This is a genomic window from Bifidobacterium leontopitheci, from assembly GCF_009193355.1.
GTDB lineage: Bacteria > Actinomycetota > Actinomycetes > Actinomycetales > Bifidobacteriaceae > Bifidobacterium > Bifidobacterium leontopitheci.
This window is the reverse complement of record NZ_WBVT01000012.1, coordinates 1-57671: the sequence shown is the minus strand read 5'-3', so window position 1 is coordinate 57671 and position 57671 is coordinate 1. Positions and strand designations below refer to the sequence as shown.

Here is a 57671-nt window from a genome sequence, read left to right as displayed (position 1 = left end):
GGCCGAACACGCGCTCGTCTGGGACGACTCGTACCTCGCCGGCCACTCGCTCGGCGAATATACGGCGCTGTCCGTCGTCGGTCACGCCTTCTCGCTGGAGACCGTCATCGACATGGTCTACCTGCGCGGCAACACCATGTACGAGCTGGTCGACCGCGACGAGACCGGCCGGTCCAACTACGGCATGGGCGCGCTGCGCCCCGTCCAGTTCGGCATCAGCGACGACGACGAAGTGGACGCGTACGTGCGCGGCCTGTCCGAACGCTACGGCGAGTTCCTGCAGATCGTCAACTACAACGTCTCCGGCTCCCAGTACGCGGTCGTCGGCACGCTGCGCGGCCTCGAGATCCTCAAGAAGGACGCCGAACGCCGCGCCCGCGAATACGGCGGCAAGCCTCCGTACATGCCGATCCCCGGCATCGACGTGCCGTTCCACTCGCGGATGATGCGCCCCGGCGTGCCGAAATACCGAGAAAAGCTCGAGGCGATGATCCCCGAGGACCAGGACTGCCAGGGACTCGTCGGCCGCTACATCCCGAACCTCGTCGCCCGCCCGTTCGCGCTCACCCGCGAATTCGCCGAAGCGATCCTCGAAGTCGCCCCCTCGCGCACGGTCAAGGAGGCGCTCGCCACCGACGAATCATGGTCCTGGTGGCAGAAGCGTCCGCAGCAGCTGTCGCGCATGCTGTTCATCGAACTGCTCGCCTGGCAGTTCGCCTCCCCGGTGCGCTGGATCGAAACGCAGCGGCTGCTGTTCACACCCAAGAACCGCGGCGGCCTCGGCGTCGGCCGGTTCGTGGAGATCGGCCTCGCCGCCGCCCCCGTGCTCGCCAACATGGCCGCCAAGACGCTCAAACTGCCCGAATTCGCCGACGCGCACGTGCAGGTGTTGAACGCGGAACGCGACGGCGACCGTCTGCTCGGCAACGACACCGACCCCGCGCCCGGCGTGCAGGAGGATGCGCCGGCGGCAGCTGACGTTGCTGAGGATAACGTTGCTGTTGCCGGCGGCGACGCGGCTGCCGCGGCGGCTCCAGCGGCCCCGACCGCCGCAGTGCCGGCAGCGTCCGCACCGGCCGCTCCGGTGACCGCCGCGCCTGCCGGCCCCGCGCCCGACCTGCCGTTCACCGCGGCCGACGCCGTGAAGGTCCTGCTCACGCTCGAAAACAAGATCCTGCCCGATCAGATCGGCGCATCCGACACGTTGGAGACCCTCACGAACGGCGTCTCCTCCAAGCGCAACCAGCAGCTCGTCGACATCGCCGCCGAGATCTCCGTGCCCTCGCTCGAAGGCGCGGCCGAAGCCGACATGGCCACGCTGGTCGGCATGGTCAACCATGCGGCCGGCGGCTACAAGCCGTTCGGCTCCGTGCTGCAGGAAGCCACGACCAGCGGCGTGCACGAACTGTTCGGCGCCGCGCACGTGCCGCTCGTCCACGTCGGCGAACGACTCAAGGCCCACTGGGGGCTCGACGGCGGCTGGACGTTCTGGACGCTCGCCGAACTGCTGCTCGGCAGCCGCGACGGCTCGTCGCTACGCGGCGGCGAACTGCGCACGCTCACGGGCATTCCGGCCAAGACGGCCGCCGCCGTCGACGCACTGATTGATGAGGCCGTGCAGGCCGTCGCCAAGGCGCACGACATCGCCATCGCCCCCGTCGCCGGAACCGCGGCGGCAGGCGGCGGCATGGTCGACTCCGCCGCGCTCGACGCCTACAAGGCGAGCGTCACCGGACCGGACGGCGTGCTCGCCACCGCCGCCCGCGACGTGCTGCACCGACTCGGCCTCAACGAACCGGCCACGCCGGCCGACGACGACGAGGCTCGCGCCAACGCCGCCGTGGTCGCACTCGTGGAGAAGGAACTCGGCTCCGACTGGTTCAAGCGCACCAAGCCGTCGTTCGACGCGCGCAAGGCCGTGCTGTTCGACGACCGCTGGGCGTCCGCGCGCGAGGATCTCGCCCGGTTGCGCGAGACCGCAGGGACGGACGCGGACGAGGTCGCCGGCAGCTTCGTCGGCGCCGGCAAGCCGGTCGCCGACCAGGCTCGCTGGTGGGCCGCCAAGAGCGAGCACGAAGGTCTGACCGACCTCGCCGCGCGATACCGCCGCATCGCAGTCGACGCCGAAAATGACGCCGCGACGCTGCCATACGACGGCAAGGTCGCGCTCATCACCGGCGCCACGCCGCGCTCCATCGCCGGCGCGGTCGCCGCACGGTTCCTCTCCGGCGGCGCCACGGTGATTATCACCGCCTCTCACATCGACTGGAAGCGCCTGCAGTTCGCGCGCGACGTGTACCGCACTCATGCGGCAGGCGACGCGAGACTGTGGCTCGTGCCCGCCAACCTCTCGTCCTATCAGGACGTCGACGCGCTCGTCGAGTGGGTGACCAGCGAACAGAAGCGCAGCATCGGCGCCGACAGCATCCTCCTCAAGCCGGCGCTCATGCCCGACTTCTTCATCCCGTTCGCCGCACCGCACGTCTCCGGCATGCTCGATCAGGTCGGCCCCGCCGCCGAACAGCAGATGCGACTGCTGCTGTGGAGCGTGGAGCGCGGCATCGCCGACCTCGCCCACGCCCGTGAGGACGTGGACGTGGCGCACCGCACGATGGTCGTGCTCCCCGGCTCCGGCAACCGCGGCGTGTTCGGCGGCGACGGCGCGTACGGCGAGGCGAAGAACGCCTTCGACGCCATCGAACGCAAGTGGAAGAGCGAACCGACCTGGCATGGCCGCATCCTGCTCGCGCAGCCGACCATCGGTTGGGTGCGCGGCACTGGACTCATGGCCCAGAACGATCCGCTCGTCAAGGCCGTGGAAGCCAAGGGCGTGCGCACGTACTCCACCGACGAGATCGCCGAAGAGCTCATGAAACTGACCACGCCCGAGTCGTTTGCGGCCGCGGCGAAGTCGCCCATCCACGCCAACCTGACCGGCGGCGTGGGCGAGGTGGACGTCGATCTCGCGCAGGTCACCAGCCAGTTCATCGAGGACTTCCGCAAGCAGCAGCAGGAAGCGAAGGCCGCCGCGGCCGCCGCTGCCGCCGAGGCCGAAGCCGACGGCAAGCCGGCCACGCTCAAGGCGCTGCCCGCGCCGGCAACCGCCGAAGTCGCGGCCAAGTCCGCTGCCGACCGCGTTGCGGCGGCCGAGGCTTGGGACGATGTTCGCACCGATCTGGACGATATGGTCGTGATCGTCGGCACCGGACTGATCGGGCCGTGGGGATCCGGCCGCACCGCCGCCGAAGCCGAACTGGGCATCCGCTACGACGGCACCGCCGACATGACCACGAACGGCGTCATCGAACTCGCCTGGTCCATGGGACTCATCACCTGGCAGGACAAGCCGAAGGCCGGCTGGGTGGACGCCAACGGCGACCTGATCGACGAGACGGACATCTACGAGCGCTTCCATGATGAGGTCGTCGCCCGCTGCGGCGTGCGCGAACTCGTCAAGGACGCCGAAATCGACCCCTCCGGCGACGAGACGCTGCCCGTCGTGTACCTCGACAAGGACGTGAACTTCAACGTGCCCGACCGCGAGCAGGCGGAAGCCTACCTGCGGTACGACCCGGAGAACACGGTCATTTTGCCCGACGAGACGACCGGCGAATGGACCGTCATCCGCAAGGCCGGCAGCAAGGTGCGCGTGCCGCGACGCCGCGCGCTCCTGCGCCACGTGGGCGCGCAGATCCCCGACGGCTTCGACCCGTCGCGCTGGGGCCTGCCCGCCGACATGATGGAAAGCCTCGACGAGGTCTCCCTGTGGAGCCTGTTCACCGCGGTCGACGCGTTCCTCGCCTCCGGCTTCACACCGGCCGAGATCCTGCAGACCATCCACCCGGCCGACTTCGCGTCCACGCAGAGCACCGGCATCGGCGGCGCACGCTCGCAGATGACCATGTTCGAAGAGACGCTCGGCGGCCACGACATCCCGCCGGATCTGTTCGCCGAAATCATGCCGAACATCATCGGCGGCCACGTCATGCAGTCGTATCTCGGCGGCTACGGCGAGATCAACACGCCGATCGGCGCGTGCGCCACCGCCGCGGTCAGCCTCGAGGAGGGCGTCGACAAGATCGCCCTGCACAAGGCCGACTTCGTGGTCACCGGCGGCTCCGACGACATCTCACGCGGCTCCGTCTACGGTTTCGGCAACATGAGCGCGACCGCTGACGACGCCGAACTCGCCGCAGCCGGCGTCGACACGCGGTTCATGTCGCGTCCGGACGACCGCCGACGCGCCGGGTTCATCGAATCGCAGGGCGGCGGCACCGTGCTCATCGCCCGCGCTTCGCTCGCGTTGCGGCTCGGTCTGCCGGTGCTCGGCGTGGTCGGCTACGCGCGCACGTTCGCCGACGGTGCGCACGCATCCATTCCCGCACCCGGCATGGGTGCGCTCGCGGCGGCGCGCGGTGGCCGCAAGTCGCAGCTGGTCCGCCAGCTCGCCGACCTGGGCCTTACCGCCGACGACATCACCGTCGTGTGCAAGCATGACACGTCCACCAACGCGAACGACGCGAACGAGTCGGAGATTCACCGCCGCATCGCCCATGCCATTGGCCGCACGACCGGCAACCCGCTGTTCGTGTTCTCGCCGAAGGCGCTCACCGGCCATGCGAAGGGCGGCTCCTTCGTGTTCCAGACCGCGGACATCATGCGCATGTTCCGCACCGGCTTGGTGCCGGCCAACATGTCGCTTGACTGCGTGGATCCGACCATGAGCCGTGACGACGAGCTCGTCTGGGTGCGCAACAAGCCGCTTGACCTTGCGGCGGCCGGCATTCCGGTGCGTTCGGTGATCGCCACGTCGCTCGGCTTCGGTCATGTCTCGTCGGTCGTCGTGTTCGTGAGCCCCGTCGCGTTCGAGGCGGCCGTGCTGCAGTCCGGGGATGACGCGGATGCCGGACGTGCGCTGCTCGACACATGGCTGGAACGCTCCGCGGCGCGTCTGGTCGCCGGCGCGAGGCGTCTCGACGCCGGCCGTCACGGCCACGCGCCGCTCTACGAGCCGATTGAGAACCGCCACTTCGCCAAGAAGGCTGATGGGGTTGGTGCTGCGGGTGTTGCGGGTGCTGGCGTAGCGGGTGCCGCTGCCGATCCGCACGAGACGGAAGCCGCCATGCTGCTCGACCCCGACGCCCGCCTCGGCGCCGACGGCCTCTACCACTGAGACTCGGGCTCCGGTAGAGGGGCCCATTCTCGGCCCCTCGGTGGAGGGTTAAGGACTGTCCTGCTCCTCGGCCCCCTCGGTGGAATGCTGGAGGAGTGACCGGCCCCTCGGTGGAGGGCTAAGGACTGTCCTGCTCCTCGGCCCCCTCGGTGGAGGGGGCTGGCACGGCCAAAGGCCGTGACTGGGGGAGCGTCACCCGTTTGCGGACCACCCCCAGTCAGCTTCGCTGACAGCCCCCGCCAGCGGGGTAGGGAACGGGACTCGCTCCCGCTGGCGGGAGCTGGCGAGCGTAGCGAGTCTGAGGGTGGTCACCCGCAGACAACAAGCACACATCCTCTCAAGGAACATCCATGGGAACAACGAACACGAAACGAACGAACAAGAAGCAGTCCAGCGACGGCAGCATCAACATCCGCGCGGTCCTCGCGGTGCTGGTAATCATCTATCATTCGTCGATGATTTACACCTACCCTGGGCGCGCATACGTCACGCATCGGCATCTCGCCATCGGCGGCCCCGGCACCCCGGTTGCCGCGGTGATCGGCGTGAGCTTTGTCTCCATGATGCCGCTGTTCTTCGCGCTCGCCGGCTCCAGCATGGTGTACACGCTGCGCAAGTCCACCAGCTACGCTGTGCTGTTGCGCAAGAAGTTCTACCGGCTTGTCATCCCGTGGCTGTTCATCGGACTGTGCTGGTCGATTCCGCTGCGGTTCGCCGCGCATCACCCGCAGTTCAAGGGGGTTTCGTTCGGACGAATCCTGTGGGAGACGTTCATCACCGGCAACTTCTCCGACAACCTGTGGTTCCTGCAGGTCCTGTTTCTTATGTACGTGGTGATGGGACTGCCGTACCATCTTTTCAAGCTCACCGACCGCGGCGACATTGCGGCCGTGGTATGGGCCGTGATTGTGTTCGCAGCGGCCGTTCTCGGCGGTCATGCGCTCGAGGCGCATAACGCGACGAGCAAAGCGGTGTCGTCGTTCATCGCCTACCTGCCGTTCTTCGTAGCCGGACTCCTGCTGCACCGGCAGCAGGACCGGCTCCGCGAGGCTTGGGTATCGTTGAGGGTGCGGATTGCCATCATTGTCGTGTTAGCGGTCGTGTACGCGGCGACGGTCGTCATCGCGCTGCGCGGTGCCGACGGTCTGACAATCATGTATGCGCGGTCAATCGCCTGCATGCCGGTGCCGATCGCCATCGCCATGCTCATCCCCAAGCGCACCAACTGGCTGCTCAAGACCATCGGCAAGAACCTCATGGCTCTGTACTTGATGCATTTGCCGCTCGCGTATCTGTCGTTCGCCTACTGGCCGGACATCAACCCCGCGCTCATGCTCGCCATCAACATCGTCGGATTCGCGACCGTGGTGATGCTGATCGCCGAACTGCTGCGACGGCTCGGACTCGGCGTACTGCTTGGTGAGAAAGGCTACAACTGGAAAACCTTGCTCGGTGGCGCAGATTCCGCTGCATCAGGCACCGCAGGCGCCGGTTCCGCCACGGGTGAGGCTCCCGCCACGGACGAGATTCCCACTGCGGGCGAGGTCCCCGCTGCAGGTGAGCCCCCCACTGCAGGTGAGGCCCCCGACCCCACCCAACGCCCCTAACCGTCACTCTGCTCGCCCTTGCACGGTGACGCGCGCCTGAAACCCCAGTGTTTCCAAGGGGTTCGGGAGGTGCGTCACTCTGATCGGGCGAGCAGAGTGACGTTAGTCGTTGAAGGTTGTCCGGCATTCTACACCGGCCGGTATCGTGCTTCGGGGCGCCGACGTACTAGGATGGGCGTAGACGCCGCAACGCCTGATGGCTCTATCGAAGGGACGATCATGACACTTCACCAATCCGGAGCCACCGATTCGGTAGATTCCACCGCGTCGCCGCAACCGCTCAGCCGCCGCCGTCCGTCGGTATTGGCCGGCATACTGGCCGCCGCCGCGCTCCTGCTGCCCGCAATCCCGCCGGCCCACGCGGCCGACACCGCAACGACATCATCCCAGCCCATCGACGTCATCATCGGCGACAGCAGCGCCACGAACTTCGCGCAGGGTGTCGCCGCCGAACAGCGCTGGACCAAGCTGTTCGCCGATGCGGACGGCGCTCGCGAGCTCAACGTGGCCGTCGGCGGCACCGGTTTCGTGGTCGGGGGAGCGAACACGTTCGACAAGCAGCTCGACCGTGTGCTCGACCAGCTGGACGCCGAGCACATCGGTCACGACCGTGTACGCCGCGTCTTCGTGGTCGGCGGCGGCAACGATGTCGCACGAAATCCCGACATCACCCGGCTCATCACGGCGTCCAGTGCGCTCACTGGTCGTGTGAAAGCCGAATTCCCCAAGGCGCAACGGCTCTACATCCCCGACGCCTCGCCGGCCACCAAGCTGATGCTCGCCGCATACGGCAGGGTCAAACCGTTCATGCCGTACATGTTCCTCAACATGCAAGCGCGCGGGTTCCAATACGAGAAGAACTGGTACGCGTGGCTGCCGAACGCCGAATCCCATGGCTACGCGGTCGCCGACAACACGCATCTCAGCGTCGCCGGGCACAACGAGATGGCTCACATGGTCGCCGGTTGGGTGAACTCGCTCGACGGCCCCAAAGTGAGCGGCGACATTCCGGAATACGAGACTGCCGAGACTGCCGACGACGTGTCCGTACGCTTCCAGGCGGACGGCGGTACCGGCATGATCGACCGGCTGACCGACAGCGCCGGCGATACGGTCACGCTGCCGTCCGGCGGTTTCACGCAGTCCCGGCAGCGCATCGTCGCGTGGAACACGGCCGCCGATGGGTCCGGCACGTCGTACCGTCCGGGGGCGTCAGTGACGTTGCCGTCGCATTCGCTGATGCTGTACGCGCAGTGGGGCACGGACAAGGCGGCAGCGACCCGTGCCGCGAAGGCCGCAGAGACGAGCTCCCGGCCGCTGCATCTGGCTGCCATCGGCGGTGTCGCCGTATTGGCGGCCACTGCGACCGTGTTGGTGACGGTCCACCGCCGTCGTGGACGCCGTGTCTCGTCGCAATCCCTCTGATCCCGGTTTTCTCCCATCTGAGGTGGATGGAAACGGGCCAACCTCGGGAGTCCTGACAGCCAACTCCCGGTTTTCTCCCGTTTCCAGTCTTTCGGATGGGAGAAAACCGGGAGTAGGCCGGAATCGGATATACCTACTCCCGGATTCCTCCCATCCGAAGGGTTAGAAATGGGAAGAATCTAGGAGTATGAGTCGGCACGGGACGTCCTACTCCTTGATTTCTCCCATTTCGGGTCTTCTGAATGGGAGAAATCAAGGAGTAGCGGCCGTATCGCCGCGGTCACTCTCGCCGGCCGCCACCCCATCATCGGCCGTCGCCCATACGAACAGCGGCAGCGCAAGGAACGCGTACGCTTCGAACTGCGCGTACAGATACACCAGCAACAGCAGCCAGCACACCGTCAACCAGCTCCACGCATGATGCCGCGTCACATGCCAGACCAGCAGCGCCACGGCCGCCACAAACAGCACCAATCCGAACTCGGTGACGAACGAGCTGTAGGCGTTCATCGTGAACGCGTTGCCCGCACGGTTCGTGGTCGGCCCGAGCGGATCGGCCAGCTCGCGCAGCTCGTCGGTCATCGTGCCGCCATGCCCCTGGTACCAAGCCAGCGTGCCCGCATAGCCGCGCCGCATCGCCTCGCCCAAGTTGCCGGCACCGAAGCCGAACAGCAGATGCCACACGTCGTTCGCTCCCGCCTCCAGCGGCGCGAGCGAACGGAACATGCGCGCCGACATCGACGCATCCCCGGCAAACAGTCCAGACGACAGCAGCGACTGCAACCGCGGCTGCGTCACGAACGCCGCCACGCCGCCGCCCACGCCCACGCACGCAAACCCGGCCGTGACGGCCATCAGCCGCCGGTCATGCAGCAGCCGCCCCCACGGGAACGCGGCGACGAACCACAGCACCGCGGCCGCCGCCGTGTCGATCACGATGCGCACGCCCGCCCCCATCACCAGCGAACCGGCCGCGAACACGCCGATCAGCACCGGCAGCCGACGGTCGCGCGTCAGCCAGTACACAGGCAGCAGCACGCCGTACAGGTGCATGCCGATGTAGCTCGGCTCGGCGAACAGGAACTGCGGCCGCGACACGAAATACTGCCGCAGATACAGCTGCATGAGCGGATCGCGCCACCGCGAGATGTTCAGGTGCCCAGGCTGGCAGACCCACGTGAACACGCCGAACAGGAACGCCACTCCATAGGCGGCGGCCAGGGCAGTCACCATCGCGCGCGGACTCAGCCGTTTTGCATCCAGCGCGATGCCCAGCGAGGCGAGCGTCGCCACCGCGAACAGCAGCGCGAGCACCGTGCGCGTCAGGTACACGCCGTTGACACCGATGGTCAGCCAGCCGAACACGCTGACCAGCAGCATCGCGCCGACCAGCGGCAGCACCGCCGGATGCCGCTGGAACATGAGCGGGAGCCGCCGCGCGTTGCACACCGCGTACAGCAGGAACAAAACCGGCGCGATCGGCGACCAGTACGGCATCTGCACGCCGAATACCGTGCCGTCGACCGGCATGAGGGCGAGCGCCGCGTACCAGAGCACGTCCGTGAGGTCGCGCATGGTCGGGGCGTGCGGGGTGGATGTTGCGAGAAGCGGCGCACCGGCTGCCGGTCGTGCGGTGAGACGGCCATCGTGACGGCCGTCTCGACTGGGGTCACTATCGTTGCGCTTGTGACGGATACGACGGTTCAGGTTTCGGCTGGTAAGGCTGTGAGCGGCGTGCATCACCAAAACAGCGTCCTTTTCTTTTTGACGGTTCCGGTATCGTTCGCATGCTTGGCGGTGCCGCGTACGTTGGCGGCGGACTGGCTGTCCGCGGAGTCGTCGGCCTGCGGGGTGAGCGTGATTGTCGGGATGGCCAGCGGCGGCAGGTCTGGGATCACAGGGACTTGCGGTTCGCTCGGGTTCGGTGGGAATGCTGAGTCTGCTGGCGTCAATCCGGTCGGTGCCGGGTCTTGGTCGGTATGACGGTGACGGCCGTGCGGCGGCTGGGGTGGCGTCGGAATCGTCGGCCACGGCTGGTGCGAAGTCGTCATGAATTGTGCCGGTGCCGACTGGGTGGCTGCCGTAGGCTGGGCGTCCGCATCTGGACCAAGCGAGATGTCGGGGATTAGCCGGCCATGCGGGGAGCCGTCAGCGTCAGCAGCGGCAGTACCATCATCGCCGATGTCCGGCAGGGAGGGGATGTCGACGAACGTGACGGAACCGGCGAACGCGTGCGTGGCGTCCGCGGCCGGTTCGGCGGCGTTGCTGGCTGGGTTGGCGGCGGCCATGATGCGTTCGACCGCCTGCGCGATGGCCAGGTAGGCGTCGACGTACGCCGACTGCTCCTGATGGTATGGGTCTGCGATTTCGTCGGCTTCCGGCAGCGTCGGCCTCAGCAGGGGTGCATCGGCGATGACCGAGGCGAGGCGTTCGGATGCGGTGCGTCCTTCCGGGCCGCCCTGCGCGACATCGGCGTCGCACATGTTCGCGAAATCGGTGATCAGGAACGTGCGCTGGATGGCGGTCGGATTGTCCTGAAGGATGTCCGCCATCAGCCCATGGGTGAAGCACAGCACCAGGTCGGCGTTGCCGATGATGTCGCGCGAACATATGGTGGAGTGGAATCCCGAGGCGTCGATGCCATGCCGTTCGAGCAGGCCGTTACACGTCTGGTCGATGGTGCGTTCGGGGAGGCGCAGCGTGCCGGCGCTGGAAACGGTGATGTCGGTCAGATGCCGTTGGCCGGCCTCATGACGGATCAGGTATTCCGCCATCGGCGAACGACAGATATTGCCGGCGCAGACAGTGACGATATGCATGGCATCAAGTCCTTTCCATCAAGAGGTCCCAACCGCTTCGCCCATCATAATACCGGTATTTGCCGGGTTGTGACGCCGCGTCACCGTGCGTGGGAGGGGAAGGATGGGCAACGTTCCTGCACAATGTGTCACGCTGCTTGCCCTTGCACAGTGACGCGCGCCTCGCATCCCTTGGAAACACTGGGGTTGTGATGCTGCGTCACTGTGCAAGGGCGAGCAGAGTCACAGTGGATATCCCACATGGTGACGCGCCACCGTGCGAGCGTGTGGGCGGGCGCGGTGACGCAGGGCATAAAAAAGGCAGGGCCGAAACCCTGCCTCTTCATTATCGGCCGAAGCCGACAATCAGCTCAGCTCAGTGACGCTGCTGCTTGCGGACCACCAGCATGGCGACTGCGGCGAAGGCCAGCAGCACCGCGGCGATGCCGTACGCGAACACGGAAGCACCGGTCTTGGCGGTGCCTTCGGTCTTGGCGCCCGTGGTGGTGCCGGCGGTCTGGCAGGAGCCAGTGGCCGGGACGTTCACGGAGCCGCTGTACTGCGGCAACACCGGGGACAGGTCGGCGGAAGCGACCTGCGCGTCGGTCAGCTCGCCGTTGTTGGCGCCGCTGACCTGGTTCTTGCCGAGGTGCACGTTGTAGTTCAGCACGGTGGCCTTGCAGGTCGCGTCCTGCTTCAGCTTGATCGTGAAGTTCACGACCGGGGCTTCCTTGGTGACGTGACCGGCGTAGTAGTACTCGGCGTTCTCGATGGACGCGGCCGGCACGACCTGCGCGACCAGCTCGGAGTCCGCCTCGATGTAGACGTACTCGCCGTACTTCTCAATATCCTGCGGATCAAACGTGATGGTACCGGTGGCGGTGGTGCCGCTCACAGTGACCTTGGCACCGTACGAATCATCGGCCATGGCATTGGCCGTACCGAAACCGACGAACGCGACAAGGGCAGTGAGCGCGGCGAACAGCGCGACTACTTTCTTCTCCAGCTCTTTCATCTTTCCTCCAAACTCGGATGAGTCAACTGAAAATCAACCCGAAGTCATTCTGGAATAGGGTAGGTGTTCCTTCCCGTTACAACTGCTCACTATACACCTCGAGGTGACTTTTCCAAGGGATGAGACGGCTTTATGAACAATGGTGACGGTTCCGGCGGAAAGTACGTTGCCGGCGGCCGGACGTTGTGAACGTGAACACGACGAATCCGTTGCGTTGCAACGGTTCCGACGGATTCGGCGATGTTCGCCGGCGTATCGTCAGGCCGTAGTTGGCCTGACCGTCGCCGTCGGTCCGCCGGCCGCATCCCCGCAATCCTTGGCGAAGCGGTAACAATGGCGACACATTGCAGTCGTTTTCCGCGCGGTCGGAGCCGGTCCGTAGGCCGAAACGTCACCGGGAATTCATGTTGCGTACGCTTCGGCATAACGTTGCGCGCGGACGTGCACTTCCCGCAGGACGGTCCGTTGTTGAATATGGCGGGGAACCGTCCATAATAGAGTATGTTCAGTGACCGCTGTCGCCGCAGCGGACGGAAACCACGATTGTTGATGAAGCAGGGGCGGATGATGAGCGAACATGATGATTGGATCACCGGCGGCACCCACGCCGTGAACGGCGCCGACCGATCCGGTTCCCAGACCGAGGGCGAGTCAGGCGGCCAGACCGGCGGGGCGAGCCAGGATTATCTGGGCGGACCCGCATGGGACATCCCCGACCTGACGTTCCCTTCGCTGAGCGGCGGCTCCGACCATTCCAGCGATGATGTGCCGGTGTTCAGCCTCAAAGGCTCGTCCGATTCGCTTGAAACCAGCCGTCCGGCGCACACGACCGCGGCCGATCCGCTCGGACTCGAGGACGTTGCCGATCCGACCGCCGAAGAGGAGAAGGCGAAGGCCGAACGCGACGCCCGCACGGTCGAGGCGACGGCGGCCAACCAGCCGAAGGGCAACAACGACGTGACGATGGTGCTCCAGCCAATCGTCGAGCCGATTCCGTCGCCCCAGCCGGTCAGCCTCAACGCGGCCGGCGAAACCGTGCCGCTGCCACCGCATGACGCCGCCCGGCCGCAGTCGGACGCACAGCCAGCGGACGCCGCGGCGTCCGGCAAGGGCAAGAAGGGCGGGCCGCACGGCAAGCGTCCGCTCATCATCGGCGGCGTCGTGGTCGTCGTGGCCGCCGTGGCGATCGCCGGCGGCGTGCTGTGGTGGCGTCACCAGCAGAGCCAGCAGCAGACCGCGCAGGCGGTCAGCGTGTGCGAGCAGGCGGCGAACAAGGCGAACAGCGCGTCCAGCAAGCTGCAGAAGGCGCTGTCCGATGCGAAGACCGCCCAGCAGACCGGCAGTGACCAGGTTGCGGACGCCGGCGTGCTTGATACGCTCAACAGCGCCGTGACCAAGGCCGAGGCGCTCAAGAGCCCGGCCTCCTGCGATGCGTCGCTCGGCGTCGCCGCACTCGAGACCAACGCCAAGACCAACACCAAACTGACGTCTTCCCTGACCGACGCCGCCACGTCAGTCACGTCCGCGACGAAGGCCGTCACCGACAGTGCGAAGGCGAAGACGGATTCCGTCAAGCAGCAGCTGCAGACCGCCATCAGCGACGCGCAGAAGCTGTACGATTCCAGCGCCGGCGCAGTGCTCGACGAGTCGACCCGCGCCAAGCTGCAGGTCGCGATCGACAACGCGAGCAAGTACTGGCAGGAGGATACGCCGGACTTGGCGTCCATGCAGACCGCCATCACCGACCTGCAGACGGCCAGCGAAGCGGTGAACGCGTCAATGAGCGCGTACGAGGAGCAGCAGCGGCAGTACTACTACTATCAGCAGCAACAGCAGCAGAACCAGAACAACGGCACGGGGACCGGCGACGGCACGGGGACCGGGACCGGCACTGGTGACGGAACCTCGAACGGTGACGGCACGGGTACCGGCGATGGCACGGGTACCGGAACCGGAACCGGTGCCTCGAACGGTGACGGCACCGGTTCGCAGGTCGGCAACGGCGGCGGCAACACGACACAGCCGACCCGCCCCCAGTGACGTAACCGGCATTGACGTAACCGTAACCGTCGGCCTGCGTCGACCATCTCGTGTGACGGCGGCCGCGCTCCCCAACCAGAGCGCGGCCGCCGTCGTTGTAAACCGACCGTACTCTAATCGTTTCTATGGGTACGTTCCGTTTTCTTTTCTCGACGGAACGTACTCTAACGACCGCTTCGAGTACGCTTCGTTGGGAAAACATGACGGAACGTACTCGGAACCGACTCTACGAGTACGTTCCGTTCAACAAAGATCAACGGACCGTACTCGTAGACGTGATTAGAGTACGTTCCGTCAGGAATTAATAACGGACCGTACTCGTGCGGACCCTACGGGTACGGTCCGTTAGGAAAAGAAAACAGAACGTACTCTGAACGTCGCTTCGAGTACGCTTCGTCGGGGAAATATGACGGAACGTACTCGGAACTGACCTACGGGTACGGTCGGTTAGGAAAATCACGACGGACCGTACCCGAATGGACCCTACGGGTACGGTCGGTCGAGAACAGAAAACGGAACGTACGCGTAGCGGCTGGAGACACGGCAGCGGTCCGAGATAACGAAAAGGCGGTGTGCATCCCGTTGCGAGATGCACACCGCCTGTAACTGCGAACAGTCAGATCAGTAGTTGCTGTTAGCCACCCAGTAGGCGTAGGCGGCGGTGATGGAGCCGTACCGCTGGTTGCAGTAGTTCACGAACCACTTGAACTGCGTCTGGTAGTTGGTCCGCCAATCGGCGCCCGCGGACGCCATCTTGTTGCCCGGGTACGCCTGCGGCAGGCCATACGCGCCGGACGTCGGGTTGGTGGCGTTGGTCTGCCAGCCGGACTCGTGGTTGATGATGTAGTTGGCGGCGGTGAAGTCGGCCTCCGTGTAGCCGTTCTGGATCAGCCAGTCGTGGGCCCACTGCTGCTTCTCGCCGGCGGGAACGGTGTCGCCGAGCGTGTTCGCCGCGGCTTCGGCGGCGGAGCCGGTGCCGACGAGGATGACCTTATCGACCGGCTGCTTCTTCACGTACGAGGTGAACACGTTGGACGAGACGACCTTGCTGCCGGAACGGGTGACGAGGCTGGTCGTCTCCATGACGCCGTTCTGGCCTTCGGTCTGCACCTTCTCCTCGCCCTGCGGCAGGTCGGTGGTCTCCTTCTTGACAACGGAGAAGGCGATCGGCGTATCGGAGATCTCGGTCTTAGTGTCCGCGCGGGAGATGGTGATGACGGTGGACTCGTCGACCTTGGCGGTCAGCGCGGGGGAGACGGAGTCCTCCGGCTCGAGCGTGATGTTGCCGGCGTCGAGCACGGACTTGACCGTGGTGAACTTGGTGCCGAGCACGACGCGCGACTTGCCGTTGATCTTGACCGTCACATAGCTGGTGTCGCCGTTCGCGCCGCGCAGGTCGGAACGGGTGGTGCCACGAGAGACCGTGGTGTCGGACAGGCCGGATGTCGAGGATTCCGCCACTTTGGAGGTGCGGCCGTTGCCCACGTAGAAGTTGCGGGACGCGATGCCCGCCGTGGCAATCAGGATGATCGCCGCCATGACCGCCACGATGCGAATCCACTGCCGCTTGCTCAGCGACAGCAGCGTGGGTGCATGTGCTTTGCGATGACTGGCCATTATGCTCCTTGATAGACGTACAGAACTCAGTGCTGTGGCGGCTGCGGATGCACGCGCATGAACGCCTCTGCCGCGGTGTGCCGACGCCGCCGGCGTCGCACTGGAAGGCACACACTGCAATACAGTCTAGCTCAGGGCCTGACGGAAGGGAAATCCAAGCATATGGAGGACCGATTCCGCCCTGTCTGCAGGTGAATATGCGGGTGACCACCCTCAGTCAGCTACGCTGACAGCTCCCGCCAGCGGGAGCGTTGTTCTTGTTCCGCTTTGCCTGTGGGCGAGTGTGCGGGTGACCACCGTCAGCCGGCTTCGCTGACAGCTCCAGTCAACGGAAGTGTTTCTCTTGTTCGCTCCCGCTGGCGGGAGCTGTCGAGCGAAGCGAGACTGAGGGTGGTCACCCGCCAAAGCCTACGGACTGTCGGCTCAGGCCTTCTGCGCGCCCTCGGCCGCGTCCACGTCCAGCTTCTTCGCCTGATCGATCAGGTCGTCGAGGTCCTCGGCGCGCAGCGCGCCCGCCTGCTTGAAGATGATCTGGCCCTTCTTGGCGATCATCAGCGTCGGCACCGCCTGGATGCCGGCGGCGGAGGCGAGCTCCTGGTTCGCGTCGATGTCGACCTTGCCGAAGACGATGTCCGGGTTCGCCTCGCTGGCGGCCTCGAACGTCGGGCCGAACGCGCGGCACGGGCCGCACCACGTCGCCCAGAAGTCAACGAACACCAGTTCGTTGTCGGTGATGGTCTTCTCGAAATCCTGTGCGTTCAACGTAACGGTTGCCATCGGATCGTTCCTTTCCCCGCCCACGGCGACGCGCCCACCCCGCGCACGCGCGGCGGCCGGCCCACCCATGGACGATTCCCCTTGGTTGTTAACCATCCAGCATTCCAGCACCACTCAACAAACTTCGCCGTCAGACGAACGCCGTGTGTCGCGTCGCCGCCGAACGCATGTCGCCGCACCCGGCAGACCGCCCACGCACGTCCGCATCGCGGATACTCCACGCATGTTCCCGGACATTTCCCGGTCTCGACACATCCCGGTCACGAAAACGGGGTGATAATGAAACCATGCCAGTACTGAATGACGAAGTGCCCGACGAGGGCGATTTCGACGCCGGCCGTCGGCGCGGGGAATTCGACGACATCACACCCGAGGACTTCATCCGAGGATCGCACGGCAACCCGCCCGGATGGCTCGGCTCGGCGGACATCAGCCGCGCCCGCCGCCAGCTGCCCATCGCCTACGTGGAGATTGTGCCGGTGCGCACCGACGACCTTGGCCGCGTCTCCCAGATCGGCTCGCTGCTGCGCGTCTCCGACGACGGTTCGATCGAACGCACGCTCATCACCGGCCGCGTGCTGTTCCATGAGACGATCCGCGAAGCCATCGCCCGCAACATCGCCAAGGACCTCGGCGACATCGCCCTGCCGATGCTGCCGCAGAACCTCCAGCCGTTCACCGTCGCCGAGTTCTTCCCCACGCCGGGGCTGAGCGAATACTACGACCCGCGCCAGCATGCCATCGCACTGTGCTACGTGGTGCCGATCGCCGGTGACTGCAAGCCGCAGGACGAGACGCTCGACGTGGAATGGGTCGCGCCCGGCAGCGAGGTGATGGACACGTTCGTCGGGCAGATGACGAACGGACACGGCCGCATCGTGCGTCAGGCGCTCGCCTGGCTGGACGCGTGAGCCGGCAGCGCAGCGGCGCCGGCGACCGTTATATATAAGGAGCATTCATGGCAATCACGTTGAACAACACGGTCTACAGCAACGGTGAAGGCGTGCCGCTGGTGATGGTCCACGCCTTCCCTGTCGACCATCACATGTGGGACGAGTGCGCGGCGAAGGTCAACGATGTCGCCGCCGAACGCGGACTCGCACCCGTCACGGTCTGGGCGCCCGATATGCCGGGTGCCGGGATTGGCCCGGTGCCGTCCGCGGCGGACAGCGGCGAGGTCGCTGCCGACGGCGCGTACGAGCAGGCGCTCGACCTGATGACCGACGCCTACGCCGACCTCGTCCGCGCGGCCGGCTACGAGCGTGCGGTGTGGGCCGGCCTGTCGATGGGCGGTTACGTCGTGCTTGACATGCAGCGTCGTCACCCTGAGATGATCGCCGGACTCGCGCTGTGCGACACCAAGGCAGACGCCGACTCGCCGGCAGCCCGCGCCGGCCGTCTCGAGTGCGCGCGCGCCTGCGAGAGCGGCGAGACCGTCGACCCGGTGATGCATTTCGCCGACGCGAGCGAGCATGACTCGAGTTTCAAGAAGTCGCAGGCGGGCCACGACCTGTTCACCCGGTGGATTCGCGAGCAGACGCCGCAGGGCGTCGCTTGGCGGCAGCGCATGGCGGCCGGGCGCCCCGACCTGAACGACCAGCTGCCGCTCGTGACTGCCTCGACAGCCGTCATCTGCGGCGAGAACGACCCGTTCAGCCAGCCTGCCGCGATGCGCTCGCTCGCCGACGCGATGACCGGCACGAACCCGTCGTTCACCGTGCTGCCCGACTGCGGCCACTTCAGCGCCGTCGAATACCCGCGCAAGGTCGCGGAGCTGCTGGTCGACCTGGTCGAACGCGTGCGCTGAGCCGGCGGCTGTGCTGCGGCAGGCCGCTGGTCGTGTCGGTCGTGTCGGTCGCGTTGGTCGTCCGCCGCGGGTGCGTCACGCTGCTCGCCCTCGCAGCGTGACGGGGAGTGCCCCTGACGATGCCGACGGTCGACACGGTCATGGACGTTGAGATAAGAATATAAGGAGTCATACGATGTTTTCTCCGCTTGCGTTGACGCAGACGCTGCCGTTCCTGCCGCTTGCGCAGGGCGATATCGACTATCAGGTGGACCGCCGCGACGAACCCGACCTGTTCGACACGCTGTTCGCCGATCCGACCACGAAGGTCATTCTGGTGAGGAACGGCAGGCTCGCCGTACCGCGCGGTCAGGGCGCGGTCGTCGACTATACGGCGGCCAAGATGCGCCTGTCCACGCTGCCGGGCGCCTACATGGCGTCGTGCCTGCATGATCACCCCGAAGCGGTCGCCATATTCCTCGGCTCGTACGGCGCCGCCCGCGGCGAGCATGTCGTGGCGGTCGACGTCACCCGGCTCAGGACAGCCGGCCAGTCCCCGGCCGACTCCGCGCAGCTGAGCGCCGACGCGGCGTTCGAATCCGACGACGAGAACGACGGCGAATCCACCACCATGGGCGGCGCGGGGAAGCCGGACCTGCTCGCCCAGGCGGTCGAACGCTTCGACTGGGTGGATCTGCGCGGCTTCGCAGCCCACGCCAACGCCCGCGAGGCCGGCCAGGCGACGAGCGCGTCGACGCTGAGCATGTGGCATGCCGGCCAGCGGTTCTGCCCGGCCTGCGGCGCGCCGGTCGAGCCTGCGATGGCCGGCTGGGCGCAGCGGTGCACCGGCAAGGACGACGGGCGGCGTCTGCTGTTCCCCCGCATCGAGCCGGCGGTCATCACCGCGATCGTGGACGGTTCGGACCGTCTGCTGCTCCAGCACAACAAGGCATGGCGCAACCCGCTGCTGTACTCCGTGTGCGCCGGGTTCGTGGAGGCCGGCGAGAACCTCGAGCACGCCGTGCGCCGCGAAGCCCACGAGGAGACCGGTCTGCGGCTCGGCGAGGTGCGCTACCTCGGCTCGCAGCCGTGGCCGTTCCCTGCGTCGCTGATGATGGCGTTCAAGGCGCAGGCGCTCGACGCGGACATTCACGTGGACGGCGAGGAGACGCAGACCGCCCGCTGGGTGACGCGCGACGAGTACACGCAGGAGCTGATCAGCGGACGCATGCAGGCGCCCGGCAAGGCCACGATCGCCCGGTACATGATCGAGGAGTGGTACGGCCGCGAACTGTGACGTTCGGGGTGCGGCATTCATGTGCTGCGTCCGGCTGTGAGCGCTCCCATGTCCGGCTGCTGCCATGACCTACGTGAGATTCGTCATAAAGCAGCCGGATATCGGTTATTTGACGCCGTATTGTTACGCTCTGAGCGCTACATTAGGCGGGGTCTCGGCTATAGTGGGGCCGAAGACTGAAGAAAAGGACACGGTATGAGCGAATACGAGGGCGACGGCGTCATCGGCGAGAACACGCAGGCCTTTACGCCGTTCGACGAGCGGACGACGGATGTGCCATCGGTGCCGCTGCCTGCTCCGGAAGCCGGATACGCGGCGCCGGCCGTGTCATCGGACATTGGACGGGAAGGCGGAATTGCGATGACCACAGCCGCAGGAACGGCCGGCGCGAACCGGCCGATACATAACACAGACGACGTAGCCACGATGACATTCGCTCCGGTGACCATGGAGGCCGCCGAGATGGCGGCGCTCGGCAAGGGCGCGAGCACGGCGACGAAGCGGCACCCGAAGCGTGGCCTGATCATCGCGCTGAGCATCCTCGCCGCGCTGATCGTCATGATGGTAGCCGCGTTCTTCGGCGCGAACTGGTACTACCAGAACCGCGTCTCGCCCGGCGTGCGCTTCGGCCAGATCGACGTCGCAGGCAAGACGTCCGACGAGCTGACCCAGATCGTCAACAAGGCGGTCGCCGACTCGGCCATCACCGTCACCGACTCCGAAGGCAACGCCGTCAAGGCCGACCTCAAGAGCCTCGGCGTGAGCGTCGACGTCAAGCAGACCGTGAACAACCTGCTGAGCGCGAAGTCCGGCAACATGATCGCGCGAATCAACCCGTTCGACAAGCAGACCGTGCCGCTGAGCGCCAAGACCAACGACAGTACGCTCACCACCTACCTGACCGATACGCTGGTCAAAAAGGAGGATCGTGCGGTCGCCTCGTCCGTCGCCTACAACGGCACCACGTTCGCCGTCACCAAGGGTCGTGAAGGCAAGGAGGCGCAGCCGGCGACGGTCGTCAAGGCCGTCAAGAAGGCCATCGCCGAGCCGGGAGCCACCCAGAAGGTGACCGTGCAGTACTCGCAGGTCGCCATGCCCATCACCGTCGAGACCGCCACCGCCACGGCGAACGACGCCAACAAGCGCCTCTCCTCGCCGCTGACCATCGGCAACTCCAAGGACAAGTCGTTCACCGTGCCCGCCGAAGTGGTCGCCAAGTGGATCACCGTCACCCCCGACGTGCGCAAGGGCACCATCGCGCTCTCCTACGATCAGGACGCCGTAAAGAGCTATCTGGCGCAGAACCTCGCCAAGGAGCTCGATCAGGACATGGTCGTCGAGAAGAACGTCGTCAACAACGACGGCACCGTGCTCACCGTCTCGCAGGAAGGCGTGGACGGCGTGTCCGTGCAGAGCACCGACGCCACCGCCGATCAGGTGATCAAGGCGCTCGGCACCGGTGACGGCTGCAGCATCACCGCCGACGTGAAGGTCACCGAACACAAGACGGAAAGCCGCAAGGTCGACTACACGTCGCCCAACGGCGACCCGCACGCGGTCATCAACCTCAGCGAGCAGAAGGTCTACGCCTACAAGGGCTCCACGCTGGTCAAGACGTTCCTCGTCTCCACCGGCAAGCCCAGCACGCCGACCGACAACGGCACCTTCTTCGTGCACACCAAGTACACGTCGCAGACCATGCGCGGCGAGGATTACGTCACCCCGAACGTGCCGTGGGTCACCTACTACAACCAGGGCGAAGGCTTCCACGGCGCCCCGTGGAACCCGGACGGCATCGCCAGCGGCACCCCCAAGTCGCACGGCTGCACGAACATGAACGTCGCCGACGCCAAGTGGATCTACGACTTCCTGCCCGTGGGCGCCATGGTCCAGGTGGTCGGCAGCACGCCGTCCGCCGCCGTGCGCTGACCCGCAGCCGGCAAGCGACGAAATCCGGTGAGCCTCCGCGAAAGCGGGGGCTCATTTGCGTTGGGGTGGGTGCCGGGATGCCCGTACTCCCGGTTTTCTCCCATCCGAAGGGGCGGAAATGGGAGAAAACCGGGAGTATGACCCGGCACGGGATGTCCTACTCCTTGATTTCTCCCATATTGGGGTGTCTGGATGGGAGAAATCCGGGAGTTGAGACGGAGACGGGACATTGACTCCCGGATTCCTCCCATCGAGAGGATTGAAAACGGGAGAAAACCGGGAGTCCCGTGCCGTGGATTCGCGGGCCGCATGCGAAACGGGGCATGCAGCCCGCAACCAAGTCGGCCGGACGGATGATTCCGCCCGATAAACCCTCTGCGGTACACTGAGGGCATGAGTGACGAGAACGATATCGAAGAAGGCCCGCTGAACCTGGACATCCCGGACCACCTGCAGTACTCCGAGGAGCACGTGTGGGTGGACGACTCCGTGTCTCCCGCCATCGTGGGCATCACCGAATACGCCGAGAAGAAGCTCGGCGACCTGGTGTTCATCGACCTGCCTGAAGAGGGGACCACGGTCGAGGCCGGCGACGAAGTGCTCGAACTGGAATCCGCCAAAGCCGTCGAACCGATGGTCTGCCCGGTCTCCGGCACCATCCGGTACGTCAACCATGACGCGGCGGACGATCCGAGCGTCGTCAACGGCGACCCGTACGGCGAAGGCTGGCTGCTGAAGATCGAACTTGACGACGACGAACCGGAGCTGCTCGACGCGGCCGCCTACGCGGACCTCACCAGCCGCTGACCGTTCGACCGCGCGGCCGGCATGCACGGTGGGCAGGCCGTACAGCAGGACTGGTCAGGCGAGTGGCATACAGCGCAGGCGAGTGGGCATAGAACAGGCGAGACAGACGGGTGAGACATGAGCATATTCCATGACGACGGCCTTCACGGGCTGATGCCGCACGATTCGTCGCACGATCCGTTGCGTGACGGCCGTGCGGCTGACGGGTGGCGGCGCAGGAAGCGCGCCGGCGACGGCCGCAAGGTCACGGATGACGTGGCCGCGCAGGCTTCGGACAGCCAGGATGACATGGCCACCGTGCCGATTCCGGCGCGTGCGGCCGTCACCACGTTCGACACGGCGTCCAAGCACGAGCGCATCGAAGTGCAGCCCATGCTCGTACGCCGCATGCGCCGCGCCATCACCGGCACGTTCGGCCTGTGGGTGCGCGTCTCGACGGCCATCGCCCGCCGCCTCGACTGGTTCCCGCGCGTCGACCCCTATGTGGGCTACGGCACCGAGGTCTACTCCCGCCTGATCTGCCGCACGGTGTTCGCTCCGCGCCGCAGCAAGCCGGGCACCCTCTCGCGCGGCATCCGCACCATGCTCGCCATCCCCGCGGCTCACGTGCAGGTGCGCATCAGCATCGACGGCACGCCGCTGGAGACCGTGCAGATCGGCGAGTCGGAACAGTACGACAAGTTCGACCCGATGCGCGACCTCGGCAGCGAGTACGCGATGTCCGACGAGAGCGGCTACCTCGATCTCGTGGCCGAGCATCAGCTGGAACCCGGCATCCACCACGTCACGTACAAGGTGAAGAACCGTCCGGAGGTCTCCGCGAACCTGTTCATCATCCCCTCGAGCGCGAAGGTCGGCATCATCTCCGACGTCGACGACACGGTCATGGTCACGCAGGTGCCGACCCTGTGGAAGGCCGCCTACAACCTGCTGTTCCTCAATCCTCGCAAGCGCAGCTCGGTGCCCGGCATGAGCGCGCTGTTCACCAAACTGCAGGACATGTTCCCCGACGCGCCGTTCTTCTACCTGTCGACCTCGCCGTGGAACGTCGAAAGCTCGATCCGCCACGTGATCTCGTACCACGGCTTCCCCGAGGGCCCGCTGCTGCTGCGCGACCTCGACCCGCGCCCCAAGACATTCGTGCCGACCGGACCTCAGCACAAGCTCGAGTTCGCCGAACAGCTCATGGCCGACTTCCCGGACATGAAGTTCATCCTCATCGGCGACGACGGGCAGAAGGATCCGACCACGTACGCGACCATCGCGAAACGCTACCCCGGCCGCGTGCTCGCCATCGGCATCCGCCAGCTGTCGCCGCGCGAGTCCTCCGGCATCTCGTCGATGATGGGACTGACCTCCACCCAGCCCATGCCGGTCACCGACGCTCCGGTGTTCACCGGAACGACAGGCGCGAACATCATGAAAACCATGCTGCCGTACCTCAAGCAGCGGCTCGGCTGATCGGACGGCCGCTCGCCGGCTCGGCGACGTCCGGTCACGGCGATGTCATACCTGAGCTGACATCCCGCCGTCGGTGACGTGCCGCGGCCGTATAATCGGGAGCCATGACTGACGTAACGAACAACGATGCTGGCAACGGCAAGGAAGCAGATCCGCGCGACGCCGCCGCGGATATCACAGCGGATGCCGTCGCGGACGTCACGGCCGACATCCCCGCGATGCCGGTGGCCAAGCGCGTCCCGCACAGCCGCGAATTCCATGGCGACGCCGTAGACGACCCGTACGAGTGGATGCGCGACAAGCAGTCGCCGGACGTCAAGGCGTACGTGACCGCGCAGAACGCCTACTGCGAGGCGCGGATGCGGCGGCTCGCCGGCCTGCGCGACACGCTGTTCGACGAGATGAAACGGCACGTCAAGGAGACCGACATGTCGGTGCCGACGCGCATCGACGACTACTGGTATTTCTCGCGCATCACCGAAGGCGCGCAGTACGCGGTGCAGTGCCGTGTGCCGGCCTGCGGCGACGACGACTGGACGCCGCCGGTCATCGAGGAGACGGCGGCCGGCGAGGCAACGCACGTCGGCGAGGCAACGTCCGCTCCTGCTCTGCCCGGCGAGCAGGTCGTGTTCGACGCGAACCGCGAGTCCGCCGGCCACGACTTCTTCTCGCTCGGCGGCATGGACATCAGCAAGGACGGCCGATGGATGCTGTACGGCGTGGACGTGCACGGCGACGAGCGTTACGACTACCGCATCCGCGACATCGCCACCGGCGAGGAGCTGCCCGAACGCTGGGACGGCATCGGCTCCGCCTGCTTCACGCCGGACGCGCAGTGGGTCTTCTATGTGTTGCTCGACGACGCGTGGCGTCCGTTCGAGGTGCGGAGGCATCGGGTCGGCACGCCGGTCGCCGACGACGTGACCGTGTACCGCGAGCCGGACGAACGGTTCTGGGTGAGCATCGGCCTGAGTTTCGACGAGCGCAACCTCGTCATCGGCACCGGCTCGAAGACCACGACCGAAGTGCTGCTGCTGCCGGTGGACGATCCCGAAGGCGAGTTCGCCGTGTTCATTCCGCGACAGGAGGGCGTCGAATATGACGCCAGCTTCGCCTGTTTCGAGGGCGCCGGCGAGCAGGGTGAGGATATTCCGCTCGCCGTCGTGTACCACAATGCGGACAATCCGAACTTCGAGGTCGATGTGATCGACATGCGCAGCCACAAGCCGCCGTTCAGGCTTGGCGAGGGCGTGCGTGTGGCAGCCGGCTCGCCGTACGGTTGCGAGCGCGGCGATGAGACGGAGCCGGGCGCCGCTGCGAAACCGGCAGGCACGGCGAGCTTCGACCCTGCGAATCCGACCGTATTGCAGGGTGCGCACGGTCTGGCCATCGGCTCGATCGCCCTGTACCGGCACTACGTGTCGCTGTCGTATCGTGCGGACGGCCTGCCTCGGCTGGCGGTGTGCACGAAACGTCAGGCGGCCGCGGACTTCCTCGCCGGCCGGCCGTGGGCGTTCCGCGAGGTGACCGCGCCGCCGCTGGACGGTGACTGGGACGGCGGCGACGTTTCCGATGGTGACGGTGCTGCTGGTGACGTTGCCGATAGTAACGTTGGGGGAGCGGACGCCGCGAGCGTGCCGGACATCGGCACCGCCGCCGCGCTGCCGGGCCGCACCGGACGGCTGTACTCGATCTACACGGCCGGCAACATGTCGTACCGCGCCCCGCGCATGCGCTACCTGTTCTCCAGTTACACGCGGCCCAGCGAACTGCACGAGCTCGACCCGGCGACCGGCGGCGACGTGCTGCTCAAACGCGGCGTGGTGCTCGGCGGCTTCGACGCACGCGACTATGTGGAACGCCGCGTATGGGTCACCGTGCGCGACGGCGAGCGCGTCCCCGTGTCGCTGGCATGGCGCCGCGACACGCCGCCCTCGCCCGGCTCGCCGATGTTCATCCTCGGATACGGCGCGTACGAGGTCAGCTCCGACCCCGGCTTCTCGTTCTCGCGCCTCAGTCTGCTCGACCGCGGCGTCGTGTACGCGGTCGTCCACGTGCGCGGCGGCGGCGAGATGGGCCGCGCGTGGTACGAGCAGGGCCGCCGGCTGAACAAACGGCACACGTTCGAGGATTTCGTGGATGCGACGGCCGCGCTGCAGGACGCCGGCGTCGCCGCCGTGCACCGGACCGTGGCGAACGGCGGCTCCGCGGGCGGGCTGCTCATGGGCGCGGTCGCGAACCTTGCGCCCGAACGGTATGCGGGCATCGAAGCGGATGTGCCGTTCGTCGACGCGCTGACCACGATGCTCGACCCGTCGCTGCCGTTGACCGTCACCGAGTGGGACGAGTGGGGCGACCCGCTGCACGACGCCGACGTGTACCGGTATATGAAATCGTATTCGCCGTACGAGAACGTGCCGGCCGACGCGTCGCACTATCCGAAGCTGTTCGTCACCACGTCGATGAACGACACGCGCGTCCTGGTCGTCGAGCCGCTCAAATGGGTGGCGAGGCTGCAGGCCGCCGGCGCCGACGTGACGCTCAAGGTCGAGGTCGAGGCAGGGCACGGCGGCACGACCGGCCGCTACAAGCAGTGGCGTGAGGTCAGCTACGAGAACGCCTGGTGTCTGGACGTCATGGGACTGGGGCGCTGAGCCGGCGGCATCGCGCAGGTATGGCCTGTGATTGCGGGTGACGCTCCCCCAGTCTTCGCTCCGCTCAGCCAGCCCCCTCCACCGAGGGGGCCAAGATGACGGGCCGGTCTTGATTCTCTCTATGGAGGGTCAGCATGCACCGGTCGAACCTGACCCGTGAATGCGTTCCTGCCCGGTCTTGGCCCCCTCGGTGGAGGGGGCTGTCAGCCGAAGGCTGACTGGGGGAGCGTTTCGCCAGTCGCGTCCCGCTCGACATCGTGCAGGGTACGGTCCGATAGCGTTTCTCAACGGACCGTACCCGTACGGTCGTCTGGAGTACGTTTCGTTGAGAAATCCTGACCGACCGTACTCGGGGATGGCGGTACGAGTACGGTCGGTTTTCTTTTCTCAACGGACCGTACTCTAAATCTGCGTACGGGTACGTTTCGTTGTGAATTGCCAACGGACCGTACCCGTACGGTCGTCTGGAGTACGTTTCGTTGAGAAATCCTGACCGACCGTACTCGGGGATGGCGGTACGGGTACGGTCCGTTGCGAAGCTGTCCATAAGCTGAGAGGTAGGCCGCCGTACGGTCGCCGCGCGGGTAGTCTCACGTGCTATGAGCAAGACATACACGATCGCCGTCATCCCCGGCGATGGCATTGGCAAAGAAGTCACCCCCTGGGCCCAGCAGGCCCTCGAGAAGGCCGCCGAAGGCGTGGCGGACTTCACCTACGAACCGTTCGACCTCGGCGCCGAACGCTACCTGCGCGACGGCGCGATCCTGCCGGACGACGAACTCGAGCGCATCAAGAAGACCGACGCGATCCTGCTCGGCGCGGTCGGCGACCCGCGCATCAAGGCCGGCATCCTCGAGCGCGGCCTGCTGCTCAAGCTGCGCTTCGCGCTCGACCAGTATGTGAACCTGCGTCCGTCCAAGCTGTACAAGGGCGTCACCTCGCCGCTCGCCGACCCGGGCGACATCGACTTCGTGGTCGTGCGCGAGGGCACCGAGGGCCTGTACTGCGGCGCTGGCGGCGCGGTCCGTCGCGGCACCCCGCAGGAGGTCGCCACCGAGGTGTCCATCAACACCGCGTACGGCGTCGAGCGCGTGGTGCGCTACGCTTTCGAGCTGGCCATGAAGCGCCGCAAGCACATCACGCTCGTGCACAAGAAGAACGTGCTCGTCAACGCCGGCGACATGTGGCAGCGCATCGTCGACAAGGTCGGCGAAGAGTACCCGGAGGTCTCGCACGACTACTCGCACATCGACGCGGCCACGATCTACCTGGTCTCCGACCCGAGCCGCTTCGACGTGATCCTCACCGACAACCTCTTCGGCGACATCCTCACCGATGAGGCCGGCGCGGTCGTCGGCGGCGTCGGCTATTCGGCGTCCGGCTGCATCAACGCGAGCAACGAGTACCCGTCCATGTTCGAGCCGATCCACGGCTCCGCCCCGGACATCGCCGGCAAGGGCATCGCGAACCCGACCGCTGCGATCCTGTCCGCCGCCATGCTGCTCGAGCATCTCGGCTTCGACGACGCCGCGAAGAAGATCCACGCGGCCGTCGAGGCGGACATCGAGGAGCTCGGCTCCACACAGCGCACCACCGAGCAGGTCGGCAAGGACATCCTCGCCCGCATCTGACGGGCCGCGGCTTGCGGTCAGCAACACACCTGAGCCAGACGTCAGTCACACGGGACGTCGATGATGGCGGTACCGGCCAATCGCAACGGCACCGCCCTCATCGGCGTCCCGTTTTGGTTGTTGACGGCATCCGCGACGAACCGAAAGGGGACACCATGACGGCAGGCGACATGACGGCACAGGGTATAACGGCCCAGTGCATGACAGCACGCGGGGAATGCAAGACGCCGGGCGGCAAGCTGGTCGCGGTCACCGTCGAACAGGCGGCCGGCGAGTGCGGCATGCGCAGCGACGATGCTGCGGCCGCCCGGCTTGACGGGGACTTCTTCATCGAGGGGAGCGGCGGCGACGTCACCGCGTTCATCGAGGACATGAACCGGACCCTGACCATGCTGGCTGCGCAAGCCGTCACTGCTGCGGCGGCACACGTCACGGACGGTCCGCTCGCTGCCGGCCCCGCAGCGGCATCAGTCACGGCCGCCGACAAGCCGTCCGGCGACCCATCTGCAGAGTCCCGTATCGAACAGACGATACGTCGGCATTCGGGTGTCACGCTGATCGGCACGTCGGCTGAGGCGATCGCGACGGCACTGTGGCGGGCACTGCGGAGGGCACTGAGGCAACACGACGACAGCCGGGCACCCAACGACGGTCCGTCCGCGTCTGCCGCGACGTCTGACGTTTCCGTGAACGCCGTCGCGGCGGCGAACACGGCGCAATCGCAACATCGTCAGGCACGGCCGCACCATGATGACGGCGCCGCATCCGTTCCGGCACAGCTCCTCCCGGCCGCGAACGGTCAGGTCACTGCCCAGCCGGTGGCGCGGTCGGTGACGCAGACGTACGCCGTCCCCACATTCCCCGCCGCATGGCTGGAACGATGGAAGCAGCTCGGTCCAGCCATCGTTCTCGATGTTCCGCGCACCCCGGCCGAGCAGATGGCCGTCGACGAACGCTGGGCCGGCGAGGTCGCAGCCGGCCGGCGCGGCCCGACCGTGCGCTTCTGGCAGTGGGCGGCGCCTGCGGTGGTGGTCGGCCGGTTCCAGTCGATCCCCGACGAAGTGCACGAGGATGTCGCCGCACGCGAGGGATTCGCCGTCGTGCGACGCTGCACCGGCGGGGGAGCGATGTTCATCGAGCCCGGCAACACCATCACCTACTCGCTGTACGCGCCGCGCGACTTCACCGCGGGGCTGACGGTCACGCAATCCTACCGGCTGTGCGACATGTGGCTGATCGCCGCACTGCGCGGGCTGGGACTCGAAGCCGGATTCTCGGGCGTCAACGACATCGCCTCGCCGGCCGGCAAGATCGGCGGCGCCGCGCAACGCCGCTTCCCCGCACAAGACGGCGACCCCGGCGCGGTGCTCCACCACGTGACGCTCGCCTACGACATCGACGCGGCGAAGATGGCCCGCGTACTCAACACATCCGCCGAAAAGATGAGCGACAAGGCGGTCAGGTCGGCCGTCAGACGCGTCGACCCGCTGCGCTCGCAGATCGGTCTGAGCCGCGACGCGCTGGTGGCCGCGCTGGCGAACAGCCTCGCCGACCCCGACGCATGGCGGGTTGATACGAATCAAGGCCGCCCCTTGACGGCTGGGCTACAATAGGGAGATCGACCGCACACGACAGGAGGCGTCACGATGGCAGTCGGGCCGAATTCGTTTCCCGAGGAAGACAACGAACTGCTGCACACGGCATTGTTCAAACAGGTGTCGCCACAGCAGGCCAACGAGCTGATCCCTCACCTGCACAAGGCCGTGTTCGGCAAAGGGGACTACATCTTCCGCGAAGGCGACACCGACCATCGCATGTACCTGCTGGAACGCGGCCGTGTCAAGCTGATCCGCGAGGCGAAGGACAAGCGCGTGCAGCTGCTGTCCATCCACGCCCACGGCGAACTGCTCGGCGAGATCCCCGTCTTCGACCCCAACGGCGGCCCGCGCACGGCGTCGGCGGTCTCGATGACGTCGGGCACGCAGGTGGCCTGGCTCGAGCACGACGCCCTGTTCGCCTGGCTCAACGAGCATCCGAGCGTCGCCATCGACATGCTGCAGGTGCTCGCCAACCGCATGCGCGGCAACAACGAGCGCATCTGCGACCTGGTGTTCATGGACGTGCCCGCCCGGCTGGCGAAGATGCTGCTCAACCTCGGCGCGCGCTTCGGCGAACCGGTCGAAGCCGGCCTGCTGGTGCCGCACGACCTCACGCAGGAGGAGCTGGCCCAGCTGGTCGGCTCGTCGCGCGAGACCGTGAACAAGGCGCTCATGGACTTCGCGAACCGGCATTGGATCGCCCGCGAAGGCCGCTCGATCATCATCTACCAGCCGGGCATGCTCATCCGGCGCTCGCAGCGGTAGCCGGGTGTGCTGTTGCGTTAGCCGGGTGTGCGAGTCTTCTGTCACAGCGTGCAGGCACCCGCTGTGACGTTATCGTTGCGACGTTGTTGCTGCCGTGACGTTGCCGCTGTGCTACCGTGGCGTTGTCGCCGTGATGTTGTCGCCGTGACCGCCGCGTCACCGTGACCGCGTTGCTGTGACGTTGCTGAACGTGACGCGAACGGAAACGGGGAACCGACGAGACGATACCGGCAAACCGGCTGAAAACGGCGGTATCGAACGGTTTGTGAGCACCCTGTAAGGAATCGTGAATCAGTCGGCGGTATGATGCGCGCGGTAGAGACGCCCCTCTAGAATGGCAACCATGCCCAAGAAGAAATCCCTGACCGCAAAACGTGTGTTCTCGTTGTTCCTCGCGTACGTGCTGCTGTGCGTGGCCGGCGGCGTCGTCGCCAGCGCGTTCTTCCTGCCTGCCGTGTTCGGAGCGAACAGCGCGGTGCGGGCCGTCGTGCCCTCGCTGCAGGTGGAGGGCATCGACTTCGACGTGACCGACCTGCCGCAGCAGTCCCGCCTCTACGCCGCGGACGGCAGCACGCAGATCGGCACCTTCTACTCGCAGAACCGTATCGTCGTGCCGCTCAAGAAGGTCTCCGAGCCGATGCGCCAGGCCGTGGTCGCCCGTGAGGACAAGCGATTTTTCGAGCATTCCGGCGTCGACATCCAGGGCGTGATGCGCGCGTTCGTGCAGACGTACCTCAAGAAGGGCGAGGATACGCAGGGCGGCTCCACGCTCACCCAGCAGTACGTGAAGAACGTGCTGCTCCTGCAGGCGCAGGAGGACGACGACCCGATCGCCCAGTTCCACGCATCGGAGGACACCATCGCGCGTAAGCTGCGCGAGATGCTCATCGCCGTGCAGGTCGAGAAGAAGTACTCCAAGCTGGAGATCCTGCAGGGATATCTCAACATCGCCCAGTTCGGCCGCGGCATCTACGGCGTCGAAATGGCCGCGCGACGGTACTTCAGCACCACCGCCGACAAGCTCAACGTGGTGCAGGCCGCGACCATCGCCGCCATCACCAAGAACCCGAACAACTACGACCCGTCCGTCGAAAGCAACATCCCGCAGACGACAAAATACCGCGACATCGTGCTCGACCTCATGCTGCAGGAGAAGTACATCACGCAGAAGCAGCATGACGAGGCCAAAGCCATGAAGGTCAAGGACACGCTCAAGCTGCAGTCCGTGCAGGCCGGCTGCGACGCATCCGGCGACGCCGCGTTCTTCTGCGACTACGTGACCAAGAAGATCCTCAACTCCGAGGAGTTCGGCAAGGACGCGGCCACCCGCAAGAAGCTGCTGTACGAGGGCGGACTCGACATCTACACCACGATGGACGTCAAGGCCAACCAGGCGGCCATGAACGCGGCGCGCAAGGCCATCCCCGCGAACGACCCGAGCGGCTTCGAGGTCATGATGGCCGCGATCCGCCCCGGCACCGGCGAAGTGCTCGGCTTCGGCATCAACAAGACGTACGACACCAGCCCGAACGCGAACAACGACTCCTCGAAGACGGCCATGAACTACGCGGTCGACCAGATCGACGGCGGAGGCTCCGGCTTCCCGACCGGTTCTACATGGAAGCCGATCAACCTGATCGCGTGGATGCGCGCAGGCAAGTCCATCACCCAGACGCTGCCGGCCACCTCGTCGGTCAACCTGTACAGCGGCATCCCCGGCTTCCGCGGCGTCGGCACATGGGAAGTGCACAACGCGGGCGGCGAAGGCACCTACGCGGAATCCCCGCTCGACGGTCTCGTCCACTCGCACAACACCGTGCAGGCCGCGATGCTCAAGGTCATCGGCCTTGAATCCATCGCGCAGACCGCCGAGGACGTCGGCTTCCACCAGGCGTCGATTCAGAAGATGAACATGCACCTCAAGGACGACACCTCGAACGGCGGCGCCTACCAGGCCCCGCTCGTCATCGGCGGCACCGGCCTCGCCTCGCCGCTGACCATGGCGAACGTGTACGCGACTATCGCGGCGAAGGGCGTCGAATGCACGCCGATCGCCATCAAGAAGGTCACCGACGCCACCGGCAACGAGCTCAACGTGCCCAAGGCCAAGTGCCATCAGGCCATCGACCCCGAAATCGCCGAAACCACCGCCTACGTGCTCAACCAGTTCGTCGTGCGCCCCGACGGCGTCGGCCGCGCGGCCCAGCTGGCCAACGGCCGCAAGACCTTCGCCAAGACCGGCACCAACGAGAACACGTACATGCTCACCGGCGGCTTCACCACGCAGGTGGCCTCCTACGTGGCGGTCGGCAACGCGAACGGCAACAGCAACTTCGACAACAAGACCATCAACGGCGTCTACCACGACACCTGGTACGGCTCGTACATCGCCATCCCCGCGTGGAAGGACTTCATGGACACGTACCTGAACGCCATCGGCGCGCCGAACGACGACTCGTACGGCACCCCGTCGTCCAAGTACATGAGCGGGTACAGCACCAGCTCAAGCACCAGCGGCTCCACCAGTTCCGGCACGTCGTCGGGCACGTCGTCGTCGGGCACATCGTCCGGCAGCTCGAACAGCAGCGGCACGACGAGTGGACAGAGCGCCGAAGACCAGACGCCTGCCGACGTCACGGTCGGCGGCGACCAGACCAACGGCGGCCAGTGAGCGGCCGGTGATCGGCCACCGAGCAGTCACCGAGCGGCCGGGCATCCTCGGCGGACAGCCGTGGAGTCGGCTACAGGAGGGCGTGCGGGATTTAGATTCCCGCACGCCCTTTGTTATTTCCGACGACGTGCGCAGTGCAGTGCGGTGCCGTGTGTATCGGTACACCATGCGGCGCGCCCGCGGTATACCATGGGAGAGGTCGACGACAAGGAATCGGCGACAACAGTGTCGGCCGGTGCGCTCGTGATGGCATCGGACCCATGGAAAGGACGATCATGAACGCAGAGGGGAAGAAGAGAAGCGGCAAGGGCGAGGTACGGCTGTTCCAGCCGATGACGTTGCGCGGCGTCACCGTGCGCAACCGCGTGTGGCTGCCGCCGATGGACACGTATTCGGCGACCGCCGGCGACGGCAAGCCCACGCCGTTCCATTACCAGCATTACGTTTCGCGCGCGATGGGCGGCTTCGGCATGATTATCGCCGAAGCGACCGCCGTCGCGCCGGAAGGCCGTATCTCGCCGCACGACGTCGGCCTGTGGAACGACGACCAGATCGACGCCTGGCGATGGATCGTCGACGGCATCAAGCAGGCGGGGGCGACCGCCGCCATCCAGCTCAACCACGCGGGACGCAAGGGCTCGACCGGCTGCTTCGGCGTCGGCTACGAGGGACGCAGCGTGCCGCAGGACGCCGGCGGCTGGCAGACCGTCGCGCCAAGCCGCATCGCCTACCGCGGGCTCGCCGACCCGCGTGAGCTGAGCGTTGACGAGATCCATGGACTGGTCGGCGCGTTCAAGGCCGCCGCCCAGCGTGCGGTGTGGGCCGGGTTCGAGGCGATCGAGATCCACGCGGCGCACGGCTATCTCATCTCCCAGTTCCTCGATCCGCTGTGCAACGAGCGCACGGACGAGTACGGCGGCGACCTCATGGGCCGCATGCGGTTCCTCACCGAGGTGGCGGACGCGATCCGCGAGGTGATCCCCGACACGATGCCGCTGCTGGTGCGCATCTCCGCCACCGATTGGGCGGCCGGCGGCTGGGATTTGGACCAGACCGTGGACACGGCCTGCGTACTCAAGCGGCACGGCGTCGACCTGATTGACGTGTCCACCGGCGGCATCATCGCCGACGTGACCATCCCCGTCAAACCGAACTATCAGGTGCCGTTCTCCGACCAGGTGCGCAGCCGGGCCGCGGTGCCCACCACCGCGGTCGGGCTCATCACCAAGCCGAAGCAGGCGGAGAAGATCCTCAAGGCAGGGCAGGCGGATGCGGTCGAGATCGGCCGCGCTGCGCTGCGCGACCCGTACTGGCCGCTCCGTGCCGCCGCCAAGCTGGGTGTGCCGACCGCCGACGCGCCCTACCAGCCGCAGTACGTGCGCGGCGCGTTTTCGGCCGAGTGACGGGTTCGGTGGGGTGACCACCCCCAGTCAGCTTCGCTGACAGCCCCCGCCAGCGGGGGCGGAGCACTGTTTTCGCTCCCGCTGGCGGGAGCTGTCAAGCGCAGCGAGACTGAGGGTGGTCACCTGCTATGACCCACCACCCGCTCCGCTCACGCTGCTGTGCTGTCCGCCACGCTCACGCGTCGATGCCGACGGCGTCGCTCACGTGCTCGAAGCCGTCGCGCTTCAGCAGGTCGGCGAGACCGCGCTTGAGCACGGTGATCTGCTGCGGCCCGCGGTACATCAGCGAGCTGATGAACATGACGAGACTGGAACCGTTGCGGATCTTGCGGTACGCCTGCTGCGGGGTGAAGACGCCGCCGATGCCGGCGATGACGAACCGGTCGCCGTACTCGCGGTACACCTGTGCGATACGCTCCTCGCTCGCCACGGTGCACGGGCCGCCGGAAAGCCCGCCCTCCCAGTCGCGCGGGATCTCGAGACCGGTGCGGTCCTTGTTCAGGTTCGCGATGCTCACGCCCTGCACGTTGTGCTCGGCAAGCACGTCGAGCAGCTCCTTGAACTCGCCCCACGGCTTGTTGAGCGGCATCTTCACGAGCGTCGGCTGCGGCCGCTCGATCTTGTCGAGCTCGGTGAACAGGCGGTCGAGCGCGTTCGGGTCGGCGGTGAACGGCTCGCCGACGTGCGTGTTCGGGCAGGAGACGTTCACTTCGACCATGGCGGTGCGGCCGGCGACGCGGCGCATCGACGTGCAGTAGTCCTCGATGCCTTCGTCGAGGTCGCCGCACAACTCGTCGTTGGTGCGGGCGATCGAGACGGAGACCTGCAGCGACTTCGCGTGCGTCCATGCCTGCTCTGCGCGGTCGATGACCTTCTCGGAGCCGTCGTTGGCGAGACCGACGTGCACCATCATCGAATCGTATTCCGGCAGACGGTGGAACCACGGCTTCGGGTTGCCGGCGCACGGCCGGGCGGTCGTCGAACCGACGGTCTCGAAGCCGAAGCCGGCGTTGTCCATGAGCACGGTCATGTCGCAGTTCTTGTCGAGGCCGGCGGACAGGCCGAACGGATTGGCGAAGTCGACGCCCATCACGTTCGTCTCCAGCACCGGATCGGTGTAGTCGAGCATGGTGCGCAGCAGCCACATGAGCGGCGGGATGCGTTTGGTGATGCGGCAGAATTCGATCATCTGGTCGTGCGCCACGTCAGGGGTGTGGTTGAACACGAAGTGCGGTTTGACGATGTTCTTGTAGCCGAAGGTGAACAGGTCGGTCGTGGCCTTGTTCACCGCGTCGTGCCAGAAGCTTTCCGATACGTAAGTCATACGGCCATTGTGCCACCGTCTCGGCGTTCTCGCCACCGGACCGCACTGTGTGCGTTGTTGTGCTGGTGTGCGCAGTGTTCGTTGTCGTGTGTACGCCTGTCACAGCGTGCACCTACCCGCTGTGACAGGCGTGTGCGCTTTGTGCTGTGACGTGCGTGTGCTGTCGTGTGTGCGGACGACGAGGGTGACGCAGGCAAAATGTCCGGTTTTGTGCCGGATTGTGCGATATGGCCGCGACACGCTGGGAGAAACGAACACGATTGGTTTTGTTTATGCGCGAACATGTGCGATAATGTTCACATGATTTCCTCACAACGTCAGCATCTGATACTGAGCCGGCTGCGCACGCGCGGCGCGGTCCGCATCACGGCGTTGTCGAAGGAACTCGGTGTCTCCGCAATGACCATCCGCCGCGATATCGCCGACCTGTCCGACAAAGGACTGCTCAAGCGGGTTCACGGCGGCGCCGTCAGCACCAGCGCACTGCTCAGCGAGCCGCTGTTCTCCGTCAAATCGCAGATGGACATTGGCCTCAAGGACGCCATCGCACAGGAGGCCATCCACTATGTGGCCCCCGGCGACGTGATCGCCATCGGCGGCGGCACCACGGCGTACGTGTTCGCGCAGCATCTGCTCGAAAGCCAGCAGTCGAACGGCATCACCATCCTCACCAACTCGATTCCCGTCGCCGAGCTCGTGCAGGCGCTGGAATCCAAGGACGTCGAGGTCATCGTGACCGGCGGCGTCACCACGCGGTCGAACTCGCTGGTCGGACCGATCGCCGATAAGGTCGTGGCGTCATTGCGCGTCAACACCGTGTTCCTCGGCACGCACTCCGTGTCCATCCCCCGCGGGTTCCTCATGCCGAACTCGCTGGAAGCGGCCACCGACATGGCCATGATGGGCATCGCCGACCGTACGGTCATCCTGACCGACCATACGAAATGGAGTTGTACATCACTGTCGCTGTTCGCCCGGTTCGACCAGGTGGACACCGTCATCACCGACGACGGTCTCGACCACGGGTCCATCGCCAAGACAAGGGATTTGGTAAAGGAACTCGTTCTGGCCCACCAGAGCGAACACACCGAAGAAAGTGAGTGACACACCATGGCAGAATTCGCCAACTACACCCCCGGGGAGTATGCGAAGGAGCACATCCGCATCACGCCGACGACCCTCGCCGACGGCCGTGACTTCTTCTACCTCGACGACGATCCGGAATACGTCTCCGGCAAGAAGACGCGCGAGCTCAAGGACCCGCGCAACCTGCCGTACCGTTTCGCCAACCAGCTGAACGCCGCCGGCGAGGAGGTGCCGTACGCTGCCCCCGAAATGCGCCGCGACCCGCTGACCGGCGACTGGATCCCGATGGCGACCGCCCGCATGAACCGCCCGATCACCGCCGGCCCCGGCGCCACCGCGAAGGGCAACCCGCTGGCCGCCCGCAAGCCCGGCGACCCGTACCAGGACGGCGAGGTCCCGGACACCGACTACAACGTCGTCGTCTTCGAGAACCGCTTCCCCTCCATGGTGCGCGTGCCCGGCCGCTCCGAGGACGTGACTTACGTGGACGGCAACCCGCTGTGGGAGAAGAAGATGGCCGCCGGCCGCTGCGAGGTCATCTGCTTCGACCCTGACGAGAACGGCCTGCCGGCCGACCTGCCGGTGTCCCGTCTGCGCACGGTCGTCGAGGCGTGGGCGTTCCGCACCGCCGAGATCTCCAAGATGGACGGCATCGAGCAGATCTTCCCGTTCGAGAACCACGGCGCCGAGATCGGCGTCTCGCTGGCCCACCCGCACGGCCAGGTCTACTGCTACCCGTTCATCGCCCCGAAGATGGAGGCCGAGCTCAAGCACACCGAGGCCTACCATGAGAAGACCGGCGGCAACCTGCTCAAGGACATCATGAACGCCGAGCTGGAGGCCAAGGAGCGCGTCGTCATGCGCAACCACAGCTGGGTCGCCTACGTGCCGGCCGCCGCCCGCTGGCCCCTCGAGGTCCACGTCGCCCCTGTGCGTGACGTGCTCACCATCGACGAGCTCAACGACCAGGAGCGCTGGGACCTCGCCTCCATGTACTCGCACCTGCTCAAGCGCGGCAACGCGTTCTTCGACAAGGGCGACGGCAAGGGCATGGACCTGCCGTACATCGCCGCCTGGCACCAGGCCCCGATCCACGACCCGCGCCGCGAGAACTACCGTCTGAACCTGCAGTTCTTCAGCTTCCGACGCGCCGCCAACAAGATCAAGTACCTCGCCGGCTCCGAGTCCGGCATGGCCGCCTGGATCTCCGACACGACGCCCGAGCTCATCGCCAAGCGCTTCCACGAGCTCGGCGACATCGACATTGCTGACTGAGACGACGCCGACTGAGACGACGCCGTTCATTCACTGGCGACGTTGCTGACTGGCGACGTCGCTCACTGGCGTACTAACGACATCGACTGAACGATGTCGCTGACTGACGGTGCCGATCGATGGTCGGCATCGTCCCTGCCGGATGCCGCTCATGTCACTCACGCAGCCGGTTATGGACATCCCCTCGCCAATATGGACAGGGGATGTCCATAACCGGCGTGTGACCGGTTACAATAGTATGTGACCGTCTGCAAGCGTATGAGTCGCCGCAAACGGCCAACCACCCCGTGATTGTCCTGATGACAAGGAAAGAACACCAATGACTGCTGTTGAATTCATCGAACCGATCGCCCACGAGGAGGGCGTCGAGAAGGCCACCAAGCTGTTCGCCGACACCTACGGCACCGAACCCGCCGGCGTGTGGGCCGCCCCCGGCCGCGTCAACCTCATCGGCGAACACACCGACTACAACGCCGGCCTGTGCCTGCCCATCGCTCTGCCGCACCGCACGTTCATCGCCGTCAAGCCGCGCGAGGACACGAAGGTCCGCCTCGTCTCCGACGTCGCCCCCGACAAGGTCGCCGAAGCCGACCTCGACGGCCTTCAGGCCCGCGGCGTGGACGGTTGGGCCGCCTACCCGACCGGCGTGGCGTGGGCGCTGCGCGAAGCCGGCTTCGACCAGGTCAAGGGCTTCGACGCCGCGTTCGTCTCCTGCGTGCCGCTGGGGTCGGGCCTGAGCTCGTCCGCCGCCATGACCTGCTCCACCGCGCTCGCCCTGGACGACGTGTACGGCCTCGGCTACGGCTCTACCGACACCGGCCGCGTGACCCTCATCAACGCCGCCATCAAGTCCGAGAACGACATGGCCGGCGCCTCCACCGGCGGACTCGACCAGAACGCCTCCATGCGCTGCACCGAAGGCCACGCGATTCGCCTTGACTGTCGCCCGGGCCTGACCGCGCTCGAATCCGTCTCCCAGCAGGAGTTCGACCTCGACAAGTACGGTCTCGAGCTGCTCGTGCTCGACACCCGCGCCCCGCACCAGCTCAACGACGGCCAGTACGCGCAGCGCCGTTCGGCCTGCGAGAAGGCCGCCGAACTGCTCGGCGTCGCCAACCTGCGTGAGGTCGCCGACGAGGTCAACGCCTCCGCCGACCCGGCCGCCGCGCTCGACGCCGTGCTCGCCAAGCTGCCCGACGAGACGACGAAGAAGCGCGTGCGCCACGTCATCACCGAGATCGGCCGCGTCGACGAGTTCATCAAGGCGTTCGCCGAAGGCGACATCAAGACCGCCGGTGCGCTGTTCAACGCCTCGCACGACTCGCTGCGTGACGACTACGAGGTGACCGTCGCCGAGCTCGACACCGCGGTGGACGTCGCCCGCGCGAACGGCGCGTACGGCGCCCGCATGACCGGCGGCGGCTTCGGTGGCTCCATCATCGCGCTCGTCGACAAGGGCGCGGGCCACGAGATCGCGCAGAAGATAGCCGACGAGTTCGAGGCCAAGGGCTTCAACGCGCCGCGCGCGCTGCCCGCATACGCCGCAGCCAGCGCCAGCCGCGAAGCCTGACGCCAGGCGGCGTTGTGCGGCCCAGTTCCGGGCCACGCAGGTTCATCCCTGCTGGCGGGGGTGCTGGTACAGCTGGCTGTGTGTGGCCCCTCGGCCCCCTCGGTGGAGGGGGCTGGCACGGCCAACGGCCGTGACTGGGGGAGCGTCACGCCGCTCGAACATGCTTCTGCAGCGTGACACCCCGCGACCACTCGACTACCGCCCCCGCTGGCTGGGGCGGTAGTCGCAGCCGCGACACGCCCGGCCATACTTACGAAAAACCGAAAAGCGTATTACACTCACCTCTCGTCTTGAATAATCGCATGCCACACGGCGTTTCACCCGCCGTATGGCATGCGATTTTTTTGTCGCCGATCGTGACCCGGACGTTAGGGGTTGTCGGCGCCCGCCAACGTAGCCGTACACCGCAGACCGCGGCGTCGATCAGTCATCGACCGCGGGCCGCCGGCGTGCGGCCGCGCATGGCCGGGCGCCGCGCGACGGCGACGACATCTACCGAAGAAGAGGATTCCGTTGTCCGTCAACCAGACAACCATTCGTAAAAACCAACTGTCCGACGCCGCGTTCGTGCCGGAAGCGCCGCACCACGTCGACCATCCGCACAAGGTGATGCTCGGACTGTACATCAGCGTGTTTCTCGGCATGCTGTCCGAAACGTCCATGAACATCACCCTGCCCGACCTGATGGCCGATTTCGGCATCTCGTCCGGCACCGCGCAGTGGATGGTCGTCGGCTACATGCTCGCCATCGGCGTGGTGCTGCCGTGCGTCGGCTTCATGCTCAAATGGATCAAGGCCAAGACGCTCGTGCTGTTCGCGCTGGTCTGTTTCCTGGTTGGCGCGGTCGTCTGCACTGTCGCGCCCACGTTCCCGATCCTGCTTGCTGGCCGCATCATGCAGGGTGTGAGCACGGGCATCGTGCTGCCGACCATGTACGCGGCGATCATGCGCGTGTTCCCGCTGCATAAGATCGGCGCGGCGAACGGTGTGGCCGGCCTGGTCATCATGTTCGCGCCCGTCATCGGCCCGACCATCGCCGGAGCGCTGATCGGCGCGTTCTCATGGCGTGCGATCTTCGCGCTGTTCGCCGTGGTCGCCGTCATCGCCATCGTGTGCACGGCGCTGTTCTTCGTCACGCCGATCGAACGCACGCGTCCGAAGGTCGACGTGATCTCCATCCTCGCCTCGGCCATCGGTTTCGGCTGCCTCGTCGCCGGCGTGAGCCTCATCAGCGACATGGGCTTCTCGGCCGCCGTCATCGCGCTGCTGGTCGTCGGCGTTGTCGTGCTGGCGTTCTACGCGCGCCGTCAGCTGACAATCGCCACGCCGCTGCTTGACCTGCGTGCGCTGGGCGTCGCCGCGTTCCGCACGCCGGCCATCATGATCAGCTGCTCGTTCTCCTGCACGCTCGCGTTCATGTACCTCGTGCCGCAGGAGCTGCAGCGGGGCATGGGCCTGAGCTCCACCGTCGCAGGCCTGCTCATGCTGCCCGGCGGCGTCATCAATGCGCTGTGCACGCTCGCTGCGGGCCGTCTGTTCGACCGGTACGGCGCGAAGCGGCTCGTGTGGATCGGCTCCGCGCTGACCGTCGCCGGCGGTGCGCTGTTCTTCATGATCGGTGTCTCCACGCCGGTCGCACTGTTCCTCGCCGCGCACATCATCGTCATGGTCGGCATCCCGTTCATCCAGCAGTCCGCACAGTCGGCGGCACTCAAGTCGCTGCCCGGCCACATGGCCGCGGACGGCAGCACCATCATGAACACCATGCAGCAGGTGTGCGGCGCGATCGCCACGGCCGTGGCCACCTGCCTGCTCGGACTCGGCCAGACGAACTACGCGGCCGCCGGCGGCGCGAACCCCGCGCAGGGCTTCGTGGACGGTTCGCGGTACGGCTACCTCTTCGGCATGGTGCTTGTGGTCGTCGTGCTTGCGTGCTCCTTCCTGCTCAAGGAGTCGCGAGCCGAACCCAAGCTGGTGCCGGTCCACGTCGACGTCGAACGGCTGACCGCCTGACCATGACCGCCTGACGTATCAAACAACGGACCGTACTCGTAATCGTCTCTACGAGTACGGTCCGTTGGGATTTCCTGACCGAACGTACTCGTAATCCGTCTGCGGGTACGTTTCGTCATTGTTTTCTGACCGAACGTACTCTAAGCGTCCGTACGAGTACGTTTCGTTGGAAAACGACAACGGACCGTACTCTGAGCGGTTCCACGAGTACGGTCCGTTGTCATTTTTTGACGGACCGTACCCGAAACGTTCCCACGGGTACGTTCCGTCAGACAAAATCAACGGACCGTACCCGTACGCACGTTCCCGAGTACGGTCGGTCAGGATTTATCGACGGAACGTACCCGTAGACGTCCGTACGAGTACGGTCCGTCATGTTTTCTCAACGGAACGTACCCTAACCGTCTCTACGAGTACGTTCCGTCATGATTTCTCAACGGAACGTACCCGTACGGCTGCTACGAGTACGTTCCGTTCGGGATCGCCCGGCAACACGGTCGCCCGGCAACAAAAAGTCCCTTTGTCTGCATCCAGACAAAGGGACTTGTCATAGGCGACGACTCACATCACTTGGTGTAGTCCTCGTCCTTGCTTTCCTTGATGAGGAACAGCGCGACGAGCGCGAGCGCGGCCATGATCGCCATGTACCAGCCGACGGAGGCGACGGAGCCGGTCGCCTGCACGAGCGCGGTGGCGATGGACGGGGCGAACGCGCCGCCGAGGATCGCGGCCAGGTTGTAGCTCAGGCCGGCGCCGGAGTAGCGCACGTTGGTCGGGAACAGCTCAGGCAGGTAGGCGCCGCACGGTCCGAACAGCGCGCCCATGCAGCAGAAGCCGACGCACAGGAACAGCATCACGCCGGTCACGTTGTGGGTGAGCGACTGCATCGCGAAGATGGAGAACACGAGCGTGCACAGCGTCGCCGTGATGAGCACCGTCTTGCGGCCGAGCTTGTCGGCGTACAGGCAGGAGATGACGATGAAGACGGCGAAGAACAGCACGGAGACCATCTGCATGGCCAGATACTCGTTCTGGGTGAACGCCGGCTGCATGACCTTCACGCCGTAGGACAGCGACCAGGTGCCGAGCACGTAGAACAGCGTGTAGGTGATGCCCATGGCGAAGGTGCCGAGCAGCACTTCCTTCCAGTAGGGCAGCAGCGCGGCGAGCGGGTGCTTGACCACGCGGTCCTCGGCGGCGGCCTTGCGGAAGATCGGCGTCTCGGTCATGCGGATACGCACGTACAGGCCGATGATGACCAGCACCGCGGAGCACAGGAACGGGATACGCCAGCCCCAGGCCTGCATCTGCTGCGGGCCGAGCGTGGTGTCGAGCAGCAGGTTGAGGCCGTACGCGCAGAAGAAGCCGATCGGGGCGCCGAGGTTCGGGAACGAGCCGTAGAGCGCGCGCTTGTCGGCAGGCGCGTTCTCGGTGGCGACCAGCGCGGCGCCGGACCATTCGCCGGCCAGACCCACGCCCTGGCAGGCGCGGCAGATGCACAGGATGATGATCGACCAGATGCCGAGCTGCTCATAGCCGGGCAGGCAGCCGACGAGGAACGTGGAGATGCCCATGGTCATCAGGGCGACGACCAGCGTGGTCTTGCGGCCGATGCGGTCGCCGAAGTGGCCGAACAGCATGGAGCCGAACGGGCGGGCGAGGAACGACACGGCGAACGTGAGGAACGCGAGCATGGTGCCGATGGCCGGGTTCGCCTTGGTGGCGCCGGGGAAGAAGATGGCGCCGAAGTAGCTGGCGGATGCGATGGAATAGCAGTAGTTGTCGTAGAACTCGATTGCGGTGCCGACCATCGACGCGGCGATGATCTCGGGCACGGAATCCTTCTTCGTTTCCTTGGTGCTGGCGGAAACTGCTGCGGTTGCGGATGTCATGAATGAACCCTCTTGACTAGCGTGAGTCTTCTCGATCTTCTCAAACATGCGATTGAGTCGAGGAACGCGTTCGCGCTCCTGCACTGGCCACGCGGCCGGAGGGTCCCGATCCGGTTGTGCCGGATGTCTGGACTGCTCCGGCGCGGTGGGTTTTGGTTCCGGGGTCACCGGAACAATGCCCCTTACCGTACGGTCGAGGCGTGCGATTGTCGACAGCCTGTTCACAGTGTGGACATCCATGGACGCCGTCTTGCATAGTGGATGCAACGTCTGCGATACGTGCCGCTCCCTATACTGGAACAGTCACCAGCATCTTCGGCGTCCGGGCCGCGGCCCGGCCCAGTCAGGGAGTCCCATGAACAAGGCAATCATCACCGTCGTCGGCAAGGACACCGTCGGCATCATCGCGCGCGTCTGCACCTACCTTTCCCAGCACAACGTGAACGTGCTGGACATCTCCCAGACCATCATCGACGGCTACTTCAACATGATGATGATCGTCGACTACGCGGCCGCCGACAAGGACTTCGGCGCGATGGTCGGCAACCTGGAGGACCTCGGCGACGACATCGGCGTACGCATCCGCTGCCAGCGCGAGGAGATCTTCACCAAGATGCACCGGATTTAGTCTCGGAAGGCCCGACCGAAAGGAAACACCATGCTGAATATCATGGAGGTCCACGAGACCAACCAGATGATCGAGCAGGAGAAGCTCGACGTGCGCACCATCACCATGGGCATCTCGCTGCTCGACTGCGCCACCGACGACGTGGACGAGACCTGCGACAACATCTACCGCAAGATCACCACGTACGCGAAGGACCTCGTCTCCACCGGCGAGGACATCGAACGCGACTACGGCATCCCGATCGTCAACAAGCGCATCACCGTCACCCCGATCTCGCTGGTCGGCGCCAGCTGCTGCAAGACCAGCGGCGATTTCGTCAAGATCGCGCACGCGCTCGACCGCGCGGCCAAGCAGGTCGGCGTCAACCTGATCGGCGGCTACTCGGCGCTCGTCTCCAAGGCCATGACCCCGGCCGAGCGGCTGCTCATCGAATCGCTGCCGCAGGCGCTGAGCGAGACCGAGGTCGTCTGCTCGTCCGTCAACGTCGGCTCCACGAAGACCGGCATCGACATGGATGCGGTCGAGCTGCTCGGCCACATCATCAAGGACATCGCGCACCGCACCGCCGACAACGACTCGTACGGCTGCGTCAAGTTCGTCGCGTTCTGCAACGTCCCCGACGACAACCCGTTCATGGCAGGCGGTTTCCACGGCGTCACCGAAGGCGACGCGGTCATCAACGTCGGCGTCTCCGGCCCCGGCGTCGTCTCGCGTGCGCTGGACGCCGCGGTCGGACGTGATTTCGAGTTCCTGTGCGAGACCATCAAACGCACCGCGTTCAAGATCACGCGCGTGGGCCAGCTGGTCGCCCAGGAGGCGTCGCGTCGGCTGGGCGTGCCGTTCGGCATCATCGACCTGTCACTCGCGCCGACGCCCGCCGTGGGCGACTCGGTCGGCGAGGTGCTCGAGAAGATCGGCCTTGACCAGGTGGGTGCGCCCGGCACGACCGCGGCGCTCGCGATGCTCAACGACCAGGTCAAGAAGGGCGGCATCATGGCGAGCAGCTATGTGGGCGGCCTGTCCGGCGCGTTCATCCCTGTCTCCGAAGACAAGAACATGATCGACGCCGCGGCTTCCGGCTGCCTGACCATCGAGAAGCTGGAGGCGATGACCTGCGTGTGCTCGGTCGGCCTCGACATGATCGCCATTCCGGGCGACACTTCGGCGGCGACCATCTCCGGCCTCATCGCCGACGAGGCGGCCATTGGCATGGTCAACCAGAAGACCACCGCCGTGCGCGTGATTCCGGTCGAAGGCAAGGGCGTCGGCGAGGTGGCCAACTTCGGTGGGCTCATGGGCTACGCGCCGATCATTCCGGTGAACCAGACCTCGTGCGAGGCGTTCGTCACGCGCGGCGGCCGCATCCCCGCCCCGATTCACAGCTTCAAGAACTGAGGCTGGTGCAGGCCGCGGCCCCTTGGCTCATCGTCTCCTCTGACCCATCTAACTCATCTTCAGCGCAAGAAATTACGGAAAACAGCGGTGTCGTCCGTAATATCTTGCGCTGAGCCATTCCAAGCGCAAGAAATTACGGAAATCCGGGGACTTGGATGGGCTATCCGCAGCTGTCGCGCTTGACGAATTTGATTCTCGCCCCCTCGGTGGAGGGGGCTGTCAGCGAAGCTGACTGGGGGAGCGTCACCCCCCGACGCTCAGCCTTGGACCCCGGGGCAGGTTTTCACCGTCCTCCGGCGAATCCCAGCTGCCGCCAGGCCTCATAGATGGCGATCGACGCGCAGTTGGTGAGGTTCAGCGACCGCAGCGACGGCCGCATCGGCAGACGCACCTGCTCTGCCACGTGCGGGCCGGCCATGATGTCCATCGGGTCGGGGATGTCGCCCGGCTCCGGACCGAACAGCAGGATGTCGGTCGGCCGGTACTCGACCTCCGTGTACAGCTTCGTGGCGTGTGCGGTGAACGCGATGATGCGCGAGTTCGGCATTGATTCCACGAGGTTCTCGAAGTTCGGATGCAGCACCACGTGCGCCATGTCGTGGTAGTCGAGCCCCGCGCGGCGCAGCTTCGTGTCGCGCAGGTTGAAGCCCAGCGGCTCCACCAGGTGCAGGATCGTGCCGGTCACCGCGCACAGGCGGATGGCCGATCCCGTGTTGCCGGGGATGCGCGGGCTGTAGTAGCACAGGTGCGGGGTCACGGTCTCGGCGGCCGCGGCCTTCTCGGCCGACAGCATCGCGTCCACCACGCTGATCGGGTTGCCGTGCGCGTCGGTCACCAGCTCGTCCGGGCCGTAGTTCGACTTGCGATATCCGTATTCGAACATCTTCTCGACCTTGGATTCAGGGTCGGAACCGCCGTTTTCCGCGGGCTTTACAGGGTTCTGTTCCATATCATTCACAATCGTCAAGGATAAAAACGCCAATCGACACAGCGCCCACGCCGTCGTACGTTCGCAGGTACACATTCGCCGTCGCACTCATGCTGTCGTTGCCATGTCGTCACGTGGTCCGCCCGTCCCACGTGATGCTGTCCCCGAAACCGTTGCCGTTCCAACGTTTTGTGCGGTGTTGTCATGTGGTCCGCCCGTCCCGCGTGACGTGAGATGCTACGGGTTGCCGCGTTGTGAGACCCGTCCCGTCCCGCGCGCACGTATGCTGTCAGTCATGGTTGCCGTGATGCAGAAACAACAGGCCGGGCAGGTCCGCGCGCGCCTCGCCGCATGGTGGGAGGCGAACGCCCGCGACCTGCCGTGGCGGTTCGGACGCGCCACCCCGTGGGGCGTGCTCGTCAGCGAGGTCATGAGCCAGCAGACGCAGATGAGCCGCGTCGTGCCGTACTGGACTGACTGGATGAAGCGCTGGCCGGACGCGGCGGCGCTCGCCGATGCCTCGACCGCCGAGGTGATCACCGCGTGGGGGCGGCTCGGCTATCCGCGTCGCGCGCTGCGGTTGCAGGAGTGCGCGCACGTGGTGGCGCATGATCTCGGCGACGAGCTGCCGCGCACCTACGACGAGCTGGTCGCGTTGCCGGGCGTCGGCGACTACACGGCTTCGGCGGTGATGAGTTTCGCGTTCGGCGAGCGGATCGCCGTGGTCGACACGAACATCCGCCGCGTACTGTCGCGTGTGTTTCTGGGCGTCGAGTCGCGTGGGGGATCGGCGAGCGCGGCCGAGCGTGCGCTGGCGTGCGACGTGCTGCCTGAGGACGATGTTCCTGAAAACGGTGTGCCCGACAGCGGCATACTGTCTGACGACGTCGTTCCCGAAAACGTCGTTCCCGAAAACGTCGTTGCCGACAGCGGCGAGTCCGGAAACGATGTTCCTGACAATGCCGTTCCTGACGATGTTCCTGAAAACGCGGCGTCCGACAGCAGCATGTCGAAATCCGCCACGTCCCGCTACGCTACGCCGCGTGCGGAGGCCGACGCGCGGCACGTTTCGCGCGAGCCGCGTTCGACGGTCTGGAACCAATCGGTCATGGAACTGGGTGCGCTCGTGTGCACGGCGAAGACGCCGCTGTGCGATGCCTGCCCGGTCCGTGCGCACTGCCGGTTCCTGGCGGCAGGACGTCCGGGGCTGGGGGAGCGTCGGACGCGCCCGCGACAGCGGTTCGCCGGCACCGACCGTCAGGTGCGTGGCCTGATATTGGACTCTCTGCGCAAGGCGCCGGCGGGTGCTGCCATGCCGCGCGACCGGATCGCCGCGTTGTGGAGCGACCATATCCAGCTCGACAAGTGCGTCGCCTCGCTGGACGATGACGGCCTGATCGAGCTGCAGCCCGACGGTTCCGTCCGTCTGCCGTGACCGTAACTTGCCGGTTCCGGCTGTCTGCTGCAGCTGTAGCTCGCCGGTGGCGTTCGGACTCCGCCGATTCGGCCGCTGCCCCTGCGTCTGCAAGATACACAATGTGCATCTTGCGGCTTGGATGTGGGGAAAGTGTGATGACCGGGGCCTGATTGTGTACCTTAGGGTGCACAATCGGGGGTTGTTTCGCCGCAAGATGCACATTGTGTATCTTGCGGGAAGCGAGTCGGGCGTATGGCGGCGCCCGGAGCATCGTGTTGCGCTGGGACATAGCGTTGCGTCGGGTCGCCGGGTGCGTCGGACTGTCGTATTGCGCCGTTCCGCCGTGTCGCGCTTGTGCTGCATGCCGCACCCGGATCGCCGTGTCGCACCCGGATCGCCGTGTCGCACCTGTGTCGCAGTGTCGCGCTCGAACCGCCGCGTCGCACGGCGGTTCGCATGCCGATGAAGTAGACTGGCAGGTATGCCCGCACATCCCAGTCAGCCATCCCGTTCGTCCGCGTCGCCGCGCGGCGGCTCGCCGTCCGGACGGCCGCGCAAACGAGCGATCAGCAAGCGGCAGCGTGCCATCTACCGTCGCCGCCGCATCGTCGTCGGCGTCGCGCTGCTGGTGGTGCTGTCGTTCGCGGTGTGGTGTGTGTACAGCCTCGGCCGCGGCGTCGTGCAGGGTATCGCGTTGCTGAAGCCGACGCCGATCTCGCGCTCGGCGGTCCCCGATCCGCCCAAGTCGACCGGCGTGGCGAGCTGCGGCAACACATCGGTCGAGCTGGCGCTCACGCCGGCGTCGCTGAGCCTGCCGGTCGGTGGCTCGTTGGAGTTCACCGGCACCGTGGACTACACGGGTGCGGCAAGCTGCCTGCTTGACATGGGCGACCTGACGCTGACGATCACGTCGGGGCAGGATACGGTCTGGCGTTCCGACTCGTGTCCGGCGGCGTCGAAGCAGCTGCTTCTGGCGAACGCGGCCGACATGGACAAGGCGAGTCAGAAGTTCACGTGGAACGCCAACCGCACCGGTCAGGGGTGCGTCAAGGACGAGACGAAGCTGCCGAACGTGGACCGCGGCACGTACGTCGCGCAGCTGTCGCTCGGCAAGTCGGTCAGCGGCAAGGTCACCATCACCGTGCAGTGACGCCTGCCAACGTCACGTGGTCCGCCCGGCCCGTGTGACGTGGTGTTGCGTTTTCCTTTTGTTCCAGCGGTTTTGCGGTGGTACGTCACGTGGGACGGGCAGCCCGCGTGACGGTTTGCGCGTGGCGTGGTGAAGTGTAGCAGGACTGCGCGCGACGGGGCAGGCGGACTGCGGCCGTACTGTGACGGGGGCGGCCGGGCTGCAACGGGGCCGCGACGCGAGGGACCGCGATGCGACGCACCTGCGCGACGGACCCGTGCGACGGACCCGCGCGACACACCCGGGGTGTGCGACGTGGCGGTCTTGCGGGCGCGCATATTATGTGCTAGTATTTGGAATTTGCGTAAGTGCATGTCATATAGCGGGCATGTCAACAATGAAGAAACGCCCGCGCACGAGGCATATAGTGGCCGAACGCGGCGTTTCCGGGTACATATCGACAACGAATAGCGAGCGATAAGGAACGTCCATTGGCTGACACTCAAGCTACGACGAATACCACCACCATCATCGCACGCGCCGACCAGCACGACATCGATCTGCACAAGGCGTCGGACCGCGTGAACTTCGGCTCCATCCGCGAGCCCATCCCCGTGCCCTACCTGCTGGGCGTGCAGACCGACAGCTTCGACTGGCTGATCGGCAACGAGCGTTGGAAGAAGCGCGTCGAAGAGGACGAGGCGAACGGCACCAACACCGTACCCCACGTCTCCGGCCTCGACGAGGTCTTCAACGAGATCTCCCCGATCGAGAACTTCGCGCAGACCATGTCCCTGACCTTCTCGGAGCCGTACTTCGAGGAGCCGCGCCACACCGTCCAGGAGTGCAAGGAGAAGGACTACACCTACTCCGCGCCGCTGTACGTCAACGCCGAGTTCGAGAACGGCGACACCGGCGAGATCAAGTCCCAGACCGTGTTCATGGGCGACTTCCCGCTGCAGACCCCGCACGGCACGTTCATCATCGGCGGCACCGAGCGAGTCATCGTCTCCCAGCTCGTGCGCTCCCCGGGCGTCTACTTCGACCGCTCCCGCGACCGCGCCTCCGACAAGGAGATCTTCGGCGCGAAGATCATCCCGTCGCGCGGCGCCTGGCTGGAGTTCGAGATCGACAAGAAGGACGTGCTCGGCGTGCGCGTGGACCGCAAGCGCAAGCAGTCCGCCATCGTCTTCCTCATGGCCATCGGCATGACCAAGCCGGAGATCCGCGACGCGTTCGAAGGCTACCCGCTGGTGCTCGACGCGCTCGACAAGGAGACCATCGAGACGCAGGACGAGGCCCTGACCGACCTCTACCGCAAGATCCGCCCGTCCGACACCGCCACCCCGGACGCCGGCAAGAACCTGCTCGACTCCTTCTACTTCAACACGAAGCGCTACGACCTCGCCCGCGTCGGCCGCTACAAGATCGACCGCAAGCTCGGCCTCGAGCACGAGATCAACGACCGCAGCCTCAAGCGCGAGGACATCATCGCCACGCTCAAGTACCTCGTCACCCTGCACGACGGCGGCAAGACGTTCCCGGGCAAGCGCAACGGCGAGGACGTCGACCTGCGCGTCGACGTGGACGACATCGACCACTTCGGCAACCGCCGCATCCGCCAGGTCGGCGAGCTGATCCAGAACCAGCTGCGCACCGGCCTGTCCCGTATGGAGCGCGTCGTGCGCGAGCGCATGACCACGCAGGACGCCGAGGCCATCACCCCGCAGTCCCTGATCAACATCCGCCCCGTGAACGCCACCATCAAGGAGTTCTTCGGCACCTCCCAGCTGTCGCAGTTCATGGACCAGAACAACCCGCTGGCCGGCGTGACCAACAAGCGCCGTCTGTCGGCCCTGGGCCCCGGCGGCCTGTCTCGCGACCGCGCCTCCATGGAGGTGCGCGACGTGCACGCGTCCCACTTCGGCCGCATGTGCCCGATCGAGTCCCCTGAAGGCCCGAACATCGGTCTGATCGGCTCGCTCGCGACCTTCGGCCGCGTCAACCCGTTCGGCTTCATCGAGACCCCGTACCGCAAGGTCGTCGACGGCCAGATCACCAACGAGGTCGTGCACATGACCGCCGACCAGGAGATGGGCCACGTCATCGCGCAGGTGAACCAGGAGCTCGACTCCAACGGCCGCTTCGTCAACAGCCAGGCCCTTGCCCGTAAGGGTGAGGAAGAGGCCGTCGATGTGCCCGTCAGCGAAGTCGACCTCATGGACGTCTCGCCGCGCCAGATGGTCTCGATCGGCTCCTCGCTGATCCCGTTCCTCGAGCACGACGAGGGCCACCGAGCGCTCATGGGTACCAACATGCAGCGTCAGGCCGTGCCGCTGGTCGAGTCCGAGCGCCCGCTCGTGGGCACCGGCTCCGAGTGGCGCGTCGCCTACGACTCCGGCGACGTGATCATCGCCGACAAGCCGGGCGTCGTGACCTACGTCTCCGCCGACCTCATCCGCGTGATGAACGACGACGGTACGCAGTCCAGCTACAAGCTGGCCAAGTTCCAGCGTTCCAACCAGACGACCTGCTACAACCAGCGTCCGATCGTCCACGACGGCGAGCGCGTGGAGGCCGGCACGGTCATGGCAGACGGCCCCGCCATCCAGAACGGCGACCTCGCCCTCGGCAAGAACCTGCTCATCGCCTTCATGCCGTGGAACGGTTACAACTACGAGGACGCCGTCATCATCTCGCAGCGCCTCGTGCAGGACGACACGCTGAGCTCCATCCACATCGAGGAGTACGAGATTGACGCCCGCGAGACCAAGCTGGGCGCCGAGGAGATCACCCGCGACCTGCCGAACGTCGGCGAGGACGCGGTAGCCAACCTCGACGAGCGCGGCATCATCCGCATCGGTGCCGAGGTCGAGGCCGGCGACATCCTCGTCGGCAAGGTCACGCCGAAGGGCGAAACCGAGCTGACCCCGGAGGAGCGCCTGCTTCGCGCCATCTTCGGCGAGAAGTCCCGCGAGGTGCGCGACACCTCGCTGCGCGTGCCCCACGGCGAGACCGGCACCGTCATCGCGGTCAAGGAGATTACCCGCGAGGACGCCGAGGAGGACGGCGACGAGCTGCCCAACGGCGTCAACCAGATGATCCGCGTCTACATCGCCCAGCACCGTAAGATCACGGTCGGCGACAAGCTCTCCGGCCGACACGGCAACAAGGGCTGCATCTCGCGCATCCTGCCCGAGGAGGACATGCCGTTCCTCGCGGACGGCACCCCGGTCGACATCATGCTCAACCCGCTGGGCGTGCCGTCGCGAATGAACCTCGGCCAGGTGCTCGAGCTGCACCTCGGCTGGATCGCGCACTCCGGCTGGGACATCAGCCTGGACCCGGACCTCGAGGCCGAGTGGAAGAAGTACGTGCCGAAGGGCGCCGAAAAGGGCGCCCCGAACACCCCGGTCGCCACCCCGGTGTTCGACGGCGTGCGCCCCGACGTCATCAAGGGCCTGCTCAAGTCCACGCTGCCGAACCGCGACGGCGAGCAGATGGTCGGCCCCGACGGCAAGGCCACCCTGTTCGACGGCCGCACCGGCGAGCCGTTCCCGAAGCCGATCTCGGTGGGCTACATGTACATGCTGAAGCTGCACCACCTCGTCGACGACAAGATCCACGCGCGCTCCACTGGTCCGTACTCGATGATCACGCAGCAGCCGCTGGGCGGCAAGGCCCAGTTCGGCGGCCAGCGCTTCGGCGAGATGGAGGTGTGGGCCCTCGAGGCCTACGGCGCCGCGTACACGCTGCACGAGATGATGACCACCAAGTCCGACGACGTGGACGGCCGCGTCCGCGTCTACGGCGCGATCGTCAAGGGCGACAACCTGCCGCCGGCAGGCATCCCCGAGTCGTTCAAGGTGCTCCTCAAGGAAATGCAGTCCCTCTCCCTGAACGTCGAGGTGCTCAACGCCGAGGGCGTGGCCATCGACATGAAGGACGAGGACGACGACCCGTCCTCCGCCAGCGCCGACCTGGGCTTCAACATCGGTGCGCGGCCCGACGCCGCCGCCAAGGAGGACCAGAAGGCCCCGGAGCCCGAGTACCAGTGATTCCCCGCGAACCGCGCAAGGCCCGCGCAACCGGCCGGCGCACCGCATCGACAGTGATGACGGCGCGCCGGCACCGGGCCGCACGGTTCGCATGACACGTTACTGAATAATCGTTTTTCACAGACAGGACAATACAGAGTGCTGGACGTCAACGCATTTGACAAACTGAGGATCGGCCTGGCCACCGCCGACGACATCCGCAACTGGAGCTACGGCGAGGTCAAGAAGCCCGAAACCATCAACTACCGTACCCTCAAGCCCGAGAAGGACGGCCTCTTCGGCGAGCAGATCTTCGGACCCACCCGCGACTGGGAGTGCGCCTGCGGCAAGTACAAGCGCGTGCGCTTCAAGGGCATCGTGTGCGAGCGATGCGGCGTGGAGGTCACCAAGTCCCGCGTGCGCCGCGAGCGCATGGGCCACATCGAGCTGGCCGCCCCCGTCACCCACATCTGGTTCTTCAAGGGTGTGCCGAGCCGTCTCGGCTACCTGCTCGACATCGCGCCGAAGGACCTCGAGAAGGTCATCTACTTCGCCGCCTACATGGTCACCGGCGTGGACGAGGAGCAGCGTCACAAGGACCTGCCCGACCTGCAGGACGAGTTCGACACCGAGATCGGCCACCTCGCCAAGCGCCGCGACAACGAGATCGAGAACCGCGCCCGCAAGGTCGAGGAGGATCTCGCCCAGCTCGAAGCCGCCGGCGAGGCCAAGGGCCCCGCGCGCTCCAAGCTGCGCAACGGCGCCGAGCGCGACATGGCGGCCATCCGTCAGCGCTACGACGAGCAGATCCAGCGACTGACCGCCGTGTTCGACCGCTTCAAGAACCTCAAGCCGGGCGAGCTGGAAGGCGACGTCGACCTGTGGCGCGAGATGGAGGACCGCTACGGCGACTACTTCACCGGCTGCATGGGCGCCGAGGCCATCCAGAAGCGTCTGCAGGACTTCGACCTCGAAGCCGCCGCCAAGGAGCTGCGCGAGGAGATTGACACCGGCTCCGGCCAGCGCAAGGCCCGCGCGCTCAAGCGCCTCAAGGTCGTCAACGCCTTCCTGACCACCGGCAACAAGCCGGAGGCCATGGTGCTCACCGTGATCCCGGTCATCCCGCCGGACCTGCGCCCGATGGTGCAGCTCGACGGCGGCCGCTTCGCGACCTCCGACCTCAACGACCTCTACCGTCGCGTGATCAACCGCAACAACCGACTCAAGCGACTCATCGAGCTCGGCGCCCCGGAGATCATGCTCAACAACGAGAAGCGCATGCTGCAGGAGGCCGTCGACTCCCTGTTCGACAACGGCCGCCGCGGCCGTCCGGTCACCGGCGCCTCCAACCGCCCGCTCAAGTCCCTTTCGGACATGCTCAAGGGCAAGCAGGGCCGCTTCCGTCAGAACCTGCTCGGTAAGCGAGTCGACTACTCCGGCCGTTCCGTGATCGTCGTCGGCCCGTCCCTGCGCATGCACCAGTGCGGCCTGCCGAAGCCGATGGCCCTCGAGCTGTTCAAGCCGTTCGTCATCAAGCGCCTCGTGGACCTCAACTACGCGCAGAACATGAAGTCCGCCAAGCGTCTCGTCGACCGCGGCGACTCCGAGGTGTGGGGCGTGCTCGAGGAGGTCATCTCCGAGCACCCGGTGCTGCTCAACCGTGCGCCTACGCTGCACCGACTGGGCATCCAGGCCTTCGAGCCGATCCTGGTCGAAGGCAAGGCCATCCACCTGCCGCCGCTCGCCTGCGCCGCCTTCAACGCCGACTTCGACGGCGACCAGATGGCAGTGCACCTTCCGCTGAGCGCCGAAGCGCAGGCCGAGGCCCGCTCCCTCATGCTCGCCTCCGACAACATCCTCAAGCCGGCCGACGGCCACGTCGTCTCCATGCCGAGCCAGGACATGATCCTCGGCCTGTACTACCTGAGCACCGTCACCGAAGGCGCGAAGGGCCAGGGCCGCGTGTTCTCCTCGTACGCCGAGGCGCAGATGGCACTCGACCTGCACGAGATCGACATGCAGGCCGAAGTGCTGATCCGCATGCCGAAGGACTTCGTGCTGCCGGCCGACTGGCAGCCGCGCGAGATCACGGTCGTCGACCCGGAGCCGGGCAGCCCGGCGACCGTCAAGGAGGAGCGCTTCCACGACGGCACCGTGCTGTTCGCCACCTCGATGGGCCGCATCCTGTTCAACGGCACCCTGCCGGTCGACTACCCGTTCATCAACGAGCAGGCGCCGAAGAAGAAGCTCGCGAAGATCGTCGACGACATCGCCACGCGCTACTCCACCGAGCAGGTCTCCGCCACGCTGGACGCGCTCAAGGACCTCGGCTTCACCCGGGCCCCGTGGTCCGGCGTCACCTTCGCGTTCTCCGACGTCGTCGAGCCGCCGGAACGTGACGGCCTCGTCGCCAAGTCCGAGGAGGAAGTCGCCAAGATCAACGAGCAGTACGACCTCGGTTTCTACACGGAGGAGGACCGCCGCCAGGCGATCATCGACGTGTGGACCAAGTGCGGCGAGGAAGTGTCGAAGGCCATCGAGAAGAACTTCGACCCGAAGAACAACCTCTCCATCATCGTCGAATCCGGTGCACGAGGCAACATGACCCAGATCAACCAGATCTCCGGCGTGCGTGGCCTGGTGAACAACCCGAAGGGCGAGATCATCCCCCGACCGGTCGAATCCAACTACCGCCGCGGCCTGTCCGTGCTGGAGTACTTCATCTCCGAGCACGGCGCGCGTAAGGGTCTGGCCGATACCGCACTGCGTACCGCAGAGTCGGGCTACCTGACCCGTCGTCTGGTCGACGTCTCGCAGGACGTCATCGTGCGCGAGGAGGACTGCGGCACCAAGCGCGGCCTGACCATGCGCGTGGCCGACCGCGACGCCGACGGCAACCTGACGCTCGTCAAGGCGGCCGACGGCGGTCCGTACTCCCGTCTGCTCGCGGCCGACGTCATCGACCCGGCCGACGGCACGACCGTGCTGTACCACCGTGACGACGCCCTGTCGATGGACGTGCTCAACGATCTCGTCAAGCACGGCGTCGAAGAGGTGCAGGCCCGCTCCGTGCTCACCTGCGAGTCCAAGCGCGGCGTGTGCGCGAAGTGCTACGGCTGGTCGCTGGCCACCAACACGCTGGTGGACGTCGGCGAGGCCGTCGGCATCGTCGCGGCCCAGTCCATCGGCGAGCCTGGTACGCAGCTGACCCTGCGTTCCTTCCACTCCGGTGGCGTCGCCGCCGCGTCCGACATCACCCAGGGTCTTCCCCGTGTCACCGAGCTTTTCGAAGCCCGTACGCCTAAGGGTGAGGCCCCGATCGCCGAGTTCCCGGGCGTGGTCAAGGTGGAGATCGCCGACCACAACCGTCAGATCACCCTGACCCCGGACGACACGAGCGTCGAGCCGATCGTCTACACCGACACCCGCCGCGCCCCGCTGCTGGTCAAGGACGGCGACCATGTGACCGCCGGCACCCAGCTGACCGAAGGTTCCGTGGATCCGAAGAAGATCCTGCGCATCCTCGGCCCGCGCGCCGCCCAGGTCAACATCGTGAACGAAGTGCACACCGTGTACCGTTCGCAGGGTGTGGACATCCACGACAAGCACATCGAGGTCATCGTCCACCAGATGCTGCGCCGCGTCACCGTGATCGACTCCGGCGACACCGCGCTGCTGCCGGGCGAGCTCGTCGACCAGGCGCGCTTCCGCGAGGCGAACAAGGAAATCATCAAGAAGGGCGGTAAACCGGCTGCGGCCCGTCCGGAGCTGATGGGCATCACCAAGGCCTCGCTGGCCACCGACTCGTGGCTGTCCGCCGCCTCCTTCCAGGAGACGACGCGCGTGCTCACCGAAGCCGCGCTCAGCCAGAAGGTCGACGACCTCAAGGGCCTCAAGGAGAACGTCATCATCGGTAAGCTCATCCCCGCTGGCACCGGCCTCGCCCGGTACCGCAACGCGGTGGTCGAGCCCGACAAGGCGATCCGCGACACGATCTACCCGAACTTCGGCCTGGGTGCGGACGTGGACGGCTCGCAGACCGACTTCTCCGACGCCGACCTGTCCGATGTGGACTTCTCCAACATCGACTTCGGCGACCTGAAGCTGGGCGACGACTTCAACCCGGACGACTTCATCAACGATGAGGGCGGCCTGGGCGACGGCTCCGACGACCACGGCATCAACCTCGACGGTCTCGACGGCCTGGGCGACCTCGGCGGCGACGACCACGACGGCACCGACAAGGCCTGATCCGCTTCGCTGACGCGGCGCTTCGGCGCCGCTGACTGACCCGATGGCCCGGAATCCTCCTCACGAGGGTTCCGGGCCATCGTCGTATATCCGGGTACGTTCGGTCAGCATTTCTCAACCGACCGTACTCGTGCGGGAGTTTAGAGTACGTTCCGATGCTCCTATACATTGTCAAGCTGTTGCGCGTGTTGTGTCGGGGTGGTGATGGAGTGGATCCATTGGGTGGCGCGTTGTTCGAGTTCGGGCAGGTCGCGCACGCCCCGCTCGATTTC

The 57671-nt window shown here is 66.0% G+C and carries 34 protein-coding genes (1 of these 34 running past the window's edge); 26 read left to right on the top strand and 8 right to left on the bottom strand.

Annotation, left to right across the window (positions count from 1 at the left end; translation table 11 throughout):
* From F7D09_RS05465 to F7D09_RS05455, 3 genes are all read left to right on the top strand, one after another.
* Positions 1-5173, top strand: partial view of a type I polyketide synthase gene (locus F7D09_RS05465; RefSeq protein ID WP_152234402.1) — the 3' portion only. 4211 nt of this gene lie to the left of the window's left edge; the window shows 5173 of its 9384 coding nt (coding positions 4212-9384); its start codon lies off the left edge, out of view; its stop codon occupies positions 5171-5173.
* A gap of 350 nt (positions 5174-5523) precedes the next feature.
* On the top strand, positions 5524-6780 hold the full coding sequence (locus tag F7D09_RS05460) for an acyltransferase family protein (protein ID WP_152234401.1): 1257 nt from the start codon (positions 5524-5526) through the stop codon (positions 6778-6780).
* A 219-nt stretch (positions 6781-6999) separates the two neighbouring features.
* A complete protein-coding gene (locus F7D09_RS05455) occupies positions 7000-8205 on the top strand; it encodes a GDSL-type esterase/lipase family protein (protein ID WP_152234400.1) in 1206 nt (401 codons plus the stop codon).
* Between the two features lie 252 nt (positions 8206-8457).
* Here F7D09_RS05455 and F7D09_RS05450 read toward each other — a convergent pair whose 3' ends face one another.
* The 3 genes from F7D09_RS05450 to F7D09_RS05440 all read right to left on the bottom strand — a co-directional run bounded on the left by F7D09_RS05450 (position 8458) and on the right by F7D09_RS05440 (position 12018).
* Positions 8458-9780 (bottom strand): hypothetical protein, encoded by a 1323-nt coding sequence (locus F7D09_RS05450; RefSeq protein WP_152234399.1) that lies wholly within the window; start codon positions 9778-9780, stop codon positions 8458-8460.
* A gap of 164 nt (positions 9781-9944) precedes the next feature.
* Positions 9945-11024: an arsenate reductase/protein-tyrosine-phosphatase family protein gene (locus F7D09_RS05445; RefSeq protein ID WP_152234398.1), complete on the bottom strand. Its 1080-nt coding sequence runs from the start codon at positions 11022-11024 to the stop codon at positions 9945-9947.
* Between the two features lie 355 nt (positions 11025-11379).
* Positions 11380-12018: a hypothetical protein gene (locus F7D09_RS05440; protein ID WP_152234397.1), complete on the bottom strand. Its 639-nt coding sequence runs from the start codon at positions 12016-12018 to the stop codon at positions 11380-11382.
* 564 nt (positions 12019-12582) lie between these two features.
* Between F7D09_RS05440 and F7D09_RS05435 the strand changes: the two genes are divergently transcribed.
* Positions 12583-14058 carry a hypothetical protein gene (locus tag F7D09_RS05435; protein ID WP_152234396.1) on the top strand — a complete coding sequence of 492 codons (1476 nt, stop codon included), beginning with the start codon at positions 12583-12585 and terminating at the stop codon, positions 14056-14058.
* 621 nt (positions 14059-14679) lie between these two features.
* On the opposite strand, the gene F7D09_RS05430 is transcribed toward F7D09_RS05435, so the two are convergent.
* Both F7D09_RS05430 and trxA read right to left on the bottom strand, forming a co-directional pair.
* On the bottom strand, positions 14680-15675 hold the full coding sequence (locus F7D09_RS05430) for an aggregation-promoting factor C-terminal-like domain-containing protein (RefSeq protein ID WP_152234395.1): 996 nt from the start codon (positions 15673-15675) through the stop codon (positions 14680-14682).
* Between the two features lie 423 nt (positions 15676-16098).
* Entirely contained in the window at positions 16099-16452 is a 354-nt protein-coding gene (gene trxA / locus F7D09_RS05425; protein WP_152234394.1) for a thioredoxin, read from the bottom strand.
* Between the two features lie 287 nt (positions 16453-16739).
* On the opposite strand from trxA, the gene F7D09_RS05420 reads away from it, so the two are divergent.
* The 12 genes from F7D09_RS05420 (at position 16740) to F7D09_RS05365 (ending at position 34454) form a co-directional block, all read left to right on the top strand.
* Entirely contained in the window at positions 16740-17363 is a 624-nt protein-coding gene (locus tag F7D09_RS05420; RefSeq protein ID WP_152234393.1) for an NUDIX hydrolase family protein, read from the top strand.
* A gap of 47 nt (positions 17364-17410) precedes the next feature.
* Positions 17411-18259, top strand: a complete 849-nt coding sequence (locus F7D09_RS05415; protein ID WP_193312341.1) for an alpha/beta fold hydrolase — start codon at positions 17411-17413, stop codon at positions 18257-18259.
* Positions 18260-18434: 175 nt separating this feature from the next.
* Complete coding sequence (nudC, locus tag F7D09_RS05410; RefSeq protein WP_152234392.1) at positions 18435-19535, top strand: NAD(+) diphosphatase; 1101 nt, start codon at positions 18435-18437, stop codon at positions 19533-19535.
* A 195-nt stretch (positions 19536-19730) separates the two neighbouring features.
* On the top strand, positions 19731-21464 hold the full coding sequence (locus tag F7D09_RS05405) for a L,D-transpeptidase family protein (RefSeq protein ID WP_152234391.1): 1734 nt from the start codon (positions 19731-19733) through the stop codon (positions 21462-21464).
* Positions 21465-21857: 393 nt separating this feature from the next.
* Positions 21858-22271: a glycine cleavage system protein GcvH gene (gcvH, locus tag F7D09_RS05400; protein WP_152234390.1), complete on the top strand. Its 414-nt coding sequence runs from the start codon at positions 21858-21860 to the stop codon at positions 22269-22271.
* Positions 22272-22559: 288 nt separating this feature from the next.
* On the top strand, positions 22560-23732 hold the full coding sequence (locus F7D09_RS05395) for an App1 family protein (protein ID WP_193312345.1): 1173 nt from the start codon (positions 22560-22562) through the stop codon (positions 23730-23732).
* A 218-nt stretch (positions 23733-23950) separates the two neighbouring features.
* Positions 23951-26386: a S9 family peptidase gene (locus tag F7D09_RS05390; RefSeq protein WP_152234411.1), complete on the top strand. Its 2436-nt coding sequence runs from the start codon at positions 23951-23953 to the stop codon at positions 26384-26386.
* Between the two features lie 599 nt (positions 26387-26985).
* Positions 26986-28017: a 3-isopropylmalate dehydrogenase gene (locus F7D09_RS05385; RefSeq protein ID WP_152234389.1), complete on the top strand. Its 1032-nt coding sequence runs from the start codon at positions 26986-26988 to the stop codon at positions 28015-28017.
* 200 nt (positions 28018-28217) lie between these two features.
* A complete protein-coding gene (locus F7D09_RS05380) occupies positions 28218-29630 on the top strand; it encodes a lipoate--protein ligase family protein (protein WP_226835982.1) in 1413 nt (470 codons plus the stop codon).
* 33 nt (positions 29631-29663) lie between these two features.
* Positions 29664-30380, top strand: coding sequence for a Crp/Fnr family transcriptional regulator (locus tag F7D09_RS05375; RefSeq protein ID WP_152234388.1), 717 nt, complete (start codon positions 29664-29666; stop codon positions 30378-30380).
* A gap of 343 nt (positions 30381-30723) precedes the next feature.
* Positions 30724-33051, top strand: coding sequence for a transglycosylase domain-containing protein (locus F7D09_RS05370; RefSeq protein ID WP_193312340.1), 2328 nt, complete (start codon positions 30724-30726; stop codon positions 33049-33051).
* A gap of 275 nt (positions 33052-33326) precedes the next feature.
* Positions 33327-34454, top strand: a complete 1128-nt coding sequence (locus F7D09_RS05365) for an NADH:flavin oxidoreductase/NADH oxidase (protein WP_152234386.1) — start codon at positions 33327-33329, stop codon at positions 34452-34454.
* A gap of 175 nt (positions 34455-34629) precedes the next feature.
* Here the strand turns inward: F7D09_RS05365 and F7D09_RS05360 are convergent, their stop codons facing one another.
* Positions 34630-35778: a quinone-dependent dihydroorotate dehydrogenase gene (locus F7D09_RS05360; protein WP_152234385.1), complete on the bottom strand. Its 1149-nt coding sequence runs from the start codon at positions 35776-35778 to the stop codon at positions 34630-34632.
* Between the two features lie 300 nt (positions 35779-36078).
* Here F7D09_RS05360 and F7D09_RS05355 point away from each other — a divergent pair, with 300 nt between their 5' ends.
* The 4 genes from F7D09_RS05355 (at position 36079) to F7D09_RS05340 (ending at position 41722) form a co-directional block, all read left to right on the top strand.
* Complete coding sequence (locus F7D09_RS05355) at positions 36079-36882, top strand: DeoR/GlpR family DNA-binding transcription regulator (protein ID WP_152234384.1); 804 nt, start codon at positions 36079-36081, stop codon at positions 36880-36882.
* A gap of 6 nt (positions 36883-36888) precedes the next feature.
* Positions 36889-38139 (top strand): galactose-1-phosphate uridylyltransferase, encoded by a 1251-nt coding sequence (gene galT / locus F7D09_RS05350; protein ID WP_152234383.1) that lies wholly within the window; start codon positions 36889-36891, stop codon positions 38137-38139.
* 319 nt (positions 38140-38458) lie between these two features.
* Entirely contained in the window at positions 38459-39709 is a 1251-nt protein-coding gene (galK, locus tag F7D09_RS05345; protein ID WP_152234382.1) for a galactokinase, read from the top strand.
* A 534-nt stretch (positions 39710-40243) separates the two neighbouring features.
* Positions 40244-41722: a DHA2 family efflux MFS transporter permease subunit gene (locus F7D09_RS05340; protein WP_319792553.1), complete on the top strand. Its 1479-nt coding sequence runs from the start codon at positions 40244-40246 to the stop codon at positions 41720-41722.
* A 566-nt stretch (positions 41723-42288) separates the two neighbouring features.
* Here F7D09_RS05340 and F7D09_RS05335 read toward each other — a convergent pair.
* The gene (locus tag F7D09_RS05335) at positions 42289-43614 is read right to left on the bottom strand and encodes an MFS transporter (RefSeq protein WP_152234381.1); all 1326 of its coding nucleotides are present in this window, start codon (positions 43612-43614) and stop codon (positions 42289-42291) included.
* Between the two features lie 355 nt (positions 43615-43969).
* Here F7D09_RS05335 and F7D09_RS05330 point away from each other — a divergent pair, with 355 nt between their 5' ends.
* Positions 43970-44242: an ACT domain-containing protein gene (locus tag F7D09_RS05330; RefSeq protein WP_152234380.1), complete on the top strand. Its 273-nt coding sequence runs from the start codon at positions 43970-43972 to the stop codon at positions 44240-44242.
* Between the two features lie 30 nt (positions 44243-44272).
* Positions 44273-45637 (top strand): PFL family protein, encoded by a 1365-nt coding sequence (locus F7D09_RS05325; protein WP_152234379.1) that lies wholly within the window; start codon positions 44273-44275, stop codon positions 45635-45637.
* A gap of 283 nt (positions 45638-45920) precedes the next feature.
* Here the strand turns inward: F7D09_RS05325 and F7D09_RS05320 are convergent, their stop codons facing one another.
* Positions 45921-46586 (bottom strand): tRNA (cytidine(34)-2'-O)-methyltransferase, encoded by a 666-nt coding sequence (locus tag F7D09_RS05320; protein WP_152234378.1) that lies wholly within the window; start codon positions 46584-46586, stop codon positions 45921-45923.
* Positions 46587-46872: 286 nt separating this feature from the next.
* Here F7D09_RS05320 and F7D09_RS11385 point away from each other — a divergent pair, with 286 nt between their 5' ends.
* The 4 genes from F7D09_RS11385 (at position 46873) to F7D09_RS05295 (ending at position 57399) form a co-directional block, all read left to right on the top strand.
* Positions 46873-48000 (top strand): HhH-GPD family protein, encoded by a 1128-nt coding sequence (locus F7D09_RS11385; RefSeq protein ID WP_226835978.1) that lies wholly within the window; start codon positions 46873-46875, stop codon positions 47998-48000.
* 463 nt (positions 48001-48463) lie between these two features.
* Positions 48464-49132 (top strand): hypothetical protein, encoded by a 669-nt coding sequence (locus F7D09_RS05305; RefSeq protein ID WP_152234377.1) that lies wholly within the window; start codon positions 48464-48466, stop codon positions 49130-49132.
* A 470-nt stretch (positions 49133-49602) separates the two neighbouring features.
* Positions 49603-53169, top strand: a complete 3567-nt coding sequence (gene rpoB / locus F7D09_RS05300; RefSeq protein WP_152234376.1) for a DNA-directed RNA polymerase subunit beta — start codon at positions 49603-49605, stop codon at positions 53167-53169.
* 138 nt (positions 53170-53307) lie between these two features.
* Positions 53308-57399, top strand: coding sequence for a DNA-directed RNA polymerase subunit beta' (locus tag F7D09_RS05295; protein ID WP_226835976.1), 4092 nt, complete (start codon positions 53308-53310; stop codon positions 57397-57399).
* Positions 57400-57671: the final 272 nt, after the last annotated feature.

Bases quoted from the DNA above. Each gene is read 5' to 3' on its own strand.
- F7D09_RS05460 (WP_152234401.1), top strand. From the start codon at position 5,524: ATGGGAACAACGAACACGAAACGAACGAACAAGAAGCAGTCCAGCGAC.
- F7D09_RS05455 (WP_152234400.1), top strand. From the start codon at position 7,000: ATGACACTTCACCAATCCGGAGCCACCGATTCGGTAGATTCCACCGCG.
- F7D09_RS05450 (WP_152234399.1), bottom strand. From the start codon at position 9,780: ATGCGCGACCTCACGGACGTGCTCTGGTACGCGGCGCTCGCCCTCATG.
- F7D09_RS05445 (WP_152234398.1), bottom strand. From the start codon at position 11,024: ATGCATATCGTCACTGTCTGCGCCGGCAATATCTGTCGTTCGCCGATG.
- F7D09_RS05440 (WP_152234397.1), bottom strand. From the start codon at position 12,018: ATGAAAGAGCTGGAGAAGAAAGTAGTCGCGCTGTTCGCCGCGCTCACT.
- F7D09_RS05435 (WP_152234396.1), top strand. From the start codon at position 12,583: ATGATGAGCGAACATGATGATTGGATCACCGGCGGCACCCACGCCGTG.
- F7D09_RS05430 (WP_152234395.1), bottom strand. From the start codon at position 15,675: ATGGCCAGTCATCGCAAAGCACATGCACCCACGCTGCTGTCGCTGAGC.
- trxA (WP_152234394.1), bottom strand. From the start codon at position 16,452: ATGGCAACCGTTACGTTGAACGCACAGGATTTCGAGAAGACCATCACC.
- F7D09_RS05420 (WP_152234393.1), top strand. From the start codon at position 16,740: ATGCCAGTACTGAATGACGAAGTGCCCGACGAGGGCGATTTCGACGCC.
- F7D09_RS05415 (WP_193312341.1), top strand. From the start codon at position 17,411: ATGGCAATCACGTTGAACAACACGGTCTACAGCAACGGTGAAGGCGTG.
- nudC (WP_152234392.1), top strand. From the start codon at position 18,435: ATGTTTTCTCCGCTTGCGTTGACGCAGACGCTGCCGTTCCTGCCGCTT.
- F7D09_RS05405 (WP_152234391.1), top strand. From the start codon at position 19,731: ATGAGCGAATACGAGGGCGACGGCGTCATCGGCGAGAACACGCAGGCC.
- gcvH (WP_152234390.1), top strand. From the start codon at position 21,858: ATGAGTGACGAGAACGATATCGAAGAAGGCCCGCTGAACCTGGACATC.
- F7D09_RS05395 (WP_193312345.1), top strand. From the start codon at position 22,560: ATGGCCACCGTGCCGATTCCGGCGCGTGCGGCCGTCACCACGTTCGAC.
- F7D09_RS05390 (WP_152234411.1), top strand. From the start codon at position 23,951: ATGCCGGTGGCCAAGCGCGTCCCGCACAGCCGCGAATTCCATGGCGAC.
- F7D09_RS05385 (WP_152234389.1), top strand. From the start codon at position 26,986: ATGAGCAAGACATACACGATCGCCGTCATCCCCGGCGATGGCATTGGC.
- F7D09_RS05380 (WP_226835982.1), top strand. From the start codon at position 28,218: ATGACAGCACGCGGGGAATGCAAGACGCCGGGCGGCAAGCTGGTCGCG.
- F7D09_RS05375 (WP_152234388.1), top strand. From the start codon at position 29,664: ATGGCAGTCGGGCCGAATTCGTTTCCCGAGGAAGACAACGAACTGCTG.
- F7D09_RS05370 (WP_193312340.1), top strand. From the start codon at position 30,724: ATGCCCAAGAAGAAATCCCTGACCGCAAAACGTGTGTTCTCGTTGTTC.
- F7D09_RS05365 (WP_152234386.1), top strand. From the start codon at position 33,327: ATGAACGCAGAGGGGAAGAAGAGAAGCGGCAAGGGCGAGGTACGGCTG.
- F7D09_RS05360 (WP_152234385.1), bottom strand. From the start codon at position 35,778: ATGACTTACGTATCGGAAAGCTTCTGGCACGACGCGGTGAACAAGGCC.
- F7D09_RS05355 (WP_152234384.1), top strand. From the start codon at position 36,079: ATGATTTCCTCACAACGTCAGCATCTGATACTGAGCCGGCTGCGCACG.
- galT (WP_152234383.1), top strand. From the start codon at position 36,889: ATGGCAGAATTCGCCAACTACACCCCCGGGGAGTATGCGAAGGAGCAC.
- galK (WP_152234382.1), top strand. From the start codon at position 38,459: ATGACTGCTGTTGAATTCATCGAACCGATCGCCCACGAGGAGGGCGTC.
- F7D09_RS05335 (WP_152234381.1), bottom strand. From the start codon at position 43,614: ATGACATCCGCAACCGCAGCAGTTTCCGCCAGCACCAAGGAAACGAAG.
- F7D09_RS05330 (WP_152234380.1), top strand. From the start codon at position 43,970: ATGAACAAGGCAATCATCACCGTCGTCGGCAAGGACACCGTCGGCATC.
- F7D09_RS05325 (WP_152234379.1), top strand. From the start codon at position 44,273: ATGCTGAATATCATGGAGGTCCACGAGACCAACCAGATGATCGAGCAG.
- F7D09_RS05320 (WP_152234378.1), bottom strand. From the start codon at position 46,586: ATGGAACAGAACCCTGTAAAGCCCGCGGAAAACGGCGGTTCCGACCCT.
- F7D09_RS11385 (WP_226835978.1), top strand. From the start codon at position 46,873: ATGCAGAAACAACAGGCCGGGCAGGTCCGCGCGCGCCTCGCCGCATGG.
- F7D09_RS05305 (WP_152234377.1), top strand. From the start codon at position 48,464: ATGCCCGCACATCCCAGTCAGCCATCCCGTTCGTCCGCGTCGCCGCGC.